Here is a 51,815-nt window from a genome sequence, read left to right as displayed (position 1 = left end):
TAATAAATCTAATTTGTTAAGCACTTTTCCAATCAGTCAGGTGGTCTATCTAAAGACCTTTTTTGCATCCGAAGATGCGTCTCTGCCTGAATCCGGTAAGTGCCCACACAGTTTGCTTGGCTTGGTATATTGTTAAAGAACGTTCGCTTCTCTTGAAGCGGGATGCGTATTCTACGCTATCCGTGGTTCAGGTCAAGATCCTTTTGGATCTTTTTTTGTGATTTTCATCACCGTCTATTCAGACTTGAACCGCCGTCATCACTTGGTGACAACGGCGGCGAATTATAAGGATCATGGCCAGCGGCGCAAGATCTTTTTTTGCTTTTTTTATCGTTTGGTTTATTTTTACTCAAATTGAACAAAGTTTAGCTATGGATTGTCCAAAAACACTGCTAATGTTCAATATCGTCAAATTATTAATATTATAAGACAGTATTAGATTGGGGTGCGCCTATGAAAGTTTTACCAACTTTATTGGCTGCGAGTGTATGTTTTTCATGCGCTACTTACGCGGCAGATTCTGCCATCGTTGATATTTCCGACACAGAGAAGTTTGTGTTAGATGAGGAAAATCAACGCCTAGCAGATACATATGCAAGGATGCTTCGCTATTACGACCAACGTAACTTCTCATCAGTAAGAGCAGTTCGTGTGCTCATGGGGAATTATCCACACCACGTTGAGCCGATACTTTACGCGGCATTTGATCGGTACCCAAATCATTATCGCCACATAATTAAAGCTGCTATTGATGCCGAACCAGCGTTTACGCGAGAAATCATATCTACGGCATTAAGCTTAGAGGTAGCAGATCCTGCTGATATCGTACGTATTGCTGTTGAAGCCGAACCAAGCTACGCGGAAACTATCGTTGCAACCGTTGATCAAATGGACCCATCACAATTCGCCAACGTAGTACGCGTTGCAGTCTTAACTGAGCCACAAACCGCTGATAGCATTTTGCGCTCAAACCGAGATGCGGAAATTGGTAAGCTCGAATCTGTTTTGCATACTGTCCTATCAGCGGCTCCAACTTTAGGTTCCTATTTTGTAGATACCATAAGTGACTTAATTGGTCTCTCTACTACTGAAGGAACACCAAAGAACAAGAATAAACGAGCTATTCAATTAATTCGTTCCGCTTACAATTCGGGCGGCTTAGACAAGAATGAAGTTGAACTGTTAGCTGCTAAGCATGAGCTAAGTGAAGAAGAAATTAAATTGATTATGCAAAACTAAGCCGTTTAATCATTTTTCGAGTACTAAGTACCTAAGACTTGATTTGTTCGATCAAAAAAGCCGCTCACTAGAGCGGCTTTTTAATGTAGCTAATAAAAGCTACTTATTCTTCTACTGCAACTTCTTCAGTCTCAGTAGCGTCTACTTCTGGACGGTCAACAAGTTCAACATATGCCATAGGCGCATTGTCACCAGCGCGGAAGCCACACTTCATAATACGAGTGTAACCACCAGCGCGCTCTTGATAACGCGGACCTAATTCATTGAACAGCTTACCAACAACTTCTTGGTCGCGAGTGCGAGCAAAAGCCATACGGCGGTTTGCTACGCTATCTTGCTTCGCTAATGTGATTAGCGGCTCGATAACACGACGCAGTTCTTTAGCTTTTGGCAAAGTGGTTTTAATCACTTCGTGACGAACCAGTGAGCTTGCCATATTGCTGAACATCGCTTTACGATGACTGCTGTTGCGGTTGAGTTGACGACCACTCTTACGATGGCGCATACCTATACCCTTCTCAGTAAATCTCTGTAAAAGATAACTTAGTCGCGATCAACTAAGCTTGCTGGTGGCCAGTTTTCTAGGCGCATACCTAGTGACAAACCACGTGATGCAAGCACGTCTTTGATCTCGGTGAGCGATTTTTTACCCAAGTTAGGAGTTTTTAACAACTCAACTTCGGTACGCTGCACTAAGTCACCAATGTACTGAATAGCTTCTGCTTTCAAACAGTTCGCAGAACGCACAGTTAATTCCAAATCGTCTACCGGACGTAATAGAATCGGATCGAATTCCGGCTTCTCTTCTTTCTCTTCTGGCTCGCTCATGTCACGCAATTCAACGAAGGCTTCAAGCTGTTGAGCAAGAATCGTTGCTGCACGACGAATCGCTTCTTCTGGATCTAACGTACCGTTAGTTTCCATATCGATAACCAGTTTATCCAAGTCAGTGCGTTGCTCAACACGTGCTGAATCAACACTGTAAGCAATACGCTCAACCGGACTGAAAGAAGCGTCTACAAGTAGAAGACCGAGCGGACGCTCTTCATCGTCAGCAGACTGACGTGCCGAGGCTGGAACATAACCACGACCACGCTCTACCTTGATTGACATTTCAATCTCGGTGTCACCTGTTAAAGTACAGATGAGGTGCTCAGGGTTAAGGATTTCGATATCACCGTCATGAGTGATATCGCCAGCCTTGACAGGGCCCGCTCCGGATTTTTTCAAGGTCAGAATCGCTTCATCTTTGCCTTCCATGACTACCGCCAAACCTTTCAGGTTTAACAGGATCTCGATGATGTCTTCCTGAACACCCTCTTTGCTGCTGTATTCGTGTTGAACACCGTCAATTTTAACTTCTGTCACTGCCACACCTGGCATTGATGAAAGTAAAATACGGCGCAACGCGTTGCCCAGCGTGTGACCAAAGCCACGCTCAAGAGGCTCCAACGTCACTTTAGCGTGAGTCGGGCTAATTTGTTCGATATCGACTAGCCTTGGCTTTAGGAATTCGGTAACAGAACCCTGCATTGTGTCCTCTCTTTATGCTTAAGCTTTACTTAGAGTAAAGCTCTACGATCAACTGTTCGTTAATTTCAGCAGACAAATCTGCACGCTCTGGAAGACGCTTAAACTGACCTTCCATTTTAGTGCTGTCTACTTCCAACCATACTGGCTTCTCGCGTTGTTCTGCAAGTTCCAGCGCGGCTGCGATACGTGCCTGCTTTTTAGCTTTTTCGCGAACAGACACAACGTCTTCCGGACGTACTTTGTACGACGGAATGTTGACTACCTGACCGTTCACTACTACTGCTTTGTGGCTTACCAACTGACGCGCTTCAGCACGAGTTGACGCGAAGCCCATACGGTACACCACGTTGTCTAGGCGTTGCTCAAGCAATTGCAGCAGGTTCTCACCAGTGTTGCCCTTAATACGAGCAGCTTCTTTGTAATAGTTACGGAATTGCTTTTCTAGTACGCCGTAGATACGACGAACTTTTTGCTTTTCACGCAACTGTAAACCGTAATCAGACAAACGGCCACGACGTGCACCGTGCTGACCCGGAGCGCTTTCGAGTTTACATTTCGTATCGATTGCGCGTACGCCGCTTTTCAGGAACAAGTCTGTTCCTTCGCGACGACTCAGTTTGAGTTTTGGACCCAAATATCTAGCCATGTTCTTTCTCCAACTATCGTATAGCGCCTATTAAACGCGACGTTTCTTAGGCGGACGACATCCGTTGTGAGGAATAGGAGTCACATCAGTAATGTTCGTGATGCGATAACCTACAGCGTTCAACGCACGAATCGATGATTCGCGACCAGGACCTGGGCCCTTTACGAACACTTCTAGGTTTTTCAAACCATATTCCTTCGCCATTTCACCCGCGCGCTCAGCAGCAACCTGTGCAGCAAATGGGGTTGATTTACGTGAACCACGGAAACCAGAACCACCTGCAGTTGCCCATGCTAACGCGTTACCTTGACGGTCAGTGATGGTCACAATGGTGTTATTGAAAGATGCATGGATGTGGGCCATGCCATCAGCGACTTGCTTTTTAACGCGCTTACGAGTACGAGTTGGTTGTTTAGCCATTTCTCAACTCCCTACTTCTTAATTGGTTTACGCGGACCTTTACGGGTGCGCGCATTAGTTTTAGTGCGCTGTCCACGTAGAGGCAAGCCACGACGATGACGAAGACCACGGTAACATCCGAGATCCATCAAGCGTTTGATATTCATTGATACTTCACGGCGAAGATCGCCTTCAACAGTAAATTTAGCTACTGCGTCACGAAGTACATCGAGTTTTTCTTCTGACAAAGAGCCGATTTTGGTATCTTCCGGCAGGTCGATCGAAGCTAAGATAGCTTTAGAACGAGTACGGCCGATACCGTAAATCGCAGTCAAGGCAATGACTGCATGCTTATTGTCAGGAACGTTAATGCCAGCGATACGGGCCACTAACACGTCTCCTATAGTTTATGGGTGACCGGATTTGAAAAGCCCGTTAGGATACTCAACCAGTCGCCAATTTGCAAACATATCAAAGCCGCAGCCAAAAAAATATTTTTTGGCCGCGGACTTCTTCTTCGAATTAACCTTGCCGTTGCTTGTGCTTAGGGTCACTGCAAATTACACGCACAACACCGTTGCGCTTAATAACTTTACAGTTACGGCAGATTTTCTTCACGGAAGCACGAACTTTCATTGCTACACTCCGTAATTATCCAACCTTAGCGGCCGAAGCCTTTAAGGTTAGCTTTCTTGAGGACAGAATCATATTGATGAGACATCAAATGAGTCTGCACCTGCGCCATAAAGTCCATGATAACAACTACGATAATTAAAAGCGACGTACCACCAAAATAGAATTGTACGTTCCAAGCAATCATCATGAACTCAGGAACCAAACAGACAAAGGTAATGTACAACGCGCCTGCAAGCGTCAATCGAGTCATTACTTTATCAATGTAACGAGAAGTTTGCTCACCTGGACGAATACCAGGGATAAACGCTCCCGACTTCTTCAAGTTGTCTGCTGTTTCGCGAGGGTTAAATACCAACGCGGTATAGAAGAAACAGAAGAAGATAATTGCCGCAGCATAAAGCATTACGTACAAGGGTTGACCCGGAGACAATGTCAACGAGACCTCTTGTAAGAAGTTTGCTACCGCACCTTCGCCTTGGCCGAACCAAGTGGCGATAGTGCCTGGGAACAAAATAATGCTCGATGCAAAAATCGGTGGAATGACACCGGCCATATTAACTTTCAATGGCAAGTGTGTACTTTGCGCTGCAAAAACCTTTCGGCCCTGCTGACGTTTCGCGTAGTTTACCAGAATACGGCGTTGGCCGCGCTCTACAAACACAACGAAATAAGTCACTGCAAGTACAATTACACCAATTAGCAATAACAATAATAAATGTAAATCACCCTGACGTGCTTGCTCTGCCGTCTGGCCAATGGCCGACGGGAGGCCCGCTACAATACCGGTGAAGATCAGAATAGAGATACCGTTTCCAATTCCACGCTCGGTAATCTGTTCGCCTAACCACATCAAGAACATGGTACCGGTTACTAAGCTAACCACAGCTGTGAAATAGAACCCAAAGCTTGGATCAATAACGAGACCCGGCATTAGGCTTGGTAAGCCAGTAGCTATACCAATTGATTGGAAAGTTGCGAGTACCAATGTACCCCAACGCGTGTATTGACTGATCTTACGACGTCCACTTTCGCCTTCTTTTTTCAGCTCAGCTAAACGTGGATGCACCACGCTTGCTAGTTGCATGATAATTGAAGCCGAAATGTACGGCATAATACCAAGCGCAAATACCGATGCTCGCTCAAGAGCACCACCGCTGAACATGTTAAACATGGCGACGATAGTGTCTTTTTGCTGGTCGAATAATTGCGCCAATACCGCGGCATCTATACCAGGAATCGGCACAAAGGAGCCCGCACGGAACACGATTAACGCGCCGAGTACGAACAGCAGTCGACGTTTAAGCTCCGACGTGCCACCTTGAGCTCTGTTAGATTCCAATCCTGGTTTAGCCATGTGCCCTATCCTTCGATTTTGCCGCCAGCAGCTTCAATAGCTTCGCGGGCGCCTTTGGTGACCTTGATGCCTTGCACTGTAACTTTACGGCTGATTTCGCCTGACTTGATGACTTTAACAGTCAACACGTCGTGACGAATCACACCAGCTTCTTTTAATGAAGCTAGAGTTACAGTATCACCAGCAACTTTTGCAATCTCTGCCAGGTTTACTTCAGCAGTCGTGAACGACTTACGAGAAGTAAAGCCAAACTTTGGCAAACGGCGTTGGATTGGCATTTGGCCGCCTTCAAAACCTGAACGGATTGAACCGCCAGAGCGTGAAGTTTGACCTTTATGACCACGTCCACCAGTTTTACCAAGGCCAGAGCCGATACCACGGCCGAGACGCTTTTTGCTAGTTTTCGCACCAGGTGCAGGGGAGATAGTATTTAAGTACATGTCTTAGTCCTCCACCTTTACCATGTAAGTGACTTGGTTCACCATGCCGCGGACGGCTGGAGTATCTTCCAGCTCGACCGTGTGACCAATGCGGCGCAGACCAAGACCACGAAGTGTAGCTTTATGTTTCGGTAAACGACCGATTGAGCTACGCGTCTGGGTTACTTTGATTGTCTTTTTCGCCATTGCTCACTACCCCAAAATTTCATCAACGCTCAATCCACGTTTAGCCGCTACTTGCTCAGGCGACTTCATACCGTGAAGTGCCTTAATAGTGGCACGAACAACGTTGATTGGGTTGGTTGAACCATATGCTTTTGACAGCACGTTGTGTACACCGGCTACTTCGAGTACTGCACGCATCGCACCACCGGCGATGATACCTGTACCTTCAGAGGCTGGCTGCATAAATACCTGTGAACCTGAGTGACGGCCTTTTACAGGGTGCTGCAAGGTATCACCTTTCAGCTGCACGGTTACCATGTTGCGACGTGCTTTTTCCATTGCTTTTTGAATAGCAGCTGGAACTTCACGTGCTTTACCGTAACCGAAACCCACTTTACCTTGACCATCACCAACCACAGTCAGTGCAGTGAAGCTAAAGATGCGACCACCTTTAACAACCTTCGCTACACGGTTTACTGTGATCAGCTTCTCTTGCAGGTCACTTTGTTGAGCTTCTACATTTGCATTTGCCATGTTCGTCTCCTAGAACTGAAGTCCAGCTTCACGGGCAGCGTCAGCCAAAGCGGCTACACGACCGTGATAACGGAAACCACTGCGATCGAATGCAACGCTTTTAACGCCTTTTTCAATCGCCCGTTCAGCGATCAGCTTACCAACTGCTTTAGCCGCTTCTACGTTACCAGCAGATTTAAACTGCTCACGCATAGCTTTTTCTACAGTTGATGCTGAAGCAAGTACTTCAGAACCGTTCGATGCAATTAGCTGAGCGTAAATGTGCCGTGGTGTACGGTGAACGACCAGGCGGTTTGCACCCAACTCTTGCATTTTCTTACGAGGGCGCGTTGCGCGACGTAAGCGAGCTGTTTTCTTGTCCATAGTCTTACCTTACTTTTTCTTGGCTTCTTTACGGCGCACTTGCTCATCGGCGTAACGTACACCTTTGCCTTTGTATGGCTCAGGTTTACGGTATGCGCGAATGTTAGCGGCAACTTGACCAACTAACTGCTTATCGACACCTTTAACGACTACTTCAGTTTGTGCTGGGACTTCGATAGTAATTCCCTGAGGGATATCGAATTCAATTGGGTGTGAGAAACCCAGCGACAAGTTCAATTTAGAACCTGCAGTGTTAGCACGATAACCAACGCCAACTAGCTGTAATTTTCTCTCATAACCCTGCGCAACACCAACCACCATGTTTTGTAGTAACGCACGTGCTGTACCTGCTTGCGCAGTAGCGTTTGCAACGCCTTCACGTGGGATAGTACGGATAACGTTGTCTTCTTTAACAACTTCAACCGCTTCGTTAACTACACGGCTCAATGAGCCTTTGGCACCTTTGATTGTTACTTCCTGGCCATTTAGCGTAACTTCAACGCCAGCAGGAATGGCAATCGGTGCTTTAGCAACTCGTGACATTTCCTAACTCCTCGTTACGCTACGTAACCAATAACTTCACCGCCAAGACCCGCTTTGCGAGCGGCGCGATCAGTCATTAGGCCTTTAGAAGTTGAGACAACTGCGACACCTAAACCACCCATAACTTTAGGTAGTTCGTTGCGTTTCTTATAGATACGCAAACCCGGGCGACTTACGCGCTCGATTGATTCTATAACAGGCTTACCTTCAAAGTATTTCAATGTAACTTCTAGTTCAGTTTTTACTTCACCAGAAACACTGAAATCCGCGATATAACCTTCTTCTTTCAGAACTTGGGCAATAGCCACTTTCTGTTTAGAAGCAGGCATGCGCACGGCAACTTTGTTAGCACCCTGAGCGTTGCGGATGCGTGTGAACATATCCGCAATTGGATCTTGCATGCTCATATTTGCTTTCTCCCGTGACTCGTGGCTTACCAGCTAGCTTTTTTCAAGCCAGGAATTTCACCGCGCATCGCTTTCTCACGTACTTTAATACGGCTCATGCCGAACTTACGTAGGAAACCGTGTGGGCGGCCCGTTACGCGGCAGCGGTTACGCTGACGGCTTGGGCTCGAATCACGAGGAAGACTTTGCAATTTAAGCACGGCTTCCCAACGCTCTTCGTCCGAAGTGCTCGGATCGCTGATCACATTTTTCAGTGCGATGCGTTTTTCTGCGTATTTAGCTGCTAGCTTTTGACGCTTCAGCTCACGCATTTTCATTGACTCTTTTGCCATAACTCTACACCTTACTTCTTGAACGGGAAGTTAAAGGCAGCGAGCAAAGCGCGAGCTTCGTCATCAGTGCCTGCAGTAGTGGTGATAGTGATGTCAAGACCACGAACCTTATCAACTTTATCAAAGTCGATTTCAGGGAAGATGATCTGTTCACGCACGCCCATACTGTAATTTCCCCGACCGTCGAAAGATTTCGGGTTCAAACCGCGGAAATCGCGAATACGTGGAATTGCAATCATGATTAAACGTTGCAAAAAGTCCCACATACGCTCGCCACGCAGAGTCACTTTACAGCCAATTGGGTAGCCTTCACGGATTTTGAAGCCAGCGACAGATTTACGAGCTACAGTGCGTACTGGACGCTGACCAGAAATAGCTTCTAGGTCGGTTACTGCGTTGTCGAGAATCTTTTTGTCTGCCAGAGCTTCACCCACACCCATATTGAGTGTGATTTTTTCAATCCGAGGGACTTGCATGACGCTGTTGTAGCCGAACTGTTTAACTAGTTCAGGAACTACTGATTCTTTGTAAAAATCATGCAGTTTCGCCATCGTAAAACTCCAAATTAAAAATTAAATGATTGCGTTGTTAGACTTGAAGAAACGAACTTTTTTGCCGTCTTCAGTCTTGAAACCAACACGATCTGCTTTACCAGTCTCTGGGTTGTAAACCGCAACGTTAGAAACGTGGATTGCTGCTTCCTGCTCCACGATACCGCCAGCTACGCCCAATGCAGGGTTTGGCTTTTGGTGTTTCTTAACGATGTTTACGCCTTCAACGAATACACGATTCGAAGCGGTATCGACTTTAAGCACTTTGCCGCGCTTACCCTTGTCTTTACCTGCCAGGACTACTACTTCATCATCACGTTTGATTTTTGCCGCCATATCTGGACTCCTTAAAGTACTTCTGGTGCCAGAGAAACAATCTTCATGAACTGCTCAGAGCGCAATTCACGAGTCACTGGTCCAAAGATACGAGTGCCAATCGGTTGCTTGTTGTTGTTCAACAAAACAGCCGCGTTGCGGTCAAAACGGATGACTGACCCGTCTTGACGACGGACGCCTTTCTTGGTGCGAACGACCACCGCATTCACAACATCACCTTTCTTCACTTTACCGCGAGGAATCGCTTCTTTAACAGAAACTTTGATGATATCGCCAATGTTTGCGTAACGGCGGTGCGAGCCACCCAGAACCTTAATACATTGTACGCTGCGTGCGCCGCTGTTATCAGCCACGTCCAGAGTAGTTTGCATTTGGATCATTGCAGTGCTCCGCTTTATGTAAAAAACAGACCCTCTCGGGTCGCTGTTGTCCAGTTACTCGCCAATACCCTTTCAAATACAGCTCGAAAGAATTTAGAGAATAAAAGACTTCCCCTTATAAAAAGGGCGGCGAATTGTAACAGATAAAATTTGCAGATGGTAGTGCGATGTAAGAAATAAACTAAGAAAGTTTATTGTCGTGTGGAGAAGCAATTTCGAACTTGGACTTTCGAGAGATAACCGCGGCAGTGGTGCTTCAAACACAGGCGACCACTTTAACACATAATAAGAACTAAAATCACTAAATTGCTGTACTTATTTATGAGTTCGGATATATCAACCGCCACGATAACTGGCTAACTAACAGCGTTGATTCAATTGGCAAGCGCATGAGCTAAGTGGTAAATTCTTTTACATATTCGACTATAAATTAAATTTTCTCGCTTAAGGGTGAACATGAGTCTAGCCATAATTGTGTTAATACCGTTCATTGCCGCTGTATTGCCATTACTTGCGCGCCAACGTTCACGATTGATGATTACGACCCTCACCGCAGCTGCTACCGCAACGAGTTTGGCGCTTTTGCTAGCGCTAGCGCCGGCAGTGCTCGATGGCGAGATACCACAATTTTTCGCAGCCTGGCTGCCAAGCCTTGGGCTAGACTTCAGCTTAAGGCTCGATGGCTTGTCCTTGCTTTTTGCGACGTTAATTTTGGGTATTGGGCTGCTGATTATTATCTACGCTCACTATTACCTAAGCGAAAATGATGATAGCGGCCGCTTTTTCGCATGCATGTTGCTGTTTATGGGCTCAATGCTCGGTATCGTTACGTCCGACAATCTTATTTTATTGTGGATGTTCTGGGAATTAACCAGTATTTCTTCCTTTTTACTCATTGGCTATTGGTTCCATCAAAGTAATGCTCGGCGCGGCGCCCGCATGGCGTTAGCAATTACCGGAGCTGGTGGGCTTGCATTATTGGCGGGTATTTTATTAATTGGTAACATTGCTGGCAGTTATCAGCTAGAAGCTATTTTTGCGGCGGCCGATGAAATTCGCGCACACAGCCTCTACTTGCCCGCGCTGCTATTAGTTCTTTTAGGGGCGTTCACCAAATCGGCACAGTTCCCATTTCAATTTTGGCTACCCCACGCCATGGCAGCACCAACGCCAGTAAGTGCGTACTTACACTCAGCAACCATGGTAAAAGCCGGCATATTTTTAATGGCGCGGTTATATCCGGTATTAGGTGGCACATCAGAGTGGTTCACTATTGTCACTTTAACTGGCTTAGCCACCATGTTATTTGGCGCCTACTTCGCACTGTTCAAAACCGATTTAAAAGGATTACTCGCGTTTTCGACAATTAGCCATTTAGGGTTAATTACCATGCTGCTCGGATTAGGAACAGCTGGGGCTTTATTGGCGGCGCTGTTTCATATCCTTAACCACGCGACATTTAAGGCTGGGCTGTTCATGATTGCCGGTATTATTGACCATGAAACTGGAAGTCGTGATCTGCGCAAATTGAGTGGGTTGCGAAAGTATCTTCCGTTTACCATGGTGCTAGCCGTGATCACGTCGGCATCGATGGCTGGTGTGCCGCTGTTTAATGGTTTTCTGTCAAAAGAAATGTTATTTGTCGAATCCACTGAACAACACCTTTTCGGTGGCCTCTCATGGTTAGTTCCGGTGCTGGCAACCATTGGCGCTATGCTTTCTGTCGCTTATTCAATTCGATTCGTGCATGGCGTGTTTTTTGATAAAGTCGCCACGAATTTGCCGAAGCAACCACATGAACCGCCACTGATGATGCGCGCACCGGTTATTCTATTGTCAGTGCTTTGTGTGGCCGTCGGTATTGCGCCGATGGTTTTTGCGGCTGATATATTGACGGCAGCTATGGCTGTGGTCAGCCCGTACTCCTTTGAAGTTGATATTGCCATTTGGCATGGTTTTAATTTGCCACTGTTAATGAGTGCTCTTGCTTTGATTGGTGGCGTGGCCATTTATGCAAACCGCGACGAACTGTTGTCGTTTAATCGGCAATTTGACCATCATGATGCCAAAGACATCTTTGCTCGCATCGTTAAGGCCGTAACCAACACCTCAGACAACCTCATGAACCGCATTGAAACCGGTTCATTACAGCGTTACATCGCTGCTATGCTGGGCATCACGATCATATTCGTGCTACCTGAACTGTATGATATTGCGCAACTTGATGGTGGCCGCGAGCATATGCCGGTGAATGTGGTAAGTATTGTCGGCGCTATCATTGTGGTACTCGCCGCTATTGGAACCGCTGCTTTTCACCATCAACGTTTAACATCGTTAATGATGCTCTCCGTTGTTGGCTTGATGGTCTCATTAATATTTATCCACTTTTCAGCGCCCGACTTAGCCATGACACAACTCGTGGTGGAAGTGGTTAGTATTATTCTGATGATTTTAGCGCTATTTTTTATGCCACAACGCATTCCGAAGGCCTCAAGCGGTGGTCGTGTAGCACGAGACATTCTCTTAGCAGGCTTCGTCGGCGGTATTGTCGGTAGTCTCAATTATGCAATATTGACTCGCCCAACTAACAGTATTTCAGAGTTTTTCTTAGCGAACTCAGTGCCTGGCGGTGGCGGAACCAATGTCGTTAACGTTATTTTGGTTGATTTCCGTGGCTTTGATACTTTAGGTGAAATATCCGTTCTAGCCATTGCTGCGGCAGGTATTCATAAGCTACTTAATAATTTGCGGCCATTTATGCCGTCAAGTGACGTCGATGGCAGACCATGGCATCGGGTGAAACATCCGCTATTAGTGCAAACGGTTTCACAGGCTATTCTGCCGTTAGCCCTCATGGTATCTGTTTATATTTTCTTACGTGGCCATAACCTACCTGGCGGTGGCTTTATTGCGGGACTGATTACCGCAGCCGCAATGATCTTACAATATATGGCGAACGGCGTTGATTGGGTGAAACATCGCTTTGACTATAACTACCAAACCCTTGCATCCGTGGGCGTCATGATAGCCCTGTTCACCGGGCTTGGTAGCTGGTTCTTTGGTAAGAATTTCCTAACTTCATGGTTTGCCCATGTGCATTGGCCTATTGTTGGCGAATTTGAAATTGCCACAGCGATTTTGTTTGATCTTGGGGTTTACCTAACGGTTATTGGGGCCACCCTGATGATATTAGCCAACTTTGGTCAAATGACGACGCGCCACCGTCCACGCCAGGAGAAGCACTAATGGAAGCACTTTACGCAACAACGGTCGGTATGCTTACCGCATGCAGTATTTATCTAATACTTCGCGGCCGGTCGTTTCCCATAGTTATTGGTATTACCATGCTCTCGTATGCAGTTAATTTATTTTTATTTTCAACAGGCCGTTTGGTGATGAATGAATTGCCAATCATTGGCAATCAAGAGAGTTATACCGACCCCCTACCACAAGCACTTGTTCTCACAGCAATTGTTATCGGCTTTGCTATGACAGCTTACTCAATAATATTGGCCGTACGAGTTCGTGGAGAGCTGGGCACCGATGAGGTCAATGAGCCAAACTCTAGCGATGCGGAGGGGCAACGTTAATGTTATCTCAGCATCTAGTCATATTACCGTTATTAATTCCCATGGTAACGGCACTGTTGCAACTTCTACCCTGGGGTGAAAATCCGCAGCGCTATCGTCGCGCTCTTGGCATGCTCTCGTGCACGGTGTTGATCGTGTGCGCCACTTTCTTACTTACCGAGTCTGCTTCAACACCACTAGTTTACGCTTTAGGTAGCTGGCAAGCCCCATATGGTATTGTACTTGTAGCCGATGGCTTATCCTCACTGATGGTGTTGCTAACCGCTGTTTTGGCATTTCCTGTGCTGTGGTTTGCTTGTTACGGCGAAGATAACTTAGGCTCTCATTTTCAAGCTCTATTTCAGTTTCAACTACTTGGTATTATTGGCGCTTTTTTAACAGGTGACTTGTTTAACCTGTTCGTGTTTTTTGAAGTGCTACTTATTTCCAGTTATGCGCTATTAATGCACGGTGGGGGTAAGTTGAAATTAAGAGCCACCCTGCATTACGTGCTCCTTAATTTAACCGGTTCAGCCGTCTTCTTGATTTCCTTAGGCGTGCTTTACGGCATCACAGGCACCTTAAATATGGCTGATTTAGCCATAAAAATTGCTGCCTTAGAGGGCGATAACGCAAGTATTGCCAGAGCCGGTGGCTTATTGCTTCTTATTGTGTTTGCTTTAAAAGCAGCACTGCTGCCCCTTTATTTCTGGCTACCCCAAGCCTACGCCATGACAACTGGCACGGTCGCGGCACTGTTCGCAATTATGACCAAAGTCGGTATCTACGCCATTATTCGTGTATTTACCTTGCTGTTTGGTGATGATGCCGGCGCAGCTGCACTACTCGGTTACGATTGGTTGTGGTGGCTTGGTCTGGGTACCCTCGCCATTGGTGCCATTGGCGTACTTGGCAGCCGTGATTTGCGCCTTGTCATTTCTTATTTGGTCGTGATCTCTGTAGGTACCATGCTCACCGTATTTAGCATGAATTCAGAACGCTCTATTTCTGCTGTGATGTATTACATGCTGCACTCAACCTTAATCACCGCCGCGTTATTCCTGCTTGTTGATGTGATAGCCAAGCAACGAGGCAAAACAGCATCCCGAATTATTAAAGGGCGCCGTATGGCGCAACATGCAGCACTGGGTATCATGTTTTTTATTGCTGCTATCGCTATCATTGGCATGCCTCCCTTTTCCGGCTTTATTGGTAAGCTACTCATACTGGAGGCTGCGAGAACTGGAGCACAAGTCGCTTTACTTTGGCCACTTGTGTTAGGAAGTACATTCTTAGTTATGGTTGCCTTATCACGAGCGGGGAGCCGCATGTTTTGGCACACCTTTGACGGTAAGCCTGGTGATGTAACTCATCCACAAAGCCAACTCATTCCGATTGGCATGCTCTTAGCAGCTATTGTTGGTATTACTGTGTTTGCCGATGTTATTAATCAATTTGTCGAACGTATAGCTTATGACGCTATGCACCCTGCCGCTTATATTGAAGCTGTTTTGGGAGGGCCTCATGCTAAATAAAGTACTACCGGCACCATTTTTAAGCTTATTTTTACTTGTTTTCTGGTTACTACTACAAAACACCATCAGTGCGGGGCTACTTATCCTGGGTGTCATTTTAGCCATTCTCATTCCGCTATACACCAATAGGGGCAGAGACTTTCCGGCGACTATACATCGCCCATTTAAAGTGGTTGAGTATTTTGTTTTGCTGCTCATTGATATTCTTATTTCCAATTTGAATATCGCTGCAATTATTCTCATGCCGTCGCGAAAAATTAAACCTGCGCTGATTGAATACCCACTCGACATTGTCGGGGAAGTACCAATAACAGTGCTTGCGAGCACTATCAGTTTAACGCCGGGAACCATCACCGCGGAAATTCGGCGTGACGGTCGCGCATTGCTCATTCATGCACTCAATGTTAATGATCCAGAAAAACTAATTGAATCCATCAAGCAGCGATACGAAATGCGATTAAAGGAGATATTCAAATGCTAACCTTTGCCGTGCAGTTTGCGTTTGTGATTTTTTGTGTCGCACTGCTATTGAATTTATGGCGATTGTTCCGCGGTCCTGATTTACCTGACCGAATTTTAGCGCTAGATACCATTTACATAAATTCACTTGCACTTCTCGCGCTTTTTGGCATTTGGCACAACACCCCATTTTATTTTGAGGCGGCGTTATTAATTGCCATGTTAGGGTTTATTGGCACCGTTGCCGCAGCGAAGTTTCTGCTTCGCGGTGACATTATCGAATAACCTAGAGGTACAATATTGTGACACAACTTCCTAGTTGGGCTGAGTGGCTTGTATCTAGCTTAATTATTATCGGCGCGTTATTTGCATTGGTCGGCTCAATCGGTTTAGCGCGGCTACCAGACTTCATGGCGCGTTTACACGCCCCGACAAAAAGCACAACGCTTGGTGTCGGAGGGGTTATTTTAGGCTCTATTGTCTATTTTTCGGTATCATCAACGCTTTCGTTTCACGAGCTTTTGATCACGATATTTCTATTTCTAACAGCACCAATTAGCGCGCATCTGCTTGCGAAAGCTGGCTTACACCTTGAGTTACGTCGCGTTGAGAATACTCGTGACTTGCGCGGCCAGCCTCGTCAATATTCAGATGAAGACGATTAGCAATCCCTTCTTGAGATGTCATGTATTCATCAAGTTGAGCATAAAGCACTTTGATTTTATCGAATAAAACATCTATCGCGTTTAGTTGTGTATTTGAGTGGAGGCTATCGGCGGCCAAAATGCGACCGAAATCCATTCTTGCGGTCTGCAATTCATGTGTTTCAATCGCCCCTACCCGCGTACCGCCAGTTATACTTAGTTCATCGTTAATCGTCAGTTGGCCAACCCTATTTATATTATAATTATTCATATCAATAGCAGTGGTAATGCTCGTATTAACTACTCTTGCTATCAACGATGGCGGAATTGCAGCATCACTTATGGGGCTTAAATCGACGTCTAAGGTTGCGGTATAGTTTTCTGTCACATAAGGCATCAATGCTCTCACAAGCTCCTTTTTCTCAGCTACGGTAACCTCAGTTAAACGGACTCGAAACCCGTGTGGAATTCTATACCCCTCAATAAATGAAGGCTCACTTTGCAGCCCAAATTCATTCCGAACTTCGATCAAATCGTCGGGCCATTGCCCTTTAACTCGGTAATACTGCGTCACGGCCTGTTGCCAATGCCACCAAGTCATATGTTTGTATCTTAATTTTTGGGCGCTCAAGCCAGCTTCTGAAGGCAGCCAAGCGATAACAGCCAACCCCAATAAGGCTGACATCACTGCAACGACAGGTAAGGCAATTCCGCGATTAGTCTTCATAACGATTGGTACCTTTGGTGAGGCCATCTGCTATGCCGTGTAAGCGCATCAACTCGCGTAGTAATAATTGATATTTGCCAACCAAGTCTCGGTCATGTTCAGTCGTTAAATAAGCACTTCCGCGTATCAAAGTTTCGCTTGCATCCCGCAGTTTTACAGCCGTTAAATTATGCCAAACCGCAATATTCTTGGGTTTAATAACTAAGCACTTTTGGTATGCATTATTCGCAGCCGCGTAGCGATGCAGGCGATAGTCAATATGCCCCAATTGACACCATGCTTCAGCGTGCTCAGGCATCACACGAACGATGTCTGACCACAGTCCCTCAGCTCGATGCAAATCTCCGTTGGTATAAGCTTGCGTGGCTAGCTCTTGCATCTGCGCAATAGTTTCAAATGAAGCGTCATTGGTCTTGCAACCCAGTAAATAGAAACTTAATAATAAGATGATTGCCCATTTAAAATTATTCATAGCACAGCTCCTTGTTTGCGAACTCTAAATGATCGCCTATCCATGTTTCTAACGGTAAAGGACAGCCGGCTTCACACTCAATAATTGAGTCAACACCAGCTAATCGAACAACTTGCGCCGGCTGCACATTTCTAACAACAGTCGCAATACGAAGTTGCTTATCTAAGCCGATAACATCAATTGCAAAGCGCATCCCCCAGGTGTGGATGGCATTACACCGAGGAAACCAAAAAGCCCGTTGTGGAGACGCCACACGTAAATACAACATGCCGACTAAACGTTGCGGGAAGTACTCCATAACTTTGACTTCTCTCCATATACACCGTCCGGACTTACGCAGAATAAAACGTCCTTGTTTCATATCACTCCTCCAGTTATAAACCCAATAAAAACCGGCCCTAATATCAGCAACATCGTGACCGGGAAAAAGCAAAATATTAGTGGGAACATTAATTTCACAGAGACTTCCTGTGCTCGTTTTTCAGCTTCCAGTAGTTGTTGTTGACGACACTGTTCAGCTTGGCGCTGCAGTGTTTTGGCTAACTCGCCGCCGGTTACTTGAGCTTGTTTTACCGCACCGACAAACAATTGAATCCAGGGATGAGAAATTCGTACACTCAAAGCATCTAAAGCTTGCTCTAACGAATAGCCACTTTGTTGTGCACGCTGAACTCGGGTCATTTCCCGTAAAGCTGCTGAATTGTTGGGCGCACATTGAAAGGCATGCAGCGTTGCTCTAAATGAAAGACCTGAGTGCATTAGCATTGCCGTCATATCCAGAGCATTCGGCCATTCGCGAAGCACCTTACGCAAATGCTGTTTACGAAGCGCTCGCTGATAGAGCACGTACCAAACCACAACAACTAAAAAGCCCAGTTTTAATGAGCCGCTGATTGGTAATAACGCCAGCAGAACCAGTGACGCCAGTTGCCCTAACCGTAACGTTATCCACTGGGTGATAGTTTTATCTGTCGTCTGAGTAACTGCGTAATCACGCAGACGCTGCTGCCAAACGCTCGGCAGTTTCGACACCAGAACGTTCAGGCGATTATGCAACCAAACGCTGTCTTGAAGCTTGGTCAGAAAAAACCACCAAAGCCCTGATAGTATTAGGCTCTGTACCGCAATGGTGGCGATTAACGTCAACTTAATCGGCATAAGCCATTCCTAGCACTTTCCGAATTAAGATATGCCCGCATATCATCAAACCTAAGCAGGCTATCAACAATAAGTTACCAACAGAGGTTTCAAGCAAAGTCTGAGTGTTTTCAGGATGTAGATAATGCAGTACGGTAAACAACCCAACAGGTAGCAGCAACATCACCTTGCCTTGCATTCGAGCTTGAGCAGATAAACTCTTCACACGCTCTACAGCGTAATGTTGCTGCCGCAATGACTGTGTGAGTCGCTGCAAAACAATCACTTGCTGGGCGCCATGTTGCAGCCCTAAATGCACAGTTAGTAAAAACTGTAGTACTGGTTCGCTACTAATACGTTGGTAAAAATTTGCTAACGCTGGGTAAATGCCCTCACCAGTTTTTGTTAAGCGCACCATTAAAGCCCACTCTTGTCTAAGTGGGCGCGGTAGCTGTGGAGCTGTTTGTTCCAAGGCTGCTTGAAAGCTTAAACCGGCGCTGATTGCGGTAACTAGCAAATCGAGGCCATCAGGTAGCTGTCGATTGACCTGGCTTAGCCGGCGTGAAAGCAAGGCGTTTTTGATAAAGTACGTACTTATAAAGCCAGCCGTAGCCACAACAGCTCCGACTATAAGCGAGAATGATAAGCTAACAATCAAGACAACGGGGGCTAATATGACTGAAAATCTAGTCCAGAACTGGCTCGCCGGCATATAGATAAGAAAGTCAGCTAACGATTGCTCAGTACTCTCCTTTAACCATTCACGTAAGCGAGGCTGCCAAAAGCGTACCGCCACAAATAGCACATAGATAAGGCAGAGCCAACATAACAACATCAATGCGCCGAGTATCCATTGCTGATTTAGTGCCATTCAGATAACACTCCGGTATTTTCAAGGCCACTCTGACGGCGCACAAACATCTGGCTTAATTGAATGACCTGTGCATCAATGCCGGTGACTTCACAGATTTCCGAAACCACTCGACGCCCGTCACTTTGCCGCTGAATTTGCACAATCACATCGATGGCTGATGCAATTTGCTGTCTTATCGCCATTAGCGGCATATCAAAACCGGCCATCAACACCATAACTTCGAGTCGCTGAAGTGCGTCACGCGCAGTATTTGCATGAAGGGTGGTTAATGAACCTTCATGCCCCGTGTTCATTGCCTGAAGCATGTCTATGGCTTCTGCCCCTCTGCACTCGCCAATGATGATTCGATCGGGTCGCATACGCAGTGCATTAACCAACAAGTCACGAATCGCAATGGCCCCTCGACCTTCAGCATTTGCTGGGCGCGCTTCTAACGCAATTAGGTTGCTATGCGCCAACTTGAGTTCGGCAGCATCTTCAATAGTGACTAAACGCTGGGCTGGGTTAATGTGGCTGGCTAAGGTATTCAGTAACGTCGTTTTACCAGTGCCAGTGCCGCCTGCAATTAAAATATTCCGACGCTCCGTAATCGCCTTCTGCAAATAATTAACTGCCGACTCTGATAGTGAGCCTTGACGAACGAGTTCAGCGAACTGCAACTGACGAGTTAGAAATTTACGCACGGTCAAGCAACTTCCGTTCAACGCCACGGGAGATAGAACCGCATTGATACGCGAACCATCGGGCATTCTTGCATCGACCATGGGTTGAGAACTATCAAGCCGGCGGCCAAGTGGTGTAATTATTCGATCAATAACCTGAATAAGCTCAGCTTCACTTCTAAACACCCGGTCTGAAACCGTCAGCTGTCCATTTTGCTCAACAAAAATCAGATCATATCTATTCACCATAATCTCTGAGATGTTAGGCTCATCAAGCAAGCTACTTAGCGGGCCAAACCCGACACAATCGTTGACAATATCAGTAACAGTTGCAGACCAATTCGCTGTCTGCTGCTGAACATCCAGTGACCAGTAATCATTTATCAACTTAGTCGCATAGTTAACTAGCTGAGTATGACTCATTTGCTCAATGTTTTTTTCACTGCGCTGAAGGGCTTGCTTCAGCAATTCATGGGCGATTTCTTTGCTAAAGACCATCGATTAACCCCACACATGAAGCTTGCATGCGAAAATCATCGATCGCCGCCTGGGCGTTTTCAATGCGCGCGTTATGTTGGTCCACATCGTCTTTGAATTGCGGGCTAACAATGACAAGCAGTTCGGTTTCTGCTGAACGAAACTGCTTAGATCTGAACAACCCACCTAGAATAGGTAGCTGGTTAAGAAAGGGAAATAAATCAGCTTGTGTTGACTGCTCTTGACTCAACAAGCCAGAAAGAACAATAAGTTCTCCACTTGCTGCAGTAATTGATGAGCTGACTCGGCGCGTTAACATCCCAGGAATACCATTAACACTGGTTGCTGGGTCGATGGTACTGATTTCAGCTTTTATCGAGGTTGATATGCCCTCCTGTCCTAAGTCGATAGGCGCCATATCTAATGCTATTCCGTACTCGCGGAAAGAAACATCTTGTAAACCTTGCCCCACAACCTGAGGTATTGGAAACTCTCCCCCGACTAAGAACTCAGCTTGTTGCCCACTGGCGGCAATCAATTTGGGCTCGGCAAGTACTCGTGCATGACCCTTTTGTTCGAGTAAATTCAGAGTTGATTGCACCTCCACCGGTAACGTGATCCAGCTTTCAGCACTCTCGCTCAGCTGGGGCCCTGCATAAGAACCTGGCCAACGAATACCTAATTGGCGCGCATATTGTCTTTTAACCTCTAAAATTTTTACTTCTAATTCAATCATGCGTCCCTGCTTTTCTGGCTCTACGCTAACCTGAAGCAACCAATGCTTATTTAAAGCAGCCTGTTGTTTCAATAACTCGTACTTTGATTCAATCAGTGAGCCAGAAATGAGTACAAAGTTTTCATGTTCATTAATTGATAATTCCGGCATGTTCTCGGCCAACCACTCAAGTTGGACTTTTTCGTTAGCACGTACTGAAGGAGTAATAGATACACCGATTCGAGTCAGCTTGTTTGCGTCTTGATACCGAAGGAGCAGTTCTGTGTGCCCGCTAGTCAGTGCCTTAAGAATTAACAGCTCTTGGTCTAATAATTGCGCTGAAAGCAATTCTTCATTGCCAACAATAACGTCAGACACATCATCAACATTAACGACATGAACTTCACCAACATCTAATTGAATTGTCTGTTCGCGCATTGCACTAGCAACACTGGCATGCGAACAAGTTCCTATCACAAAAATTATGACTAATAACCTCGTTAAACTAAAAAACATTGGCATGCGCGACCTCCCTGTCGGCTTTTAAGTAATGAATTGTTATCGTCTTAGGTCGGGCAGTAGGTTGAATATTACTTTTAGGGTGTTGTAGCCAAACAGCGAAACCTTGCCGTCGCATTTGCTCAAAAATGAGCGCTTGGGCGGGAGAAAATGCGAAGGTTATTGTGCTTGGGAGGTAATCGTGACTGGTCAGAGTTAACTGATTCGGTTGGCTATAATAATCGAGCGCCAGCACTTCAATGTTATTTAACATCAAACCATCTTGTTGAGCGTCAAAGCTTGCCGAAACCAACGTAACTTGGTCGCCAATTTGCAGTAACCCATTATGCAGTTGCGGTTTTGAAATCATACTGGTTACCGCGACATGCTCGTCTTTTACAGTTTGTGAGAATGTCCTTGCCGCTACTGGTACTAATGTATCTGGTGATAATGGTTCACCCTTTTCTATAAAGCGCGCAGCTGCTAGGCCAATGATTAACTCAGCATCTTCTGGGCGTAACCAGCTATCTTGAACTAAAGTTTGCGGATAACTACGTTTTGCCAGTACAACCGATTCAATAATGTCGCCAGCAACAATGCTTTCGCGGCTAACAAGCACATCAATGAACTGCTCCTGGTGCTGTTTAATTTCCTTGCTTGTTTGCTCTGCAACATATTCTTGAACGAGCTCATAGCTGGCGAAACTAAGCAGCAGTGCAAAGCTGAAAAGGCTGATAATCTTGATACGCTGCGCGGCCATGCTTCCCCCTTAAAACACCAATGGATTTAACAAAAATCGACTCCAAATCCATCGAAAATGTGCGACCGAGCTTTCTACAATACCCTCTAGCAGTTGCAATAACGTCAACCCTTCAGTAGTCGCTGGCAGCCACCATATGGCGCCGAGTACAGCCATAAGTAATAACATTTCAATGATGCTCTGCCCGCTTTGCGCGCACCACAAAGGTGTAGGTCGAGTTGCCTTGCGCAACAACGAAAATGTCTGCCTTGGGGCTGTGTGTAACCAGATGATAACGTCCATGTTCAATCTCCCTAAAAAACTCAATTCGGCTACTATTGCGAAACCGAAATCCCCTAACTAGGGCATCTGCACTGTAGTCACTTGAATACGTAACCACAGTGAAGCTATCGATATACTGGTGGCCAACCTCAAGACCAAACCAGGGGTGACGCTCAACCCTTTGTGGCTGTTGTTCCTTTTTAAATTTGCGAACATAGTGCTGTTGGCCCAGCGACGTGGCCACCCAAATTGATGTTGATGTTACACACCAGATGGTTGTTGCCATTTCTGTGTAATGCTGGCAGCCCAAATTAGTGCCTAACTCCACCGCAGCATAACGTCTATTCAGTTGCCAAAGCGATAAGCCGTCGAACTCATTAATCTGCTGAGCATTTACCCATAACCAAGCCGCCGCTACTGACATTCTCTGTCCCGGCACGTTGCACTTTCAGGCACGACATCGGCATCGACTTTTCCAAGATGCAAATCGCTCGACCGTAGCTCTTTGGCGAGCGGAATAATACTCACCACATCAAGCAGTGAACTTAGTCCAATTGTGTTCAAATGATAGGTTGCGGTAAGTTTCGCGGGTCGATTAGATAGCTCTTCATTTGAGGATGCCTCCCATGCATGGGTCAATCTAGCTAGCACATAGGGTGATAGCTCGTATCCGACACTTTTTAAGTTATGTACGGGAAAGTCGGCATCAATTAAATAACTAAACGCGTTGGCGACTGGTGCAGTGTTCTCCGAGAAAACATCGCTGTCATGATCTCGCCAATGGGAATTAGACAATGGTTGAAATATGTTGCTTCGCATATCATTTAAATAGCCATGTTGGTCATTTAGTGCCTCATTGATCTTTGTAATTGCCACGGCTAGAAGGCTACTTATCACTCCCAGAGCGAGAATGAGCTCAAGCATACCTTGACCTGTTTCTCCAACCTTACTCATGACGGCTCTGCCACTCGAAATTGAGCAATCACAAGCTTTTCTGCTGTAGTCAGTGGCTGAAGTTCAGGTTGCCATAGCGCGTTATATAGATTCGCTTTTTCTGGCTTGTTATCAGCTCGCGGAAAAACAGTGTTCGGGCGGCTGTATCGAACTCCAGCTTTTGCCACCACCTGCTCAAAAATAAGCAACACCGCCGGCCACTCTGATACGCTCAGATCGTTACGGTCAAAGTAACTCGAATTATTGGCTCGGCCCCTCGACACCTGATCCGTTAACGCCCACCGTGTTGCTCGTGGATTGGTTCTAGCGCTTGTACCAAACTTTGTTGGCTCTGCGCGGTCAATTCTTTCGCCTCGAAACGAAGCGCCATTTCCCCAAGGTATCTCTTCGCGCCGAAACAGCATATCTATGTGCACGGCAACGGTGTCGAGCGCTTGCCATGACCAATTACCATGACTCGTTGTGATCAGCTCCGTACCGCCAGCCTTTTTACCTTTAACTAAGCCAGCGTTGAACCAATTAAAGGTGCGGGACTTTGAAAATGGGTCACGACTATTTCTTATGAGATTAGCTAACCGTTCATCGTCATTGGTTGCTGACTGTGGTGGTATAAATGTCCACCACAACCACGGAAAATTTACCAACCCTGGACTGTGCAATAAGGACCATCGTTGGCTTTCAATATTCTGCAGGCGCGCAAGTTGCGCAAGACTCTCTGGAATAATCTGAGCAAATGAAAACCGAACTGTCACTTGTGCCAGCTGTATGGCAGTAATCAACGACTCTTGGAGCGCTAAACCTATCTGAATGAGCTGTTGCAATGGGCGATCGATCGTCGTCACAATTCGCGATAATTGCGCGGTTACTGCATTAACATAGGGAACCCAAAATGTGACTAAAGCTAGACGCTCCGATGCAGAATCAATATTGCTATACCAGCTACTGAGTCCAAGTAGCTGGGCTTGGGCAACTTGGTTCGCGACTATTGCTCGATTAAATACTGCCAATATGTTCATTTCACGTGCCATGATCGTAGCAGCACTGAAAGCCATAGTGTCCGCCGCACTTTGTAGGTGCCAGCGCTTTTGTATTTCATGTTGCGATGAGGCAATGCCAACAAAAAGCGCCAACAATCCAGCAAGTATTGGAATCATTAATGTGCTTAAGTACCCGCGAGAATAATGCACCTTAGTTCTCCGAGTCAGTCACTTCGTCGTAGTTACCTAAGTTGACATCTTGCCGCCCCATAGTCTGAGCTCGGCGGGCCGCAGCCCGAGCGCTGGTTAACTGATCAGCTGAACTTTGGCCGGTAATTTCACTGGCAATACCCGCGACTTGGCCACGCACCGTTTTACCAAGCATGGAGTAAACACCAATAGCAGCAACTGCAATTAATGCGACGATAATAATGTATTCGGTCATGCCTTGGCCTTGGCAGTAGACCCGAGAAAAAATAGGGATGCGAATGAACTGACGCTGAAACATAAGAGCTTCCTCTTGCGATGAACAATGGAAGCTCAGTATAGAAAGGGAAAAACTAAAGTTTTCGAAGCTTAGGTGTTTACTTACTCAATATTAAGATACTTGTGTAGCTGTACTGAAAGGCGCCAATTTCGCTCAATGCATACACGCATAGCAAGTGCTGTAGCTCGCGGACGCTGACTAATAGGCTGTAAAGCAATGATCGCCTCGGGGCTCGGCGGACACGAACGTAAGAGTTTATCAAACTGATCTATGTGCTTTTGCATCGCCACGGGATATTTGATTTCGTTCGCTCGTTTCATACAATCAGGGCGCACTAAATACCCACCTGGCATATCTAGTTTTGGCGACACCGTAACCCATGTTTTATTGGTCGTACGAATTTCAAACGTGCCGCTGGTTTCAATTTGTAACTGGTAACCTGCCTGTTCGAGCACCTGACCAAGCGGCCGTAAGTCATACATTGCTGGTTCTCCACCGGTAATGACGACATGGCGAGCGGTATACCCTCGCTGTTCAAATAATTTCAGAATTTGTTGCGGCGTTACGTTAGCCCACGTTGAACTGGCGGCTTGCTTTTCAACAACAGCTGTTATCGAAACTTCATCTTCCGGCTTGTGTTCCCAAGTATGTTGGGTATCACACCAAGGGCAGCCCACTGGGCACCCCTGCAGCCGAATAAACAGCGCCGGCGCTCCAGTGAAAACACCTTCACCTTGAATGGTCTGAAAAACCTCGTTAATTGGGTACAGGGTGTTAATGATCTTCTCCAACAATTTTTATTTGTTTTAGGCTACAATATGGCACCTCATGAGTGGCTATTTTAACGTAGTTTTCGGTAAAAAAGGATCGAGCGATGGCAAAAGTTGTAGTTATTTATTCAGGCGGTATGGACTCGTTCACAGTCTTGAACCATGCCATTCATGCTGGTCATGATGTTTACGCCTTGAGTTTTAATTACGGACAGCGCCATGTGCGCGAGTTAGATGCCGCCGCTAAGATATGTGATTCGCTTAAATTGTCACACAAGATTGTTGATATCACCGCCATGAACAGTTTGATGGCAGGCAGCTCATTAACATCGGACATTGATATTCCTGAAGGCCATTATGAAGCCGAGTCAATGCAATCAACGGTCGTGCCAAACCGAAATATGATTCTATTGTCGTTAGCTATTGGCTACGCCGTCAGCATTGACGCTGAGGCTGTCTACTACGGAGCACACTCGGGTGATCATGCTATTTACCCCGATTGTCGGCCCGAGTTCGTTGAGAAAATGAATGCTGTCAGCCTAATTGCGAACTACCAACCTGTGCGTATAGAAGTCCCCTTTTTGCACAACAACAAAGCAGAAATTCTTGCGGCAGGTTTAGCCATGGGGCTTGATTATAGCCAGACATGGACCTGTTATAACGGTCGTGACAAAGCCTGTGGTAAGTGCGGGGCCTGTATTGAACGGCTCGAAGCTTTCGCTGCTAATCAACAAACAGACCCGTTACCTTACGAATAATAAAAACCAATTCTTAAAGTTATTGTGGCGAGAGCTTTCGCAGAATCGCTTGCGCAGCGTGCCAGCGCGGATGGTTTAACAATACAGAACGTGTCATGCCAGCTGGCTTCGCTAGTAACTCGTAACACTTCGTATTTTGTTTCTGTGCCGATTCAAGTCTCTGCTCAAGCGCTTCAATGACTTCCACCGCACCAGCCCGATCATTACACACGAGAACCATATCGCACCCTGCATCAAGCGCAGCATGAGCGCGATCGGTCATGGAACCAGCTACCGTGGCGCCAGCCATCCCTAAATCATCACTAAAAATAATTCCTTTAAACTGTAATTGAGCTCGCAAAATATCCTGCAACCAGTAACTCGAGAAACCAGCCGGTTTATCATCAACAGCTGGATAGATCACGTGCGCAGGCATTACCGCATCAATACAAGTGGCTAACTCGACGAACGGTGGCAAATCAATTTCACGAATTTCTTCCCAACTACGTTCATCAATTGGAATTTCAAAATGCGAGTCCGCTCGAACCGAACCGTGGCCAGGGAAATGCTTGCCTGTTGCCTTCATTCCGGCTTGGTGCATACCTCGTATAAATGCGCGAGCAATCGGTATAATATCTTGAGCATGGGTAGCAAATGCCCGATCGCCTATCACCTCACTGATTCCATTAACGTCAAGTACTGGCGCAAAACTTAAGTCAATATCCATGGCTAGTACTTCAGCCGCCATTAACCAGCCTAACTCTTGGGCCCAATGCAAGGCTTCGTCTTCATCAGCGGCTCGTTTTAAAATATCAGCCATGGCCGGAATTTCACTGAAGCCTTCGCGAAAACGCTGTACACGTCCACCTTCGTGGTCCACCGCCAATATGAGTGGGTTACGTGCCGCCGCCCTCGTTTGTCTTACCAATTCCATAAGCTGTTCAGGATCATGATAATTACGACTAAAAAAGATAACGCCACCTACTGCTGGGTGCGCTAATAACTCACGCTCTTCGGCGGTGAGCTCAAATCCTGTTAAGTCAATCATTACAGCTGTCATACATCAATCTCATGAAACGAATCTGGCAGGCAGTGTGCCAAATTTCCTTGCAGGCGTCACTAGGGAAAGTTTGGCGATTAAGTAAAAATCTGTCATCTTTATACCTAAGTTCAGTTGCATGTAAGAGATACTCCCTATGAAATCAATTCAGAAGTTTGCAATATCTGTGGTTAGCACAAGTCTATTACTTGCTGGGTGCAATAGTGATGACCCTACGCCGCCATTGCTTGGCCAATGCAGCACAGCCGATGAACTCAACCAATTTTATAACTACATGAATGACAATTATTTCTGGAACGACGATATGCCAAGTAACGTTAGTCCAGGTAATTATTCTAATGTTTACCAGTTACTTGAAGCGTTAGTAGTACCAGAAGACCGATTTAGCTTTATTCTCACCGAGGACGAATACCAAAGCCGCTACGTCAATGCGGAGTATGTTGGATTTGGATTTAGCTCACGCCAAGTAGGCAACCAAGTATTTATCAATTACGTTTATGCTAATTCCCCCGCTGATTTGGCGGGCATAAAGCGCTCCGATGAACTCACACACATTAATGGTGAGTCGGTTCAGACACTTATTCAGCAGGGCCGTTACAATGAAGCATTGGGTGCGGCCACAGTTGGTTTGACACTTGAGCTAACTTGGCGTGATAGACAGGGTATGAGCTATACCGAAGCAGTGAGTAAAGAGCTCGTTGAAACCAACACTGTGTTGGCTGCCGAGGTACTTAATGTAGATGGCCGAGACGTGGGTTACTATGTGCTCAACACCTTTATTAACCGTACTGGAAGTGATTTAAACAATGCATATAATCAATTTACTGGAGTTGATGAGCTTATCATTGATGTGCGTTATAACACGGGTGGATTAACTCGCTACGCCAACCAGGCCGCAACGCAAGCCACTGGCAATCATGTTATTGGCGAAGTATTCGCAAAATACTTGTTTAATAGTAACAACACCGATATGAACTTTATTGAGCAATTTCAGCTATATGAAGGCGTTCGCCAACTCAATTTAGAGCGTGTGTATATATTAACCACAGCATCGAGCTGTTCATCATCTGAGCTGCTAATTAACTCACTTGATCCCTTTGTCGAGGTTGTTGTAATTGGCGAGCCTACTTGCGGCAAGCCAGTTGGTCAGATACCTGAGCGTTTGTGCGACAAGCGTACTTTCGTTGTTAATTTCGAAACCGTCAACGCACTTGATCAAGGTCGCTATTTTGATGGCTTAGCACCGAACTGTTCAGCCACTGATCAGTTGGTTGGCGACTGGGCATCGCCAGATGATCCAATGCTACAAGCAGCGGCTTATCATATGGTTTATAACCAATGTCAGCCAGTTGGAGTTGTTTCAGACGGCATGACTACAAGCCAACATCCGCAGGCTTCTGACGCTGATTTCAAACCGAAGAACCTTGCTGAACTGTGGCGCTCAGAGCATTAGCCGTTAAGCCGGTTAGCCAACATGGCGACGCCATTTTCATTGCATAACCAATCGACACTAACTTGAAAAGTATGTGCCAAGTTAGTGTCGCTTAGCACGTCATTTGGACAACCAAAGGCAACTGCTTTGCCGTTGTTGAGCATCAATAATTGATCACAGTACTGCGCCGCTAGAGCTAAGTCATGAATTGCAATGACAACTGTGGCGCCTTTTTTCACGCAAGTTTTAAGCCAGTCCATGGTCAATAGTTGATAATATAAATCAAGCCCTGAAACCGGCTCATCAAGCAACATCAACGGACGCTGACAGGTTGCCATACACGCAATGGCGACACGCCGTTGTTCGCCACCGGAAAGCTCAGTAATGGGACGGCATTGAAGATTACCTAGTTCAAAGTTTTCCATGGCGTTTTGCTGCCAACAAGCAAGATCAGCTGATGACGCGCGAATATTCATTTGACTAAGCTGCAGCAAATTTCCCACCGTAACAGGTTCATTAAATTGAGAAAACTGTGGCAGATAACTTAGCAATTGTCGGCGCTTATCGGCTGAGTAGCTGCGCAAATCAGTCTGCTCATATTCAACCCGCCCATGTTCGATATGGGTAAGCCCGGCGATAGTTTTTAGCAAGGTTGATTTACCCGCTCCATTTGGGCCTACTACGCCAACTAATTTCCCAGTGGGTATGCTAACTGACAAAGACGTTAATCGGTTTGCTATGGTTACATCGACAAATTTAAGCATGCTGCCTCCGTTGGCGAACCAACAACACTAACAGCCAAGGCGCACCTATTAATGCAATAACAACTCCCAATTGCAATTCTACACGGGTGTTCAGACTTTTAACCAACGCATCTACGGCAACGAGTAAAACGGCCCCTCCCAATGCGCTACCGGCAATAATAGATAGAGGTTGTCGAATTCCCAAGAGACGAATTAAATGTGGCGCAACCAAACCAATAAAGCCGACAATTCCAGCACTAACAACCGACACAGAAGTTAACAACGCAACCGCAAGAAGTAACATAAATTTACTGCGTGATGTCTCAAACCCCATAGTTTCGACAACCTGCTCGTCAAACACCTGAACTTGTATGAAACGTCGCTGCCACCACAATATGAGTCCACTTACAAAAATGGCCGGCAATACTAACCAGACATATGGCCAACCCCTATTAGCGACCGAACCCATCAACCACAACGCCCATTCTTGAAAGGCAAAAGGGTTTGGCGCTAAGTTTAATACGACAGCAATAATGGCACCGAAAATTGCCGCTAAGGCAACGCCGACCAGAATAATTCGAACCCCTTGCGGATAGCGCCCTGCAAATACCCAAAGACACAGCAATGCAAATAATCCACCAAGCATGCCGATAAACGGCAACCCTAGGCTTACCGGATCAAACTGACCTAGATACAGCGCCAGTACAGTTGCTACCGCGGCACCACCTGAAATGCCTGTAATTCCAGGCTCGGCTAGCGGATTACGTAACATGAGCTGCAACACTGCACCAGCAACGCCAAGCGCCATTCCATTACAAGCCGCTAAGACTAAACGTGGCAGCCGAATTTGCTGCAGTATATAGCTTTCAAGTGGCGTATCTGGAATGAGCGACCAACGATCACCGCCACTGCCTATGTGCCATAACACAGCAAGCAACGCAATAAAGGTAGCCAATATCCATTTCATAAACTCGCGGCCCTTTCGAAATATGTAGCCGCTTGCTGTGCCGGACAGCCACTTACAGTGCTTGAAACATGGCGAAGCTGACGTTGACTTAACCAAGGTTGCAAAGCGTTGTGCCAGAGCCATTCATTCGCTCTGGCATAATCACTAGAAAACCCATCAACGACAACACGTTGCGGTTGCAAATGAATTAGCTCCTCTAACCTTAGCTGATGCAGTACTGCATTTTCTTCTAAAACTACGACATGTGCACCAAAGACACGTAGTAAATCGACTGCAAAACTTGCACCACCCCAGGTGTACTGGTTAGGCATGACGAAAATGATTGATTTGTCGGTCACCGTTATCGCTTTTATCTGACGCGTCTGCCGCTCAGCCCATTGTTGCAACGGTACCTGCATTTGTAGTTCAGAACCTAAATTATTTAACGTAGCCTGCCATTGCAGCCAACTATTCGGCTCTGCAACTTCGACAGCCATAGCGGTTTTATTGAGTTCAGTGACCAAGCGTCGATTGGTATAGGTACCATAAAGAATTACATCGGGTTGCAACGCTAGCAAACGCTCTAATCGGTTACCATGCTGCGTGCTTGGTATAAACTGATGCTCACTCGGAAGCCACTGCGGCACCCAATCATCAAAGCAAGGATTTAACGAAGCAATACGTGTAGCAGCCTGCACGTTGCTAAAAATGCAAAGCAGGAGAACGCTTACTCCGAATGACACAAGGTTCACAGCGCGTCCAACGCCTCCTGCAAACTTTTTACACCAATTATCTGCATGCCATCAATTGTCTCTTTCGGCTTATTTGCAATCGGTACAATAGCTCGCGTAAACCCGTGTTTTGCAGCTTCATGTAAACGTGCTTGACCATTTTGCACTGGCCTAATCTCACCAGATAATCCAACTTCACCGAACACAATTAGCTCACGCGGCAACGCTTGCTCGCGAAAACTCGACACAATTGCCAACAACAAAGCCAAATCGGCGCCAGTTTCCATAACGCGCACGCCGCCCACCACGTTAACGAATACATCTTGGTCGGACATATGTAACCCACCATGGCGATGCAGCACCGCCAGCAGCATAGCTAGCCGCGTGGTTTCCATGCCCACCGCCACACGTCGCGGGTTGGCAAGCTGGCTTGCATCAACAAGCGCTTGCAGTTCAACCAGTAATGGTCGTGTACCTTCCCAAATAACCATAACCACTGAACCACTGCCGTGTTTTTCTGCGCGCTGTAAAAATATTGCTGACGGGTTCGTAACTTCTTTAAGCCCTTGCCCTGTCATCGCAAACACGCCAAGTTCGTTGGCTGGCCCGAAACGATTTTTGTGGCCCCGTAACGTGCGGAACCGCGAGTCAGTGTCACCTTCAAGTAGAATTGAGCAGTCGATACAGTGTTCCAGTACTTTAGGCCCGGCTAACGACCCATCTTTGGTCACATGACCGACCATAACAATAGCCACGCCATTTTGCTTGGCGTAGCGAGTCAAAAACGCAGCACATTCACGCACTTGAGAAACGCTACCCGGCGCTGATTGAATATCAGCCAAATGCATCACCTGAATCGAATCGATTACCATCACCTTAGGATGCTCGCGATCAGCCAAATTACAGATGGTTTCTACCGATGTTTCAGCCAGCATACGTAATTTATTGGTCGGCAAGTTCAGCCGCTGGGCACGCAGAGCCACCTGTTGCAATGACTCTTCTCCAGTCACATACAACACGTTCATGGATTCTGCGAGCCGACACATGGTTTGCAACAGGAGCGTACTTTTACCGGCCCCCGGTGACCCACCGATTAAGATCGCTGAGCCAGGCACAATGCCACCGCCGAGCACTCGGTCAAACTCCGCAAAACTACTACTAAATCGAGGTAGCTCTTCCAAGTTCACTTCATTCAACGTTTGCACTTTGGCTTGCGTTGCGCCCGCATAGCCACGGCGCTCTACCACCGCGGATTTTGCAGTTCCAAGTCGTATCTCGGTAATAGTATTCCACGCCTTGCACTCTGGGCATTGGCCTAACCAACGCGCAAAATCAGCGCCACAATCATTGCATACGTATGCCGTTTTAACTTTAGCCATGGTTATCAACTACCTGCGCTTCAAAAAAATCTGCTATTGCCATTAGGTTGGGTTCATCAATTGAAATATTTGCATGTTCTTGCACTGCCGGTTTGGCACAAAACGCTACGCCAAAACCAGCAGCATCGAGCATGGGTATATCATTCGCGCCGTCACCCACCGCTAAGGTTTGCTGCAGCGGGATTTGTAATTGATCGGCCCACATTTTCAAATAATTGGCTTTCGATTGCGCATCAACAATTGGCTGTGAAACACTTCCTGTTAGTTTATTATTTTTCCAACTCAAACAGTTAGCATGGGCGAAATTTAACTGCAGTTGGTTTTTTACTTGGTTAGTAAACCAGGTAAAACCTCCTGACACGACTGCTGTTTTCCAGCCATGTTGGTGCAACCATCGAATAAAATCCTCGGCCCCCGTGGTAAAGGGAATCGGGTTAAATAACTGCTGCAATTGGGCTTTCGAAATACCTTCTAACAGGGCCACTCGCTGCGTTAAACTTTGCGCAAAATCAAGCTCTCCGCGCATGGCTCGCTCAGTGACAGCACTAACTTCGTCTTTTTTACCTACAAGAGCAGCTATTTCATCAATGCACTCGATGCTTATTAACGTTGAGTCCATATCAAACACAGCCAAACCAGGTTGGTTAAAATCTAGCATCGATGTTTTGTCCCTAACCAATAAATTGATGAATGACATGCAGCGCATGTAACTGGCTTTTATATTTGATGTTACACATTGTTATTAAAGATGGTTGCGAAATATAGGCTTAACAACGTATATTGAGCCCATGAATACATCTGCACCCCATGTTAACACTCTGTTCAAGCTTGTCTATCGACGCGGGCGCCGGTTGCTATTGGCCGTGCTGCTCATTATTCTCATTGAACAGTTTTGGGGGGCAATGCACACCACTAGTCTACAAGAGTTTCAGTCATACAGTCATAAGTTGCTTAATTTAACAACGGAACAAGCCGCAGCCGAAGCTAGCCACTGGTTAGATATCAACGACTCCGCAAACCTACAAACTCTAGTTGATCGATTGCAGCAACAAGACTTCTTCGCCTATACACAAATATTTAATCGCTATGGCCAAATGGTGGTCGAGTCTTCGGCAAAGTTAGATACCGACTCGCTTGAGCAGGCTTTGGTGCTGGTTGAAGAGATCAAGTTAGAGGGACGCGTGCTCGGTTATTTAAATATCACAGTTGACGAGTCACTGGTTCTTGCCCAACCCATAAAAACGCATGCGTACTTAACATTCTATGGCCAGTTTTTACTCGGCTTCGCTGCCATAGCGGGTATATTTTTGGCTATCACTTTCAATCGCTGGCGCTACAAGCGCTTAACTCCGGTAGAATAATCGACAGCTATTTTGCCAAATCTGTAACGCTAACTCAGTTGTCGATTCTGTTCTTAACTGTGCTAGTTGATTAAATGTTTTGTCTAGCTGGCAAGGCTCGTTTCGTCGACCTTGAAAGCCGGCGATAGGCATATCTGGCGCATCTGTTTCTAACACTAAATGCTGTAAGCTTGCCTGCGCAATGGCTGCTCGTGTTTTCTTAGCTCGCTCATAAGTAATTGTGCCGCCCACACCTAACATAAAACCTAGCGAAACCCACTCGTTAGCCTGCTCTGCACTACCGCTAAACGCATGAATAACACCCGGCATATCTGGAAGCTTGTTCCGCATTGATTTAATGACCCGCAATAGTTCAGGTTGAGTACGGCGATGGTGAAGAATAACGGGGCGACGATACTCTGCGGCTAGCTCGACTTGCTGGCAAAACAAGTGATATTGATAGTCGTAATTCGAACAGCTGGCGTCCAACCCAATCTCACCAACCAATGCGTGAGCATTTTGCTGTAATTGTGATTCGAGCCACTGCAAGTCATCATGACTATGCTGAGCGATAAAATAGGGGTGAAGCCCAAAGCCGCGAATAACATCAACACCGTCGCAATCTGCCAACCATTTATTCTGTTGCGATTGCGAGCGCGTAACACCAGGTACAAATAGAGCGCGAATGTTACGCTGACAAGCTTTCGCTACAACGGTTTGTCGGTCAGCATCAAAGGCGCTGAAATCAAGATGACAATGGCTATCAAATAATTTCATGGCGCCCCTCTTTGCGATCTCAGTTGCTGCCTAACGGGTGATTAGTGCTCGCGCGTGTGGCTAAACACAATATCCGGATAACGCTCGGTCGCTAAACTCAAGTTAACCATAGTAGGTGCAATATATGTCAGGTTATCGCCACCGTCTAAGGCCAAGTTGGATTCAGCCTTACGGCGAAACTCATCCAATTTTTTCGCGTCATGACAGCTAACCCAGCGTGCCGTGGCAACGTTGATGTTTTCGTAAACAGCATCCACGTTATATTCCGACTTCAGTCGGTGCACAACCACATCAAATTGCAGTACCCCAACAGCACCAACAATTAAGTCATTGTTGCTAAGCGGGCGAAACACTTGTACGGCACCCTCTTCAGACAACTGTACTAAGCCTTTTAATAACTGCTTTTGCTTCAGTGGGTCTTTGAGGCGAATACGACGAAACAACTCCGGTGCAAAGTTTGGAATTCCGCTGAATTTAAACGGTTCACCACCGGTGAAAGTATCACCTATTTGGATAGTTCCGTGGTTATGTAAACCAATAATATCGCCGGGGTAAGCTTCTTCAACATGCTCACGGTCACCAGCTAAGAACGTTAACGCATCAGCAATACGGACATCTTTGCCAATACGTACTTGGTGCATTTTCATGCCCTTCTCGTATTTACCTGACACAATACGCATGAAGGCCACACGGTCGCGGTGTTTCGGATCCATATTCGCCTGAATTTTGAATACAAACCCAGAAAAGCTCGGATGGGTTGCCGGAATTTCTTTGCCGTCATCGGTTTCACGCGCCAACGGTGTTGGCGCCCAATCCACCAATCCATCAAGCATATGATCAACACCGAAATTCCCTAATGCCGTACCAAAGTATACGGGCGTTAACTCGCCGGCCAAAAACAACTCTTTGTCAAAACTATTAGAAGCCCCTTTCACCAATTCAATTTGCATTCGCAACTCATCGGCATAGTCGCCAATTCGCGCATCAAGTTCAGCGCTATCTAACCCTTTAATAACGTCGACTTCTTGAATACGGTGGCCTTGACCTGTTTTATAGAAAATAACTTCGTCATTCAGCAAGTGATACACGCCTTTGAAGTTCTTACCTGAACCAATTGGCCAGGTGATTGGCGCACACATAATATTGAGAACATTTTCAACTTCGTCAAGCAACTCCAATGGATCACGAATGTCACGGTCGAGCTTGTTCATAAAGGTAATGATCGGCGTGTCGCGCAGGCGCGTTACTTCCATCAGCTTAATGGTTCTATCTTCGACACCTTTAGCGCCGTCTATCACCATCAAGCATGAATCAACAGCCGTAAGTGTGCGATAGGTATCTTCCGAGAAATCTTCATGCCCAGGGGTATCGAGTAAGTTGACCAGCGCATCATGATATGGAAACTGCATGACCGAGGTGGTTACGGAGATACCGCGCTCTTTTTCCATTTCCATCCAGTCAGATTTAGCGTGCTGCCCCGACTTTTTGCCTTTTACAGTGCCGGCTTTTTGTAATTTTTGACCGTGCAAAAGTACTTTTTCGGTAATTGTTGTTTTACCGGCATCGGGGTGCGAGATGATTGCAAAAGTGCGACGTTTTGCGACTTCTTTTGCAATTGATTTGGCCAAATCTGACATGTGTAAACTCTTTCTCTTAAATAATCACAGAATGAACGAAAAGTGGCGTGAATTCTAACCGAATTCGCGCCACTTTTATATGTTTACTATGTACTAACTAGTTAGAACCATGCAGATACTGATGTTCTATTAGTGATGCATTAAATGATTATCATCAATAACCTTCATTAATGCCGCCACAGCTTCATCAACTGGACGGTTCAAACCTTCAGTGCGTTGCACGATGCGGCCCTTTGTATCAAGGACAGTCACTAGATTACTGTGATCAAAGTCACCGTCAGCGCGTTTACGATAACGCACGCCAAGCAGTGTGGCTAATGCGCGAATATTATCGTCTTGACCGTGCAAGAATAACCAGACATTTTCACCTAGGCCATATTTGTTAGCATATTCAGCCAATGCAGCAGGAGTATCACGGTCTTGGTCAAAACTGACCATCAGTAATTTCACGTGTTTACGATAGGCTTCAGGTAACGCTTGATAGACCCGCCGCGCATCGTTGACAAGAACTGGGCACGCAGTGGTGCAGCTGCCATAAATCATAGACACCAACACGGGTTGGCCTTGCAACTCGGCCAACTGAATAGTTTCGCCTGTATGGGTTTGCCACTCACCGTCCAAATGATAAATCGAGTCTTCTTGGCTTACTTGTGCGGCACCAAGTGTAGTGTGATCTTTATGGTTATGATGATGGCTGTGATCTTGCGCCATCGCTGAACCAAATACCAAGCTAGCGGCTGCAATTGCAATCATGAGCGGTTTCATAGTCATTACTCCATATCATAGGCACAACGGAAGCCCAAAGTGCTTGTTGTGCTTTGGGCGCGGTAGTTACTGCGCGATTGATAGCGAAAGAAAGTAGCGTAACTGGCATCGCCAAAGTCCGCCATAAAGCGCGCGCTATCACCACAAGAACTCGATAAAATATCGTTGTTGTCACCAGAGGTTAACATCAACTGGAAATCTTCAACCCATTCGTTAACTCGGTTATGCATGTGAGCAAGCGCTTTGCTGTTAACGTCCAATGGTTGTTGGCTATAAGCTGTTGGATTGCTATGTCGACCAAATAACATTTGGGCATAGGCTTGATCAGACAATTGTTGCTGTTGCAGATACTGGCTTGATGCATATTCCCACTCGTCGAGAGTTGGCAATCGACCACCTTTTGCACTGCAATATGCCCGTGCTGCAAACCAAGAAACTTCAGTAACAGCGCGTTCAGCGTAGCCTTTCGGTATTTCAGTATTACCAGGCCAGCTGATTAAATAATTGCCGTCATGGAAAATGGCAGCAGCATGAGCGCGCTGCCATTTTGGGTTTGCCTTAACAAATTCGAGGTACTGGGCATAAGTGACTGGTGTTGCATCGAGTTTAAAGTCTTCCATAACAAGGCTTTGCACAGACTCGTCCAGCAAGATAGCAGGCGTATACTTACCGCCGGTTACCAACACTGGTTCGGCACTTGCTGCTACCGCAATAAACCCAAAAACACTCAGCCACTTAGTCATGATTCACCCGCCTCTATTATTTTTTACGAGGGCCAGCATACAATGCGCCAGCTGCACCACGTTCTGCATCAGCAAACTCATGGTCAACCAACTTGTACACGCCTTCTTCTGGTACGATGAACTCAACAGTTGCACTGCTGCTTGCGCCCAGAAGTACTGTTTGCATGCCGTACCAAGTGTTACGTGGGTCACCTTCAGCCCATACCATATCGAAAATTGCGCCGATAACGTGGAAGCTTGAAGTACCTGAAGGGCCAGCATTCAAGAAGTGAATACGTACGCGGTCACCTTCGTTTGCTTTCAACGGGTTCTCGCTTAGCGAAGAAACATGGCCATTGAATACAACGTGGCTTGGGTCACGTGCTAAAGCTGCTGAGTGGTCATAGATATAGCTGTCACCCATTTGCTCAAGATACAACTCTGATTGAACGATCACGTACTCTTGGTCAACTTGATCGTCAGTTGGGTAACCTTCTTTAGGTGATACCACAACCGCACCGTATTGCCCCATCGCAGTGTGCATCAACACGCTTGAAGTACCGCAGTGATACATGTAAGTACCGGCATAGTTTGCAATCCATTCAAACTCGATAGTTTCGCCTGGTGCGATAGTTGCCCATTTGTCATTAGCTGCTACGGTGCCGCTATGGAAGTCCATTGAGTGTGGCATAGGCGCAACAACTGGCTTGTGTTTTTGTAACTGATTGGTCGCTACTTGGTTGTAGTAAGGCGCAGCACCTTTAAATGGTTTAGTGATAACCACTTCCTCAGTTGAACGGTTCTTCATTTTGAACACAACGCGGTCACCTTCACGCACGTGAAGCACAGGGCCTGGTACGCTGCCACCAAAAGTCCATGCGTTGTAGCTAACACCAGGTGCTACTTCTACGTTTTGTGAGAATACGTCCATGCGTACTTCGTGTTCTTTGTTACCTTCGTAGTCAAGTTCAGCTAAGTGCGGAACCATAGTGACGTAGTCGCCAACAACCGCTGGGCCGTTGTATTCATCGCGGTAAATTTTTGCTTTTGGCATGCCGTAAATTTTGCCATCAATAACGTATTCGCTATCGTGCTTTAAAGGTACGTTGGCATCAACAACGCCAGTGCAACCGGCAAAAGAAACTAATAAAGCGCTAGCAAGTGCAGTTTTTACAAAGCTTTTCATAATAATTCTCCAAACATCTCGAATTTAATTGGTAATTAACGAACTGATTTAACTTCTTCAGCGGAGATAGTTTTGCTACCACCAGCGAAATTTTTGTTAACGAATGCAACCACTGCAGCAATGTCAGCATCGCTCATATAAGCCATCGGGGGCATCATGCCGTTGTATTCAGCACCATTAACCACAACCTTGCCTGATTTACCCTTTACGATAGTTTCAGCAATATAAGCAGGCTTATCAGTAATGTTGCTGTTGCCAGCAAGCGGAGGGAAAACGCCAGCCATACCTTGGCCAGCAGCTTGGTGACAAGCCATGCAGTTCTTTTGATAAACAGAAGCGCCTGCATCTGCGTTGGCAGCGCCAGAAAACACAGCAATGGCTGCGACTGCACTTGCTACTAAGCCTGATTTAAATTTATTAACGTTAGTCATGGTGATACCCCTTTTCGGTGTCGTAATCTGATGTGTATAGATTAGCGAAACGGGGCTTTATTACTATTGATATGAAGGAGTAAACGAGGTCTACCCCTTTTAGGTTAGACCTCTATCACTGTCGGTGGTTTACGTTGGTATGAATTAGAAAAACTTATTAAAAACAGCGAGTGAGTAACAATTATACTAAGGCATCAAGGGTTAGCTTAACCATGCGACTAAAGCCTGTCTGGCGCTCTTCTGCGTCCATCGCTTCACCACGCTCAATATGATCGGACACCGTTAATACCGTAAGCGCTGACACGCCGTGCTCTGCGGCAACCGCGTAAAGCCCTGCGGCTTCCATTTCTACCCCAAGAATGCCATAGCGTTTAAACGTCTCTAGAACCGTGGGGTCAGGCTGATAGAACAAATCAGCGGAAAAAACATTACCCACTTGGGTATTAATTGCTTGCCGCTCGGCTTCATTGACAAGCTTACGCAGCAAATCAAAGTCAGCAATGGCGGCAAAATCAAATCCGCGAAAGCGTTGTCGATTAACGTTTGAATCAGTGCACGCGCCTTGTGCCAATATAATGTCGTGCAGATTGGTTTGCGGTTGCACTGCGCCGCAGCTACCAACACGCACGAGCTGTTTAACCCCATAATGACGCACAAGCTCGGTCGCATAAATCGAACATGACGGTATACCCATTCCGGTACCCATAACTGAGACTGCTTTACCTTTATATGTGCCTGTAAACCCAAACATATTGCGAACTGAGGTGACACATTCGGCATCGTCAAGGAAGTTATCAGCAATAAATTTCGCCCGCAGCGGGTCGCCTGGCAACAAGCATAACGGTGCAAATGCACCTTGCTCTGCAGCTATATGAGGTGTGGTCATTTATTTTTACTCAGTTAAAAATGATGTTCCGTAGTCCATAGCCGGCAATTGCAGCCAGCTCGCTATGGTTTGGCCGATATCGGCAAATGTTTCGCGCCGCCCCATAGACCCAGGCTGAATGGTGTGTCCATATGCTAAAACAGGCACATATTCACGGGTGTGATCACTACCCGGCCAAGTTGGGTCACAGCCGTGGTCAGCGGTAAGAATAAGCATATCATCATCGCGCATCGCTGCTTTGAGCTTCGGCAACAATTGATCAAACAACTCCAGTGCTGCGGCATAACCACTGACGTCTCGACGATGCCCATACTCACTATCAAAGTCGACCAAGTTGGTAAAAATAATGCTTCGCTCAGGTGCTTGTTGCATTTGGTGAATGGTTTCATCCACCAAAGCGGGTATTCCCGTCGCTTTATACTTTTGCGTAATACCTTGATGAGCAAATATGTCTGCAATTTTTCCAATGCTAATGACTTCACCGCCAGCGGCTTTTAATTTATCTAATACCGTCGGCGAAGGTGGTGGTATTGCGTAATCGCGGCGGTTGCCAGTGCGCTTAAAATTATCTGCGCTGTCGCCAATGAACGGGCGTGCAATAACACGACCAATATTGTATGGCTCGAGTAACTCGCGTGCTATTTCGCACAGTTCGTAAAGATTATCTAAGCCAAAGGAGTCTTCATGACAGGCAATTTGAAATACCGAGTCTGCCGATGTATAGAATATCGGCTTTCCGGTCGTCATGTGCTCTTGACCGAGCTGTGCAATAATTGTGGTGCCCGATGCATGGCAATTGCCTAAATAACCGGGCAGCTGGGCTTTTTCCACGATTTTGCTCAGCAATTCTTCAGGAAACGAATGCTGCGGCTCTAAAAAGTATCCCCAATCAAACAATACCGGTACACCGGCCATTTCCCAATGACCTGAAGGGGTATCTTTGCCAGACGACATTTCTTGTGCCCAACCAAATCGACCTGTTACTTCTGCCGCGGGGGCTATGCCTGCAGGCTGCTCCCCAGTTGCACCGTAATAGGCCTCACCTAGACCCAACTCAAGCAGGTTTGGAATCATTAACGGCCCACTACGATTATTGTCTGCATCACCATTCGCGGCCGCAGCAGCGATATGTCCAAAGGTGTCTGCGCCTTCGTCACCAAATTTATCGGCGTCGGCAGCGGCGCCAATACCAAATGAATCAAGCACAACAACTATTGCACGGGCCATGAGTTAACTCCTTACGCAGTCGCTTCGCGAATATGCTTGTAAATAACAGGATGCTGTTCAGACACACGCTCGCCAATGTGAAAGGCTTGTTTCAGACGCTGTGCCGCATGCTGCCAGCTTTCTTCGCTGTTGGCATAAATCATGGCCAGAGGTGTCTGCTCATCCACTTTAGCGCCGAGACCAGCAATCCCATCTAACCCAACACTATAATCGAGCTTATCAGAGCTGCGCTGACGGCCTCCGCCTAGTGCAACAACAGCCATACCCACAGCCCGCGTATCGATGCTGCTGACAATGCCTGGTTGCTCTGCAAATACTGGTTTTGCAACGGTGGCGAGTGGCAAATGCGTGGCGTAATTCGTCAACATATCGCTTGGTCCGCCTAATTCACGAACCATTTGCGCAAAACGCTCTGCCGCGGCGCCACTTGCGAGGGCCTGCTCAACCTGAGCTACAGCAGCTTCAGTGGTATTTGCAAGTTGACCCAAAACCAACATTTCTGCGGCTAGAGCAACAGTTACTTCGTGCAAACGCGGGGCTCTAAACTCGCCGATCAAGTAACGAATCGCTTCACGCACTTCAACTGCGTTTCCTGCTGAAACGGCAAGTGCCTCATTCATGTCTGTTAGTATTGCGCTGGTGTTTAACCCTGCCCCATTGGCAACGGTAACTAAGCTCTTGGCTAACTCATCTGCGCGCTCTGTGCTTTGCATCATGGCGCCGTTACCTACTTTTACGTCGAGCACCAAACCATCAAGCCCAGCGGCCAACTTCTTCGACAATATAGAGGCGGTAATTAGGGGGACGGATTCCACCGTCGCGGTAATATCACGGGTTGCGTAAAAACGTTTATCGGCAGGTGCTAAATCGCCGGTTTGGCCAATGATAGCCACCCCAGTACTTTTTACCACGCGGCGAAAATCGTCCAAGCTCGGCATGGTTTGATAACCAGGTATCGAATCCATTTTATCTAGCGTACCGCCGGTATGCCCCAGGCCACGCCCAGAAATCATAGGCACATAGCCACCACAGGCGGCAATAATTGGTCCAAGCATTAAGCTAACGACATCACCGACGCCGCCGGTAGAGTGTTTATCAAGCACTGGGCCGTCAAGATTCATGTGCTGCCATGACAACACCGTACCTGAGTCACGCATGGCTAGCGTGAGAGCAACGCGTTCATCGGCTGACATACCTTGAAAAAACACAGCCATAGCTAACGCGGATATTTGGCTTTCAGAAATACTACCGGCCGTTAACCCTTTAACAAAATAATTAATTTGGTCGGCGCTTAACTCACCGCCGTCACGTTTAATTCGAATAATTTCTTGTGGTAAATACATTAATAGCCATCCTGTGCATGCGCTTGCTTACCAGCAAGCGTGTCCGTTAAATTCTTGAGTAAACTACTGGCGCCAAAACGGAAATTTTCCGCGGTCAGCCAGTTGCTCCCCATGATTGACTCTGCAAGCTCCAAATAAGCTTGAGCATCACTGGCGGTGCGTACGCCACCTGCAGCTTTAAATCCACAAGCGCTGCCGCTTTGCTTGATACAATTAAGCATTAACTCAGCTGCTTCTAAGGTTGCATTGACGGGTACTTTACCGGTCGACGTTTTAATGAAATCGGCTCCGGCGCTGATAGCAATATTACTGGCCGCAGTGATCAACTCTGGAGTTGCTAGCTCACCACTTTCAATAATAACTTTCAGTATTGCCTGATCACCGCAGGCTTGTTTACATGCGGACACCAATTCATGCCCAACAGCAGTGTTGCCTGCCTTGAAAGCGCGCCATGGGAAAACCACATCCACTTCATCGGCCCCAGCCGCAACTGCTCGTGCAGTTTCTTCGGCGGCCCGCGTAATATCTTCGTTGCCGGCAGGGAAGTTCGTCACCGTCGCTACTTTAACGTGCGCCAACTGTAACCTGGCTAGCTCAAGCTTGGCCCAAACCACCATTTCAGGGAATACACACACGGCGGCCGTGTTTCCGTAAGGTGTTTTAGCGAGCTCACAAAGCTGAGTAATTTTACTTGGCGTGTCGTCATTATTTAGCGACGTTAAGTCCATAAAGCGAATAGCATATTTCGCTGCATCAAGTTCTGTCATATTAATCAGCTCGATAATTTTCGATATCAAAATGAAATGCGTGAGGCAGTAGCGAGCTTACCGTCCAGTGTTGCTCACCGCCGTTGCTGGTAGATATTACTGGCGTTTCAGCGCTTAAAAATTCCGCCATAACTTGTCGGCATGCTCCGCACGGCGAATAAACCTCGTCACTTGGCGTGTAGATAGTTACCTGCGCAATTTCTGTTAAGTCGACACCTTGCGCGATCGCGCTAAATAAGGCCGTTCGCTCGGCACAATTTGATAAGCCATAAGATACATTTTCAACATTACAGCCACTAATGGTGTCGCCGTTTTTTAAGGTAAGAACAGCACCGACTTTAAATCGACTATAAGGAGCGTACGCCTGCGCTGCTGCTTTGATTGCAAGCTGTTTAGCCGTTTGCAGATTTGAATTGAATTCGCTCATATTAAAAGTTTGTTGTGTATGGCAGTAAAGCTTACCCCGATCGGCGCTTAAATCCAAGTACACCAAAAGGGGGAGTTATTTCGGTATATTCTTAAATAATGATAAAGATCACTTTGCGTGCAGCCAATCTAGAGCTATCATACTTTAGCATCTTCTAAAGTAAGGGGTTCATTATGAGTGTCGAAAAAGCTTTGACTGCCTTCGCGGGCTTTATGGTGTTATTATCTGTCGCCTTAACTGTATGGGTTCATCCTAACTGGGTATGGTTAACAGTATTTGTTGGTGCTAATTTATTCCAACAGTCTTTTACTGGTTTCTGCCCAGCTAGCCTGTTTATGAAAAAAGTATTCAAGCTGAAAACTGAACGAGAACTTGCGCAACAGAAATAATAAAGAGAGAAAGTTATGAGTATGCTGATAGAAGCTGAACTAAATGCTGAAGAAGCAAAAAATGCGGCTATGTTCCTTCGTTCTATTGCGAATGAACACCGCTTACAAATTTTGTGTCATTTAGCCGGCGGTGAAAAGAGCGTTGGTCAACTCAACCAATTCTTCCCACTCAGCGCATCAGCATTCTCACAACATTTAGCAGTACTGCGCGAACAAGGTTTGGTTAAGTTTCGCAAAGAAGCACAAACTATTTATTATTCTATTCAAGACCCAGACACGATGCGGTTTATGCAGTTGTTACGAGCCAAGTTCTGTCCAACCTATTGCGATTAAATTGACTGCGGCTTTCTGCTCATCACAATAGCCGCTTCTCGGCTGCCATCGGAGTTCGGATAGTATTCTTTGCGTTTACCAATTTGGTTAAACCCCGCTCGATCATACAACTGCTGTGCTGCCTGGTTTGACTCGCGCACCTCTAAAATAATCTCAGCTTGCGCTAAGTCTGCGGCCGCGGTTACCTGCCTAACCAAATCGTTACCAATACCCTGTCGCTGGAAACTCGGGGCAACCGCCACATCCATAATTGTCCATTCGTCGCGCAAATATTGCTGCACAATAATAAAACCAACAATGTTGCCGTCAGCTGTCATGGCCCCAAAATTCTGATAACCAGCATTGAAACAAGAACGCAAATTATTGCGAGACCAAGGTACTACCGCTGCAGTGTTTTCAATCATGGCAATTTGTTCATGCCAATTGGATAACTGCACAATTTTAACTGTACTCATCACTGTACCAAGTGTTGTCAATGCCCCAAAATACGCTGCCACAAATCGCGTTTACACTGTGCTTCAATCATTCCAGTGCTGTCGATGTGAACGTGTAATTGTTGTTGCGATGGCCAGTCGGCTTTTTGTCGTGAGGATATTTCGGCAAGCGAAGCCAACGGAGTGTCCAATACCAATGCCAAATCAGACAACCATTGCGGCTTACTCACTGCTAGCGGTTGCGACACAATGATTAACCAGTGCCCAAGGCGGTAGCAACTTTCGGCTGTTGCTTGACTAGCATCGTTCGTGCGCTTTTGCCACAAGGGTAAACCCAACGCTGCTAATGCTCGCTGTTGACTCGTATTAAATAAAGGTGTGTCGCTTTTGTTCATGCGCTTAGCCTATCTGAACGGCTGCGAATAAGGAAGTATTTTGAATAGTGGCAGGGGTGGAGGGATTCGAACCCCCAACCGTCGGTTTTGGAGACCGCTGTTCTACCAATTGGAACTACACCCCTGCAATTAAGGTCTGAATTATACTGGCCACAACTAAGGTGGCAAGTGATTTATGCACTTCGACACACTGACTGCGGCATTTTTCACCACTCTATTAAAACCACAGTGTTATACTGTTGTTTTCAATGTACTTATTTGAAAGGAAATTCATGAGTGTAGTTGGCCGCAGTTTTGCTCTATTTTTGCTGGCGTTTAGTGGTTTAGCACTAATAGCAGCACCGTCTGCCTATGCTCAGTCCTCATGGCAGACCAGCGATGCCAAACTTGCAGTCGTCATTGAAGGGCTTGCTGAGCCGTACTCAACAAATGCCTATAATTACCTCACTGTTGCTGCTCTTGTGGAAGAAACAGTTCCGTCTGTTATCCGAGTGCGCTATCTAGCGCAACAAGGTGAACAAGAAATTAAAACGGCCTTGCAACCTTACGGTTTCTACAACAGCGATGTTACCCACAAAATTATAGAAACAGAGGATACATGGACGGTTAAATACCAAGTCAACCCAGGCCCCGTAACGACTTATAATCAAGTGGACATCACATTGCTTGGGGGCGCTCAATACGACGCCGATTTCGATAAGCTACTGCGCAATCACAAGTTACAAAAAGGTAGGCCACTACGCCATCAAGATTACGAAGCGCTAAAGGGCGCGCTAAGAAATCTTGCAGCCGAACGTGGTTACTATGACGCGAAATTCACCGCGCAACACATTGACGTGCTGCGTGACCAGCAGCTTGCAAATGTAACACTGATGTTTGACTCTGCCGAGCGCTATCTGTTTGGCGACACCATATTTTGCTGCGCATTTATTTCAAATAAGCTGCTTAATCGATTTCTCGATCATCAAAGTGGCGAACCGTTTAGCACTCGAAAACTGCTTGATTTACAAGTTGATCTTGCCAGTAGCGACTATTTCAGCCATGTCGAGGTTTCCCCCCTGTGGGATCAAACCAACAATAATCAGGTGCCTATAGATGTTCGATTGGAACCGAATAAACGCAACCGCTATCAGTTTGGTCTCGGCTACGGAACCGACACCGGCGCTCGGGTAACGATGGGCTTTGATCGACGCTGGGTCAATGACCGAGGACATAAACTAAGTAGTGTTGTTCGCTTGTCCGAAGTTCAAAACACCGGTTTTGTTAGCTACCAAATTCCTGGCAATGACCCAGCACGAGATGTTTATAGTTTTAATGGAGAAATTACCGATCGATCCTATGAAGAGCAACGTTCGACGCTTTATAAAACATCCGTAAGTGACTTACGTCATTACGACCGCTGGCATCGCACCTACCAATTGGCCTATCAGCGTGAAGACTTCTCATTCGGTAGCGACCCTAGCGAAAGCTCAAGCTTTTTGATTCCTTCGGTGCAGTGGAGCTTAATTGAAAGCTCTAGTTTAGAGGCGAACCGAAATATCACCGATGATGGTTATCGTCTTTCAATTATGTTGCAAGGCGGTCACGATAGTGCATTATCAGAGACTACCTTTGCATCAGTGAAATTAAGTGCCAAGTGGGTTCACCGTTTGAGTGATCAGTGGCGTATTTTAGTTCGTTCAGAGGTCGGAGCTTTGCGCGCCGATAACTTTGAGGAGTTGGGGCCGACGCTGCGTTTCTTTGCCGGCGGCGATCATAGTGTGCGTGGCTATGCGTATCAGCAACTAGGCCCTACCAATGATGAAGGGGTTGTTGTGGGTGGACGTTATATGACGGCTAGCTCAGTTGAGCTCGATTACGCCATCAAATCAAATTGGCGTATTGCACTTTTCACCGATATTGGTAACAGCATGATGGACTGGAACGAGCGCTTGAAGCAAAGCGCTGGCTTCGGTGTTCGTTGGATTTCACCCATTGGCCCTGTTCGTTTAGACTTAGCAATGGCGCTTGATGAACCAAGTAACCCATGGCGACTGCATTTAACCATAGGCCCTGACTTATGAAGTTTGTTAAATACCTGGCCTGGACCATTGTCTCACTGTTTGTGCTTATTCCAAGCCTTCTATTTGCTTTGGTGGCCACTACTACTGGTTCCGTTTGGTTAATCAATCAAGCCATAAAATTTACCGACTATGAATTAAGTTACAGCGATATAGGCGGAAATTTGATTTCCGAGTTACGTATCAATGACGTAAAAATTAGCAACCAGACCTTGCGCATAGAAAGTGGTTACATTGAGTTAGCATGGCATCCCGCAGCCCTTTTAGATGACAAATTAATATTAAAAAAAGTAGGCGCTGAGCAGGTTAATATTTGGCTGCCAGCATCTTCTAACTCTGAAAACGAAGACTCACCGTTCATCTTACCTGAGCTCTCTCTCCCCATTGAATTACAGATTGAGCAATTAAGAACGCGCCACGTTAGTCTTATTTCCGCACAAAACAATAGCCAAGTCGTAAGACAGCAACTACCCGACTTGAATCTCAAACTAACTTGGTTTGAGCAGCAACTCGACATTCAACGTCTGCAGTTAACTTATAAAGAAAGCGAAATTTCAGCTAAGGGGAATATCACAACTGCTGGGCTATTTCCACTGCAGTTAAATGCAAGTTGGCGAGTATCAAATGCATTGTCGCAAGCCGATATTGGCGAAGTAATAGGTACCGCCAATATTAGCGGTGATACCAAAGCACTGGAGTTAACTTCCGAGTTCCAAATCAACAACGACACCCAGGAGCAGCGCATTAGTGTTGATGTTAAAGACCTATTGAGCCAACCTAAGTGGCTAGCTCAAGCACAATTAACTAACTTTAAAATCGCTCCATTACTCGGTCTTGTTTTTCCGCAAAATAGCCCTTGGAACAGCTTTTTATCACAAACAACAGTGATGGCAGAATTGACCCTCGATCAAAACCAGGTGGTAGTAGAGCGTTTGTCGGCTCACTTAAACGACACTCAGCGAGGAATGTTGGTTGTCAGCGGCACCGTAACAAATTATTTAGGCGCTTTAACAGCGCCCGATAAAGCACAAGTAAATGTAACATTGGTGGCCGAGAACATAGAGTTACCCGATAGCTTGACGGGAAGAGTTGCAGCGTTCAATACCCTCTCGTTTCAAGCCAACGGCGACTTATCGCAGTTCGCCCACCAATTGGATATGGTCGCAGACTTTGATCACTACACAGACCTCTCTATTTCAAGCACTGGGACAGGCAACTTAGATCAGGTCACTATTGATGATCTCACGATCATGTCTGAATCGGTCAATGCAGAGTTCAATGCCACTATAGGCTGGTCTGATGGTTTGGCCATGGAAGCAACAATTACTGAGCTTGTGGCATCAATACCTGAATTAAACGCCTACTCTACTGAGCCTGTGTCTGCTCGAGGCCAAATTGCCTATAACAACCAACGCCTTGCTGCAACGGGCTTTCAGTTAAACTGGACTGATAATTCTCTTGAACTTGACGGCTCGATGCAAAATGACGATCCGCTTGTTGTCTCCCTCGCAGTGCCGCAGCTTGACGCGCTAAAACTGGGAAGTTACGTGGTTGGCAGCGCGACAGTAAAATTCGCACTTACTGGCGCACTTGATCAAAATCTTAGTATTGCCTTAACTGAGCTTCATATCAATCATCCAGACTTTGGAGACTGGCAAAACAAAGGCGCAGGAAGCTTCATTGTTCCAGTCGCTACGCCTATGGCGTTTTCCGCAACTGATGTTTGTATCGCCGCAAACAGCCGGAGAACGACAGCCGAGATATGCGCCGACACGACCAACGAAAGTGGCATACAAACAACAACCATAACCGGTACCGGGCTACCGTTGTCGCTGATAAATCGGTTTCGCAACGCAACCGTTGCCGAACGAATTTGGGGCTTGGCAAACTTAAATGCTCAACTTAGTTATGATGCATCAACTTTCGACTTGGTCAGTACAGAAGGCAGGTTGCACAGTGAACGCACTATTTTGTTTGCTCTAGACGAAGAAGTTAGCACTCGGTTTCAATATTGGGAAATTGATTGGAGTGGTAATCAGCAAAATGTTGATGCTGCTTTAATAGCACAGCTTGAAAATCAAAAAGGTACCTTGCTTGGCGAAATATCCATCGATGATCCATTTAAACAAGCTGTGCTCGATGGTGAAATATTACTCGATGTAGAAGATCTCACGGTGCTGCAATGGGTATTACCCGATTTGCGTTACGAAAATGCGCAAGCCGTCGGTGCTATCACCATTAGCGGTACGAAAACCGATCCACAAATAGTCGGCTCAGTCGAGTTGGCCGCACAAGAAGTTGGTTTTGCACAAACTGGGCTTGTGCTTTCAAACGTGCGCATTGCAGCCTTCGACAACTCAGCTTCAAACGATACAATTACTTTGAATGGGCAGGCCGAATCCGGTGATGGGTGGATTAGCATAAAAGGCAATATACAGCCTTTAATGCCCGCCTTAGATATCAAGATACAAGGTGATCAATTTAGAGCGATACAATTACCGACTGTAACGCTTGATGTCAGCCCAGATATTGATATTAAACTTGCGAATAAACGCATAGATATAACGGGCGAAATTGATATCCCAACGGCTATCATTGACCAACCCGAAATTGAAAGCACAGCCACCACACCATCAAGCGACGTGCGAATCTATGAAGACGGTGAACGCGTTGAAGCCGATCCCGCTAGTATTTATCCATTATTCGCAAACGTTCGCGTGAAGTTAGGAGAAAATGTCAAAGTTAAAGCTTTTGGTTTCGACGGCCAATTAAGTGGGAATATTCGCGTTAACGAGGCGCCCAATCGCGCCTTAACGGCCGCAGGTAGTATTCAGGTACAAAAAGGTTTTTATGAACTCTATGGCCAGCGCTTAGAGATCGATCGTGGCTCGCTTATTTATAGCGGTGGGCCAGTAAATAATCCTGGGCTTGATTTACGGGTATCTCGTGCCAAAGAAAACATGATGACAACAGAGAACATCACTGTCGGTGCTCAAGTAAGTGGCACCTTACAAGAGCCTGATTTTCGTCTGTATTCAACACCAGCGATGCCCGATAGCGAAATACTTTCTTACCTGATATTAGGTAGAGGCTCTGGCAATACCACTGGCGGCAACGAGAATTTGCAACTGCAGGCGTTGATACTACTCGGTTCCAAAGGAACAGACATGTTAGGCGAGTCCTTACAAGAGACCTTCGGTTTCGACGAGTTCGGTATTGATTCAACCATGAATCCCAATGATACGTCGTTTTATGTCGGTAAGTACCTTTCGCCTAAGCTTTACGTTAAATATGGTGTCGGATTATTTGAAAATACCAATACTTTCCTAATTCGTTATTTGCTGTCTGAGCATTTTATTATTGAGACCACGGCTAGTGGTGAGGCTCAAGGTGGCGACATCTTTTACACTATCGAGAAGTAAATTAAGGGCGAAGAGCGAGAGCGATATTAACGAAGAGCAAAGGCGATATTAGCTATTAGATATTGGATATTAGCGAGCAGCGCAGCGGACGAATCACGCTTTTGGCTTTCCCAAAACGAAAAAACCCCGAGCGTTAGCTCGGGGTCTCGTCGTAATTAAAGCCTGGCGGTGTCCTACTCTCACATGGGAACTCCCACACTACCATCGGCGCTGAAGCGTTTCACTGCTGAGTTCGGAATGGATCAGGTGGTTCCACTTCGCTATGGCCGCCAGGCATAAACTGTTAAACAATATGAAGGCTGATTGTATTCTGTATAAGGTAATGATGACCACTCTACATGATTGGAGCATCGCTCCCCGGCGTGTAACGCCGGGCTACGTCTGACGTAGCATCCATTTTAATAAAAGCT

General features: G+C 46.4%; 63 protein-coding genes, 1 tRNA gene and 1 rRNA gene. 14 read left to right on the top strand and 51 right to left on the bottom strand.

Going from position 1 to position 51,815, the window contains the following annotated elements:
* The first annotated feature begins 453 nt into the window (after positions 1–453).
* Positions 454–1,239 (top strand): hypothetical protein, encoded by a 786-nt coding sequence (locus tag BM334_RS12330; RefSeq protein ID WP_092842127.1) that lies wholly within the window; start codon positions 454–456, stop codon positions 1,237–1,239.
* Positions 1,240–1,342: 103 nt separating this feature from the next.
* Here the strand turns inward: BM334_RS12330 and rplQ are convergent, their stop codons facing one another.
* From rplQ to rplN, 17 genes are all read right to left on the bottom strand, one after another.
* Complete coding sequence (gene rplQ, locus BM334_RS12325; protein ID WP_055439834.1) at positions 1,343–1,744, bottom strand: 50S ribosomal protein L17; 402 nt, start codon at positions 1,742–1,744, stop codon at positions 1,343–1,345.
* A 38-nt stretch (positions 1,745–1,782) separates the two neighbouring features.
* The gene (locus tag BM334_RS12320) at positions 1,783–2,772 is read right to left on the bottom strand and encodes a DNA-directed RNA polymerase subunit alpha (RefSeq protein ID WP_055439833.1); all 990 of its coding nucleotides are present in this window, start codon (positions 2,770–2,772) and stop codon (positions 1,783–1,785) included.
* A gap of 25 nt (positions 2,773–2,797) precedes the next feature.
* Positions 2,798–3,418, bottom strand: a complete 621-nt coding sequence (gene rpsD / locus BM334_RS12315) for a 30S ribosomal protein S4 (protein WP_055439832.1) — start codon at positions 3,416–3,418, stop codon at positions 2,798–2,800.
* 30 nt (positions 3,419–3,448) lie between these two features.
* Positions 3,449–3,838 carry a 30S ribosomal protein S11 gene (gene rpsK / locus BM334_RS12310; protein ID WP_034734070.1) on the bottom strand — a complete coding sequence of 130 codons (390 nt, stop codon included), beginning with the start codon at positions 3,836–3,838 and terminating at the stop codon, positions 3,449–3,451.
* 11 nt (positions 3,839–3,849) lie between these two features.
* Positions 3,850–4,206, bottom strand: coding sequence for a 30S ribosomal protein S13 (gene rpsM, locus BM334_RS12305; protein ID WP_055439831.1), 357 nt, complete (start codon positions 4,204–4,206; stop codon positions 3,850–3,852).
* A 133-nt stretch (positions 4,207–4,339) separates the two neighbouring features.
* The gene (gene rpmJ / locus BM334_RS12300; RefSeq protein ID WP_055439830.1) at positions 4,340–4,453 is read right to left on the bottom strand and encodes a 50S ribosomal protein L36; all 114 of its coding nucleotides are present in this window, start codon (positions 4,451–4,453) and stop codon (positions 4,340–4,342) included.
* 25 nt (positions 4,454–4,478) lie between these two features.
* The gene (gene secY / locus BM334_RS12295) at positions 4,479–5,807 is read right to left on the bottom strand and encodes a preprotein translocase subunit SecY (RefSeq protein ID WP_055439829.1); all 1,329 of its coding nucleotides are present in this window, start codon (positions 5,805–5,807) and stop codon (positions 4,479–4,481) included.
* A 5-nt stretch (positions 5,808–5,812) separates the two neighbouring features.
* On the bottom strand, positions 5,813–6,247 hold the full coding sequence (gene rplO, locus BM334_RS12290) for a 50S ribosomal protein L15 (protein WP_055439828.1): 435 nt from the start codon (positions 6,245–6,247) through the stop codon (positions 5,813–5,815).
* A gap of 3 nt (positions 6,248–6,250) precedes the next feature.
* A complete protein-coding gene (gene rpmD / locus BM334_RS12285; RefSeq protein ID WP_055439827.1) occupies positions 6,251–6,433 on the bottom strand; it encodes a 50S ribosomal protein L30 in 183 nt (60 codons plus the stop codon).
* 6 nt (positions 6,434–6,439) lie between these two features.
* On the bottom strand, positions 6,440–6,946 hold the full coding sequence (gene rpsE / locus BM334_RS12280; RefSeq protein ID WP_055439826.1) for a 30S ribosomal protein S5: 507 nt from the start codon (positions 6,944–6,946) through the stop codon (positions 6,440–6,442).
* Between the two features lie 9 nt (positions 6,947–6,955).
* Positions 6,956–7,309, bottom strand: a complete 354-nt coding sequence (gene rplR, locus BM334_RS12275; protein ID WP_055439825.1) for a 50S ribosomal protein L18 — start codon at positions 7,307–7,309, stop codon at positions 6,956–6,958.
* Between the two features lie 9 nt (positions 7,310–7,318).
* Positions 7,319–7,852: a 50S ribosomal protein L6 gene (gene rplF / locus BM334_RS12270; RefSeq protein ID WP_055439824.1), complete on the bottom strand. Its 534-nt coding sequence runs from the start codon at positions 7,850–7,852 to the stop codon at positions 7,319–7,321.
* Positions 7,853–7,866: 14 nt separating this feature from the next.
* Positions 7,867–8,259 (bottom strand): 30S ribosomal protein S8, encoded by a 393-nt coding sequence (gene rpsH, locus BM334_RS12265; RefSeq protein ID WP_055439823.1) that lies wholly within the window; start codon positions 8,257–8,259, stop codon positions 7,867–7,869.
* 26 nt (positions 8,260–8,285) lie between these two features.
* On the bottom strand, positions 8,286–8,591 hold the full coding sequence (gene rpsN, locus BM334_RS12260) for a 30S ribosomal protein S14 (RefSeq protein WP_055439822.1): 306 nt from the start codon (positions 8,589–8,591) through the stop codon (positions 8,286–8,288).
* Positions 8,592–8,602: 11 nt separating this feature from the next.
* The gene (gene rplE, locus BM334_RS12255; protein ID WP_055439821.1) at positions 8,603–9,142 is read right to left on the bottom strand and encodes a 50S ribosomal protein L5; all 540 of its coding nucleotides are present in this window, start codon (positions 9,140–9,142) and stop codon (positions 8,603–8,605) included.
* 21 nt (positions 9,143–9,163) lie between these two features.
* A complete protein-coding gene (gene rplX, locus BM334_RS12250) occupies positions 9,164–9,478 on the bottom strand; it encodes a 50S ribosomal protein L24 (protein ID WP_055439820.1) in 315 nt (104 codons plus the stop codon).
* Between the two features lie 11 nt (positions 9,479–9,489).
* Complete coding sequence (rplN, locus tag BM334_RS12245; RefSeq protein WP_055439819.1) at positions 9,490–9,858, bottom strand: 50S ribosomal protein L14; 369 nt, start codon at positions 9,856–9,858, stop codon at positions 9,490–9,492.
* 456 nt (positions 9,859–10,314) lie between these two features.
* Between rplN and BM334_RS12240 the strand changes: the two genes are divergently transcribed.
* From BM334_RS12240 to BM334_RS12215, 6 genes are read left to right on the top strand one after another with little or no spacing between them, the layout of a single operon-like run.
* Positions 10,315–13,104 carry a monovalent cation/H+ antiporter subunit A gene (locus tag BM334_RS12240; protein WP_092842125.1) on the top strand — a complete coding sequence of 930 codons (2,790 nt, stop codon included), beginning with the start codon at positions 10,315–10,317 and terminating at the stop codon, positions 13,102–13,104.
* Positions 13,104–13,448, top strand: a complete 345-nt coding sequence (locus tag BM334_RS12235) for a Na+/H+ antiporter subunit C (RefSeq protein ID WP_092842123.1) — start codon at positions 13,104–13,106, stop codon at positions 13,446–13,448. The genes BM334_RS12240 and BM334_RS12235 overlap by 1 nt, the downstream gene beginning before the upstream one ends.
* The gene (locus tag BM334_RS12230; protein ID WP_092842121.1) at positions 13,448–14,962 is read left to right on the top strand and encodes a monovalent cation/H+ antiporter subunit D; all 1,515 of its coding nucleotides are present in this window, start codon (positions 13,448–13,450) and stop codon (positions 14,960–14,962) included. The genes BM334_RS12235 and BM334_RS12230 overlap by 1 nt, the downstream gene beginning before the upstream one ends.
* Positions 14,952–15,443, top strand: a complete 492-nt coding sequence (locus BM334_RS12225) for a Na+/H+ antiporter subunit E (protein ID WP_092842119.1) — start codon at positions 14,952–14,954, stop codon at positions 15,441–15,443. The genes BM334_RS12230 and BM334_RS12225 overlap by 11 nt, the downstream gene beginning before the upstream one ends.
* The gene (locus tag BM334_RS12220) at positions 15,437–15,706 is read left to right on the top strand and encodes a K+/H+ antiporter subunit F (protein WP_092842117.1); all 270 of its coding nucleotides are present in this window, start codon (positions 15,437–15,439) and stop codon (positions 15,704–15,706) included. Before BM334_RS12225 ends, BM334_RS12220 begins: the two co-directional genes overlap by 7 nt.
* 17 nt (positions 15,707–15,723) lie before the next feature.
* Positions 15,724–16,086, top strand: a complete 363-nt coding sequence (locus BM334_RS12215) for a Na+/H+ antiporter subunit G (RefSeq protein ID WP_092842115.1) — start codon at positions 15,724–15,726, stop codon at positions 16,084–16,086.
* Here BM334_RS12215 and BM334_RS12655 read toward each other — a convergent pair.
* From BM334_RS12655 to queE, 13 genes are all read right to left on the bottom strand, one after another.
* Positions 15,977–16,792 carry a hypothetical protein gene (locus BM334_RS12655; RefSeq protein ID WP_126801855.1) on the bottom strand — a complete coding sequence of 272 codons (816 nt, stop codon included), beginning with the start codon at positions 16,790–16,792 and terminating at the stop codon, positions 15,977–15,979. The genes BM334_RS12215 and BM334_RS12655 overlap by 110 nt on opposite strands.
* Positions 16,782–17,264 (bottom strand): tetratricopeptide repeat protein, encoded by a 483-nt coding sequence (locus BM334_RS12210; protein ID WP_092842113.1) that lies wholly within the window; start codon positions 17,262–17,264, stop codon positions 16,782–16,784. The genes BM334_RS12655 and BM334_RS12210 overlap by 11 nt, the downstream gene beginning before the upstream one ends.
* Positions 17,257–17,625: a DUF192 domain-containing protein gene (locus tag BM334_RS12205; RefSeq protein ID WP_092842111.1), complete on the bottom strand. Its 369-nt coding sequence runs from the start codon at positions 17,623–17,625 to the stop codon at positions 17,257–17,259. The genes BM334_RS12210 and BM334_RS12205 overlap by 8 nt, the downstream gene beginning before the upstream one ends.
* A complete protein-coding gene (locus BM334_RS12200) occupies positions 17,622–18,422 on the bottom strand; it encodes a type II secretion system F family protein (protein WP_092842109.1) in 801 nt (266 codons plus the stop codon). The genes BM334_RS12205 and BM334_RS12200 overlap by 4 nt, the downstream gene beginning before the upstream one ends.
* Positions 18,412–19,272: a type II secretion system F family protein gene (locus BM334_RS12195; protein ID WP_092842107.1), complete on the bottom strand. Its 861-nt coding sequence runs from the start codon at positions 19,270–19,272 to the stop codon at positions 18,412–18,414. The genes BM334_RS12200 and BM334_RS12195 overlap by 11 nt, the downstream gene beginning before the upstream one ends.
* Positions 19,263–20,435, bottom strand: coding sequence for a TadA family conjugal transfer-associated ATPase (locus BM334_RS12190; protein ID WP_092842105.1), 1,173 nt, complete (start codon positions 20,433–20,435; stop codon positions 19,263–19,265). Before BM334_RS12190 ends, BM334_RS12195 begins: the two co-directional genes overlap by 10 nt.
* The gene (locus BM334_RS12185) at positions 20,425–21,567 is read right to left on the bottom strand and encodes a secretin GspD/PilQ domain-containing protein (protein ID WP_177215096.1); all 1,143 of its coding nucleotides are present in this window, start codon (positions 21,565–21,567) and stop codon (positions 20,425–20,427) included. Before BM334_RS12185 ends, BM334_RS12190 begins: the two co-directional genes overlap by 11 nt.
* Before the next feature lie 67 nt (positions 21,568–21,634).
* Positions 21,635–22,387, bottom strand: a complete 753-nt coding sequence (locus BM334_RS12180; protein WP_092842101.1) for an SAF domain-containing protein — start codon at positions 22,385–22,387, stop codon at positions 21,635–21,637.
* Positions 22,388–22,556: 169 nt separating this feature from the next.
* Complete coding sequence (locus BM334_RS12175) at positions 22,557–23,072, bottom strand: hypothetical protein (protein ID WP_092842099.1); 516 nt, start codon at positions 23,070–23,072, stop codon at positions 22,557–22,559.
* Positions 23,063–23,602, bottom strand: coding sequence for a hypothetical protein (locus BM334_RS12170; protein WP_092842097.1), 540 nt, complete (start codon positions 23,600–23,602; stop codon positions 23,063–23,065). Before BM334_RS12170 ends, BM334_RS12175 begins: the two co-directional genes overlap by 10 nt.
* The gene (locus BM334_RS12165; RefSeq protein ID WP_126801856.1) at positions 23,599–24,789 is read right to left on the bottom strand and encodes a hypothetical protein; all 1,191 of its coding nucleotides are present in this window, start codon (positions 24,787–24,789) and stop codon (positions 23,599–23,601) included. Before BM334_RS12165 ends, BM334_RS12170 begins: the two co-directional genes overlap by 4 nt.
* 1 nt (position 24,790) lies before the next feature.
* The gene (locus BM334_RS12160; RefSeq protein WP_092842093.1) at positions 24,791–25,087 is read right to left on the bottom strand and encodes a Flp family type IVb pilin; all 297 of its coding nucleotides are present in this window, start codon (positions 25,085–25,087) and stop codon (positions 24,791–24,793) included.
* Positions 25,088–25,167: 80 nt separating this feature from the next.
* Positions 25,168–25,860 carry a 7-carboxy-7-deazaguanine synthase QueE gene (gene queE, locus BM334_RS12155; RefSeq protein ID WP_241970999.1) on the bottom strand — a complete coding sequence of 231 codons (693 nt, stop codon included), beginning with the start codon at positions 25,858–25,860 and terminating at the stop codon, positions 25,168–25,170.
* 80 nt (positions 25,861–25,940) lie between these two features.
* On the opposite strand from queE, the gene queC reads away from it, so the two are divergent.
* The gene (queC, locus tag BM334_RS12150) at positions 25,941–26,594 is read left to right on the top strand and encodes a 7-cyano-7-deazaguanine synthase QueC (protein ID WP_092842091.1); all 654 of its coding nucleotides are present in this window, start codon (positions 25,941–25,943) and stop codon (positions 26,592–26,594) included.
* 19 nt (positions 26,595–26,613) lie between these two features.
* Here the strand turns inward: queC and nagZ are convergent, their stop codons facing one another.
* On the bottom strand, positions 26,614–27,633 hold the full coding sequence (gene nagZ / locus BM334_RS12145) for a beta-N-acetylhexosaminidase (RefSeq protein ID WP_092842089.1): 1,020 nt from the start codon (positions 27,631–27,633) through the stop codon (positions 26,614–26,616).
* Positions 27,634–27,769: 136 nt separating this feature from the next.
* Here nagZ and BM334_RS12140 point away from each other — a divergent pair, with 136 nt between their 5' ends.
* Positions 27,770–29,086 (top strand): S41 family peptidase, encoded by a 1,317-nt coding sequence (locus tag BM334_RS12140; protein WP_092842087.1) that lies wholly within the window; start codon positions 27,770–27,772, stop codon positions 29,084–29,086.
* Here BM334_RS12140 and BM334_RS12135 read toward each other — a convergent pair.
* From BM334_RS12135 to serB, 5 genes are read right to left on the bottom strand one after another with little or no spacing between them, the layout of a single operon-like run.
* Complete coding sequence (locus BM334_RS12135; protein WP_092842085.1) at positions 29,083–29,829, bottom strand: ABC transporter ATP-binding protein; 747 nt, start codon at positions 29,827–29,829, stop codon at positions 29,083–29,085. The genes BM334_RS12140 and BM334_RS12135 overlap by 4 nt on opposite strands.
* On the bottom strand, positions 29,822–30,775 hold the full coding sequence (locus BM334_RS12130) for a FecCD family ABC transporter permease (RefSeq protein ID WP_157981891.1): 954 nt from the start codon (positions 30,773–30,775) through the stop codon (positions 29,822–29,824). The genes BM334_RS12135 and BM334_RS12130 overlap by 8 nt, the downstream gene beginning before the upstream one ends.
* Positions 30,772–31,452, bottom strand: coding sequence for a substrate-binding domain-containing protein (locus BM334_RS12700; protein WP_157981892.1), 681 nt, complete (start codon positions 31,450–31,452; stop codon positions 30,772–30,774). Before BM334_RS12700 ends, BM334_RS12130 begins: the two co-directional genes overlap by 4 nt.
* A gap of 50 nt (positions 31,453–31,502) precedes the next feature.
* On the bottom strand, positions 31,503–32,864 hold the full coding sequence (radA, locus tag BM334_RS12125) for a DNA repair protein RadA (protein WP_092842081.1): 1,362 nt from the start codon (positions 32,862–32,864) through the stop codon (positions 31,503–31,505).
* On the bottom strand, positions 32,857–33,522 hold the full coding sequence (serB, locus tag BM334_RS12120) for a phosphoserine phosphatase SerB (protein WP_092842079.1): 666 nt from the start codon (positions 33,520–33,522) through the stop codon (positions 32,857–32,859). Before serB ends, radA begins: the two co-directional genes overlap by 8 nt.
* Before the next feature lie 130 nt (positions 33,523–33,652).
* Here serB and BM334_RS12115 point away from each other — a divergent pair, with 130 nt between their 5' ends.
* On the top strand, positions 33,653–34,225 hold the full coding sequence (locus BM334_RS12115) for a hypothetical protein (protein ID WP_092842077.1): 573 nt from the start codon (positions 33,653–33,655) through the stop codon (positions 34,223–34,225).
* Here the strand turns inward: BM334_RS12115 and BM334_RS12110 are convergent.
* From BM334_RS12110 to BM334_RS12060, 11 genes are all read right to left on the bottom strand, one after another.
* A complete protein-coding gene (locus BM334_RS12110; RefSeq protein ID WP_092842075.1) occupies positions 34,208–34,981 on the bottom strand; it encodes a TatD family hydrolase in 774 nt (257 codons plus the stop codon). The genes BM334_RS12115 and BM334_RS12110 overlap by 18 nt on opposite strands.
* Before the next feature lie 41 nt (positions 34,982–35,022).
* Complete coding sequence (gene prfC / locus BM334_RS12105) at positions 35,023–36,618, bottom strand: peptide chain release factor 3 (protein WP_092842073.1); 1,596 nt, start codon at positions 36,616–36,618, stop codon at positions 35,023–35,025.
* Positions 36,619–36,747: 129 nt separating this feature from the next.
* Complete coding sequence (locus BM334_RS12100; protein WP_256209463.1) at positions 36,748–37,389, bottom strand: SCO family protein; 642 nt, start codon at positions 37,387–37,389, stop codon at positions 36,748–36,750.
* Positions 37,389–38,126: a formylglycine-generating enzyme family protein gene (locus BM334_RS12095; RefSeq protein ID WP_241971000.1), complete on the bottom strand. Its 738-nt coding sequence runs from the start codon at positions 38,124–38,126 to the stop codon at positions 37,389–37,391. Before BM334_RS12095 ends, BM334_RS12100 begins: the two co-directional genes overlap by 1 nt.
* A 16-nt stretch (positions 38,127–38,142) precedes the next feature.
* Entirely contained in the window at positions 38,143–39,291 is a 1,149-nt protein-coding gene (locus tag BM334_RS12090; RefSeq protein ID WP_092842068.1) for a multicopper oxidase domain-containing protein, read from the bottom strand.
* A gap of 35 nt (positions 39,292–39,326) precedes the next feature.
* The gene (locus tag BM334_RS12085) at positions 39,327–39,722 is read right to left on the bottom strand and encodes a c-type cytochrome (RefSeq protein WP_092842065.1); all 396 of its coding nucleotides are present in this window, start codon (positions 39,720–39,722) and stop codon (positions 39,327–39,329) included.
* 181 nt (positions 39,723–39,903) lie between these two features.
* Positions 39,904–40,608: a purine-nucleoside phosphorylase gene (gene deoD / locus BM334_RS12080; protein ID WP_092842063.1), complete on the bottom strand. Its 705-nt coding sequence runs from the start codon at positions 40,606–40,608 to the stop codon at positions 39,904–39,906.
* A 6-nt stretch (positions 40,609–40,614) separates the two neighbouring features.
* Positions 40,615–41,835 carry a phosphopentomutase gene (locus tag BM334_RS12075; RefSeq protein WP_092842061.1) on the bottom strand — a complete coding sequence of 407 codons (1,221 nt, stop codon included), beginning with the start codon at positions 41,833–41,835 and terminating at the stop codon, positions 40,615–40,617.
* A gap of 11 nt (positions 41,836–41,846) precedes the next feature.
* Positions 41,847–43,178 carry a thymidine phosphorylase gene (gene deoA / locus BM334_RS12070; RefSeq protein WP_092842059.1) on the bottom strand — a complete coding sequence of 444 codons (1,332 nt, stop codon included), beginning with the start codon at positions 43,176–43,178 and terminating at the stop codon, positions 41,847–41,849.
* On the bottom strand, positions 43,178–43,945 hold the full coding sequence (gene deoC / locus BM334_RS12065; RefSeq protein ID WP_092842057.1) for a deoxyribose-phosphate aldolase: 768 nt from the start codon (positions 43,943–43,945) through the stop codon (positions 43,178–43,180). The genes deoA and deoC overlap by 1 nt, the downstream gene beginning before the upstream one ends.
* Position 43,946: 1 nt before the next feature.
* Positions 43,947–44,435 (bottom strand): cytidine deaminase, encoded by a 489-nt coding sequence (locus BM334_RS12060; RefSeq protein WP_338052173.1) that lies wholly within the window; start codon positions 44,433–44,435, stop codon positions 43,947–43,949.
* 110 nt (positions 44,436–44,545) lie between these two features.
* Here BM334_RS12060 and BM334_RS12055 point away from each other — a divergent pair, with 110 nt between their 5' ends.
* Together BM334_RS12055 and BM334_RS12050 are read left to right on the top strand one after the other, a co-directional pair.
* Positions 44,546–44,761 carry a YgaP family membrane protein gene (locus BM334_RS12055; RefSeq protein ID WP_092842053.1) on the top strand — a complete coding sequence of 72 codons (216 nt, stop codon included), beginning with the start codon at positions 44,546–44,548 and terminating at the stop codon, positions 44,759–44,761.
* A gap of 15 nt (positions 44,762–44,776) precedes the next feature.
* Positions 44,777–45,094, top strand: coding sequence for an ArsR/SmtB family transcription factor (locus tag BM334_RS12050; RefSeq protein ID WP_092842051.1), 318 nt, complete (start codon positions 44,777–44,779; stop codon positions 45,092–45,094).
* Here the strand turns inward: BM334_RS12050 and rimI are convergent.
* The 3 genes from rimI to BM334_RS12035 all read right to left on the bottom strand — a co-directional run bounded on the left by rimI (position 45,091) and on the right by BM334_RS12035 (position 46,048).
* Positions 45,091–45,549: a ribosomal protein S18-alanine N-acetyltransferase gene (gene rimI / locus BM334_RS12045; RefSeq protein WP_092842049.1), complete on the bottom strand. Its 459-nt coding sequence runs from the start codon at positions 45,547–45,549 to the stop codon at positions 45,091–45,093. The two genes, BM334_RS12050 and rimI, sit on opposite strands and share 4 nt — an antisense overlap.
* Positions 45,550–45,566: 17 nt before the next feature.
* Entirely contained in the window at positions 45,567–45,923 is a 357-nt protein-coding gene (locus tag BM334_RS12040) for a hypothetical protein (protein ID WP_092842047.1), read from the bottom strand.
* A gap of 48 nt (positions 45,924–45,971) precedes the next feature.
* A tRNA-Trp gene (locus BM334_RS12035) sits at positions 45,972–46,048 on the bottom strand.
* A gap of 147 nt (positions 46,049–46,195) precedes the next feature.
* On the opposite strand from BM334_RS12035, the gene BM334_RS12030 reads away from it, so the two are divergent.
* Both BM334_RS12030 and BM334_RS12025 read left to right on the top strand, forming a co-directional pair.
* Entirely contained in the window at positions 46,196–47,986 is a 1,791-nt protein-coding gene (locus tag BM334_RS12030; protein WP_177215094.1) for an autotransporter assembly complex protein TamA, read from the top strand.
* Positions 47,983–51,405, top strand: a complete 3,423-nt coding sequence (locus tag BM334_RS12025) for a translocation/assembly module TamB domain-containing protein (protein ID WP_092842043.1) — start codon at positions 47,983–47,985, stop codon at positions 51,403–51,405. Before BM334_RS12030 ends, BM334_RS12025 begins: the two co-directional genes overlap by 4 nt.
* A gap of 160 nt (positions 51,406–51,565) precedes the next feature.
* Here the strand turns inward: BM334_RS12025 and rrf are convergent.
* A 5S ribosomal RNA gene (rrf, locus tag BM334_RS12020) occupies positions 51,566–51,679 on the bottom strand.
* Positions 51,680–51,815 lie beyond the last annotated feature (136 nt).

Origin of the sequence: Pseudidiomarina donghaiensis (assembly GCF_900116895.1) — a bacterium.
GTDB lineage: Bacteria > Pseudomonadota > Gammaproteobacteria > Enterobacterales > Alteromonadaceae > Pseudidiomarina > Pseudidiomarina donghaiensis.
Note: the sequence above shows the minus strand (reverse complement) of the source record. Positions and strands in the feature narration are given on the sequence as shown.

Coding starts and splice junctions, on each gene's coding strand:
- rplE (WP_055439821.1), bottom strand. CDS start 9,142: ATGGCGAAACTGCATGATTTTTACAAAGAATCAGTAGTTCCTGAACTA.
- BM334_RS12195 (WP_092842107.1), bottom strand. CDS start 19,272: ATGGCACTAAATCAGCAATGGATACTCGGCGCATTGATGTTGTTATGT.
- rpmJ (WP_055439830.1), bottom strand. CDS start 4,453: ATGAAAGTTCGTGCTTCCGTGAAGAAAATCTGCCGTAACTGTAAAGTT.
- BM334_RS12075 (WP_092842061.1), bottom strand. CDS start 41,835: ATGGCCCGTGCAATAGTTGTTGTGCTTGATTCATTTGGTATTGGCGCC.
- BM334_RS12210 (WP_092842113.1), bottom strand. CDS start 17,264: ATGAATAATTTTAAATGGGCAATCATCTTATTATTAAGTTTCTATTTA.
- BM334_RS12185 (WP_177215096.1), bottom strand. CDS start 21,567: ATGCGCGAACAGACAATTCAATTAGATGTTGGTGAAGTTCATGTCGTT.
- rplF (WP_055439824.1), bottom strand. CDS start 7,852: ATGTCACGAGTTGCTAAAGCACCGATTGCCATTCCTGCTGGCGTTGAA.
- BM334_RS12085 (WP_092842065.1), bottom strand. CDS start 39,722: ATGACTAACGTTAATAAATTTAAATCAGGCTTAGTAGCAAGTGCAGTC.
- rpsH (WP_055439823.1), bottom strand. CDS start 8,259: ATGAGCATGCAAGATCCAATTGCGGATATGTTCACACGCATCCGCAAC.
- BM334_RS12040 (WP_092842047.1), bottom strand. CDS start 45,923: ATGAACAAAAGCGACACACCTTTATTTAATACGAGTCAACAGCGAGCA.
- BM334_RS12050 (WP_092842051.1), top strand. CDS start 44,777: ATGAGTATGCTGATAGAAGCTGAACTAAATGCTGAAGAAGCAAAAAAT.
- BM334_RS12240 (WP_092842125.1), top strand. CDS start 10,315: ATGAGTCTAGCCATAATTGTGTTAATACCGTTCATTGCCGCTGTATTG.
- BM334_RS12320 (WP_055439833.1), bottom strand. CDS start 2,772: ATGCAGGGTTCTGTTACCGAATTCCTAAAGCCAAGGCTAGTCGATATC.
- rplN (WP_055439819.1), bottom strand. CDS start 9,858: ATGATCCAAATGCAAACTACTCTGGACGTGGCTGATAACAGCGGCGCA.
- rplO (WP_055439828.1), bottom strand. CDS start 6,247: ATGTACTTAAATACTATCTCCCCTGCACCTGGTGCGAAAACTAGCAAA.
- radA (WP_092842081.1), bottom strand. CDS start 32,864: ATGGCTAAAGTTAAAACGGCATACGTATGCAATGATTGTGGCGCTGAT.
- BM334_RS12135 (WP_092842085.1), bottom strand. CDS start 29,829: ATGCTTAAATTTGTCGATGTAACCATAGCAAACCGATTAACGTCTTTG.
- BM334_RS12225 (WP_092842119.1), top strand. CDS start 14,952: ATGCTAAATAAAGTACTACCGGCACCATTTTTAAGCTTATTTTTACTT.
- BM334_RS12190 (WP_092842105.1), bottom strand. CDS start 20,435: ATGGTCTTTAGCAAAGAAATCGCCCATGAATTGCTGAAGCAAGCCCTT.
- secY (WP_055439829.1), bottom strand. CDS start 5,807: ATGGCTAAACCAGGATTGGAATCTAACAGAGCTCAAGGTGGCACGTCG.
- rpsE (WP_055439826.1), bottom strand. CDS start 6,946: ATGGCAAATGCAAATGTAGAAGCTCAACAAAGTGACCTGCAAGAGAAG.
- BM334_RS12230 (WP_092842121.1), top strand. CDS start 13,448: ATGTTATCTCAGCATCTAGTCATATTACCGTTATTAATTCCCATGGTA.
- BM334_RS12055 (WP_092842053.1), top strand. CDS start 44,546: ATGAGTGTCGAAAAAGCTTTGACTGCCTTCGCGGGCTTTATGGTGTTA.
- BM334_RS12095 (WP_241971000.1), bottom strand. CDS start 38,126: ATGACTAAGTGGCTGAGTGTTTTTGGGTTTATTGCGGTAGCAGCAAGT.
- BM334_RS12220 (WP_092842117.1), top strand. CDS start 15,437: ATGCTAACCTTTGCCGTGCAGTTTGCGTTTGTGATTTTTTGTGTCGCA.
- prfC (WP_092842073.1), bottom strand. CDS start 36,618: ATGTCAGATTTGGCCAAATCAATTGCAAAAGAAGTCGCAAAACGTCGC.
- BM334_RS12025 (WP_092842043.1), top strand. CDS start 47,983: ATGAAGTTTGTTAAATACCTGGCCTGGACCATTGTCTCACTGTTTGTG.
- rpsD (WP_055439832.1), bottom strand. CDS start 3,418: ATGGCTAGATATTTGGGTCCAAAACTCAAACTGAGTCGTCGCGAAGGA.
- BM334_RS12205 (WP_092842111.1), bottom strand. CDS start 17,625: ATGAAACAAGGACGTTTTATTCTGCGTAAGTCCGGACGGTGTATATGG.
- queC (WP_092842091.1), top strand. CDS start 25,941: ATGGCAAAAGTTGTAGTTATTTATTCAGGCGGTATGGACTCGTTCACA.
- rpsK (WP_034734070.1), bottom strand. CDS start 3,838: ATGGCTAAACAACCAACTCGTACTCGTAAGCGCGTTAAAAAGCAAGTC.
- BM334_RS12655 (WP_126801855.1), bottom strand. CDS start 16,792: ATGAAGACTAATCGCGGAATTGCCTTACCTGTCGTTGCAGTGATGTCA.
- nagZ (WP_092842089.1), bottom strand. CDS start 27,633: ATGACAGCTGTAATGATTGACTTAACAGGATTTGAGCTCACCGCCGAA.
- BM334_RS12180 (WP_092842101.1), bottom strand. CDS start 22,387: ATGGCCGCGCAGCGTATCAAGATTATCAGCCTTTTCAGCTTTGCACTG.
- rpsN (WP_055439822.1), bottom strand. CDS start 8,591: ATGGCAAAAGAGTCAATGAAAATGCGTGAGCTGAAGCGTCAAAAGCTA.
- BM334_RS12115 (WP_092842077.1), top strand. CDS start 33,653: ATGAATACATCTGCACCCCATGTTAACACTCTGTTCAAGCTTGTCTAT.
- BM334_RS12110 (WP_092842075.1), bottom strand. CDS start 34,981: ATGAAATTATTTGATAGCCATTGTCATCTTGATTTCAGCGCCTTTGAT.
- BM334_RS12090 (WP_092842068.1), bottom strand. CDS start 39,291: ATGAAAAGCTTTGTAAAAACTGCACTTGCTAGCGCTTTATTAGTTTCT.
- BM334_RS12140 (WP_092842087.1), top strand. CDS start 27,770: ATGAAATCAATTCAGAAGTTTGCAATATCTGTGGTTAGCACAAGTCTA.
- BM334_RS12160 (WP_092842093.1), bottom strand. CDS start 25,087: ATGTTTCAGCGTCAGTTCATTCGCATCCCTATTTTTTCTCGGGTCTAC.
- deoD (WP_092842063.1), bottom strand. CDS start 40,608: ATGACCACACCTCATATAGCTGCAGAGCAAGGTGCATTTGCACCGTTA.
- BM334_RS12235 (WP_092842123.1), top strand. CDS start 13,104: ATGGAAGCACTTTACGCAACAACGGTCGGTATGCTTACCGCATGCAGT.
- serB (WP_092842079.1), bottom strand. CDS start 33,522: ATGCTAGATTTTAACCAACCTGGTTTGGCTGTGTTTGATATGGACTCA.
- BM334_RS12175 (WP_092842099.1), bottom strand. CDS start 23,072: ATGTCAGTAGCGGCGGCTTGGTTATGGGTAAATGCTCAGCAGATTAAT.
- rplQ (WP_055439834.1), bottom strand. CDS start 1,744: ATGCGCCATCGTAAGAGTGGTCGTCAACTCAACCGCAACAGCAGTCAT.
- rimI (WP_092842049.1), bottom strand. CDS start 45,549: ATGAGTACAGTTAAAATTGTGCAGTTATCCAATTGGCATGAACAAATT.
- rplX (WP_055439820.1), bottom strand. CDS start 9,478: ATGGCGGCAAAAATCAAACGTGATGATGAAGTAGTAGTCCTGGCAGGT.
- BM334_RS12100 (WP_256209463.1), bottom strand. CDS start 37,389: ATGACTATGAAACCGCTCATGATTGCAATTGCAGCCGCTAGCTTGGTA.
- BM334_RS12330 (WP_092842127.1), top strand. CDS start 454: ATGAAAGTTTTACCAACTTTATTGGCTGCGAGTGTATGTTTTTCATGC.
- rplR (WP_055439825.1), bottom strand. CDS start 7,309: ATGGACAAGAAAACAGCTCGCTTACGTCGCGCAACGCGCCCTCGTAAG.
- deoC (WP_092842057.1), bottom strand. CDS start 43,945: ATGACAGAACTTGATGCAGCGAAATATGCTATTCGCTTTATGGACTTA.
- BM334_RS12200 (WP_092842109.1), bottom strand. CDS start 18,422: ATGCCGATTAAGTTGACGTTAATCGCCACCATTGCGGTACAGAGCCTA.
- deoA (WP_092842059.1), bottom strand. CDS start 43,178: ATGTATTTACCACAAGAAATTATTCGAATTAAACGTGACGGCGGTGAG.
- BM334_RS12130 (WP_157981891.1), bottom strand. CDS start 30,775: ATGAAATGGATATTGGCTACCTTTATTGCGTTGCTTGCTGTGTTATGG.
- BM334_RS12170 (WP_092842097.1), bottom strand. CDS start 23,602: ATGAGTAAGGTTGGAGAAACAGGTCAAGGTATGCTTGAGCTCATTCTC.
- rpmD (WP_055439827.1), bottom strand. CDS start 6,433: ATGGCGAAAAAGACAATCAAAGTAACCCAGACGCGTAGCTCAATCGGT.
- BM334_RS12030 (WP_177215094.1), top strand. CDS start 46,196: ATGAGTGTAGTTGGCCGCAGTTTTGCTCTATTTTTGCTGGCGTTTAGT.